The sequence below is a fragment of the Streptomyces sp. NPDC058663 genome, assembly GCF_042716745.1.
Taxonomy (GTDB): Bacteria; Actinomycetota; Actinomycetes; order Streptomycetales; family Streptomycetaceae; genus Streptomyces.
In genome coordinates, this window is the sequence record NZ_JBHXRV010000052.1 from 1 (window position 1) to 56,086 (window position 56,086).

Here is a 56,086-nt window from a genome sequence, read left to right on the forward strand (position 1 = left end):
CACCCGGCACGGGCTGCCGTCGGGGGCCCTCGTCATAGAGATCTCCGACAGCGACCCCAGGGTCTCCTTCGACGACCTGGAGCAGGCGCCTCGGCAGCCACTTCCCGCTGCCCGTCCAGGCGCGGCGGTGGTCGAGGAGCAGGTCGGCCGCGGCGTCGGGGGGAAGGGCCTGTCGAGCCCGGGGATGTACCTCTCGAACCCGGGGGTCTGCCTGTTGCGCCCGGGGGGTGTGCCTGTCAGGCGTGGCGGGAAGCGCGGGCCATCCTGATGCCGACGAGGGCCACCGTGAGTGCTCCGGCGAGCGTGACCACGTGGGGCAGCCGGGGGGTACCGAGCAGCCGCCGCGCCACCTGTGCGCTCCGGGCCTCCTCGGCCTGGGCCTCCAGCCGCTCCACGAGGCAGACGAATCCAAGATCGTGCATACGTCCTCCCAAAACCGCTGACGCCAACCGCTGACGTCGTCACTGGTGCGGGCTGTCACACACGGACACAGCTGGGGGCCTTGTGCCCCTGTGAGACACGTCTGCCCAGACGCGGCGAATTGAATCATGGAAGGGCGGGCCGTCGGCGGACCCCGGGGCGCGTCCCCGCTGCGGATCGCCCGCCGGGCCGACACCGCGCGCGGGCTGTCAGCTCCTCGGCACGTCGACGATCCTGCCGTTCTTGTCGACGGTGCGGGTCTGCCAGTACTTGTACCACTCGTCGTCCACGTGCCGGGGCACCTTGCCCTCGGGGTAGCGGGTGTAGCCCTCGGGCGGTTCCTGGCCGTCCTTGACGCAGGTGCTGCCCGTCGACCCCACGTTGAGCACCGGGTACTCGCCGCCGCCGCAGACCGCGTCCTGCATGGAGCACCCGGTGGCGGCGAACGCGACGGCCGCCGCCCCCGTCGCCCAGAGCGGCATCCGGCGGCGGAGAGAGCGGCGGGACGGGCCGGCAGTGCGGGGTCGGCTGACGCGGAAGGGCTGGCGCACGGTGGCTCCCCGTGGGTAGTGGGTAGTGGCTGGTACCGGGTCTGCTCTCCCAGCCTGCCCAGAACGCCGCGCCGCGATCACGCGCACGGGTACGAGTACGGGTACCTGGAGCCGCGCAGCCACCTCCGTCGGGAGCCCTCCCCGGGGTGTCGTCGCACCGCGTGAGATTCGTCGCAGAAAGGGCTTCGCATGGCAGAACCACCGTTTTGGTCGCTTAGCGTCAGTTCATGCCCTGTGTTCTGACGGCGGTCTGCGCCGACTTCGACCGGCGGTTCGCCGAGTTCGCCTTCGAGCCCGGCTTCGCCGCCGCGGTCGACCAGCACGTGGCGGAGATCCGCTGGCGTCTCGGCGTGCGCGATGCGGGCCTGGAACCGCCCGCGCCGCCGCGCGACGCCCTCGCCGACTACGCGCTCGGCTTCCTGGACGCGCTCGCCGAAACCGGGTGGCGCGAGCCCGTGGGGTACGACTACGCGGTGTGCCGCCTCACTGCGCTGAGCTGGCTCACCAAGAGGCACCAGTTCCTGGCACCGCGTCGCTGACCCGGGCGCCGCGCTCCTGGCCCCCCGGCCCGCACCCCGCCGCCGGGGCGGCCCCGACGGCACCGACCCGGCCCGCACGCAGGGTGCGGACCGGGTCGGTGTGCTCCGGCTCGACGAGGACTCGGCGACCGTGCGGCGAGGACTCGAGGAGAAGCGGAACGTCAGGTCACATGGGGTCGACCCGCTCCGGATCCACCACCGGCTGGTGGCGCAGGGCATCCTCCCTGCCCGCCTGGTACGCACCCTCGCGCTTGCCCCTGGCCGGCGCCTGCTGCCCGCGCATCCGGCCCGCCTCGCTCTCGGCCGAGTCCATCATGCGCTCGATGCGGCCGCGCATCGGCTGGATCATCGCACCGCCGACACCGACGATGAGAATGCCCGCGACGGCGGCCAGTGCGGCGATCAGCACGGGCTGGGTCACGGTGGTGGCGATGCCGACCTGGCCGAGCGCGGCGATCACGCCCAGGGCCACGATGACCGCCCAGACGATACGGGCGACCATCGGCCCGTACGAGGCCGCCGACAGCACGCCGGAGACGATGCCGCGTACGGCATTGGCGATGGCCATGGCCACGACGACCAGCACCATGGCGACGAGCGCCCGCGGCAGCCAGGCGACGATGCCGTCGATCATGCCGCTGACCGGGTTGGGGCCGAACACCCCGAAGGCCAGCTGGAGCGTGACCAGCAGCAGTGCGTAGTAGACGACCTTGCAGACCAGGGACGTCGCGTCGTACTTGGAGTTGTCGAAGATCCGGGCGGATCCTGCCCGCTCGCTGAGCCGCTCGAAGCCCACCTTGCGCAGGACCTTGTCGAGCACCTTGGCGATCATCTTCGACACGAACCAGCCGACCAGCAGAATGACCAGGAAGCCCGCGAGCTTCGGGACGAACTGGGCGACCTTGGACCAGGCATCGGAGATGCCCTGCTGGAATTCCACCGCGAGTGCGGTGTCCTCATGGGGTGAGAGCACGATCGGACCTTTCGTCGACGCGATCTTCTGCCTCGTGCCTATCAGCGTCCCGAGGCCACCACCTGCGGGGAGCTCCCCACCGGGGCCGTTCGGGTGAATGCCGGGCCCGGAGGCGGGCCGAACGGCCCCGCGCACCTCTCCGCCCCGCCGCCCCTCCTCGGCGGTGACCCGCTCCCGGCGAGTGTTACCGCAGTGTTCACCCCGGCGTGGTTCTCCCCTCCCCCGTCCCGGAGGCGGGGCCTGTCGGATGGGAACGGCTCAGAGGTCTGGACCAATTGAGTTCCGCCAATTCCGTGTCCGATTCGCTGTGTTGGCCTTGTCGCAACAATTGGTCTATACCTTTGGCGGTAGGGTGACCATCCGATACGGGCACATACACAGCCGTGGGGGGCTTTATGACCGTGCATCACCTACCGCAACCTCCTTCCGACGAAGAGCTCTACTGGTACTTCGGGCCGCAGCACCGCTGGGTCCTCGTCAGCTCCTCGCTCGCCTTCGTGTTCACGGCGGCGACCATGTTCACCTTCGCCCTGCGCACCCCGGCCCTGTGGGCCTTCCTGGCCGTGCTCGGCCTCAACGTGGTGGCGCTCGGCCTTTCCTGCGTCAACAGCCTGCGCCCGCGCCGGCTCACCCGGCGCTCGCACGAACTCCTCGTCCACGCCTGGCAGCCCGCCCAACCACCCTCCGTGGACCTCTACTTGCCCACCTGCGGCGAGCCGCTCGACGTACTGGCCAACGCCTACCGGGCGGTCTCCGCCCTGGACTGGTCGGGCGAGCTGACCGTCTGGGTCCTGGACGACGCCGACCGTCCCGAGGTGGCCGCGCTGGCCGCCTCGTACCGCTTCGAGTACGTCGTACGGCCCGACCGCGGGCACCTGAAGAAGGCCGGCAACCTCAACCACGCGCTGACGCTGAGCAGCGCCGAGGCCGTCGCGATCCTGGATGCGGACTTCGCTCCCCGGCCGGACTTCCTGCGTCACCTCGTCCCCTATCTCGCCGACCCCTCCGTCGGCATCGTGCAGAGCCCGCAGTGGTTCGACACGGACGAGTCCATGAGCTGGATCGAGCGGGCGGCCGGCTCGGCCCAGGAGTGGTTCTTCCGCTGGATCCAGCCGTCCAGGGACGTGAGCGACGCCGCCATCTGCTGCGGCAGCAACGCCGTCTACCGACGCAGCGCCCTCGACCTGGCCGGCGGCTTCGCCCGGCTCGACCACAGCGAGGACCTGTACACCGGACTCGCCCTGCACGCCCAGGGGTTCCGGACGCTGTACGTCCCGGTGCTCGTCGCCAAGGGCACCTCGCCCGAGACCGTCACCTCCTTCGTCAACCAGCAGTACCGGTGGGCGATGGGCAACCTCCACCTGCTGAGCACCCCCGTGCTGAAGCGGATGGGCGCGCCCTGGCGGATGCGGCTGTGCTTCGCCGAGGGCATCGTCGGGTACCTGGCCACGGCGGTGAACACCTTCGTGGCACCGCTGCCGCCGCTGGTGATGATGTTCTGGTACCCGGACGACGTACGGCCCTGGCACGTGCTGCCGCTGCTCGCCCCGCTGTGGCTGTGGCACGTGCTGCTCCCCCGGGTCAGCCGCACCCGCTGGCGGGTGGAGGTGATCCGGGCGAACGTCCTGACCAGCGTGGCCGCCGCGGTGGCGTTCGTGCACACGCTGCGCGGCCGCAGCGCCGCCTGGGTGCCCACCGGCGCCCGGAGCGCGGGGACCTCGGGCGGGATGGCCCGCCGGGTGGTGGCCGTCTCGCTGGGCTGGCTGCTGCTGTCCCACGCGGCAGCCGTCGCCGGCCTGCTGCTGGTCGTGACCCGCAACGGCTGGGAGCCCAGCTGGGGGCTGCTGCTGTACGTGGCTGTGCAGTGCCAGATCAACGTGCCGCTGATGCGGCACCTCGTCCTGGAACTCCGCCCGGCCGCCGCGCGGCGCACCGGGGACGGCCCTGCCGATGCCGGCGTCGGGACACCCGCTGTCACCGGGGTGCGGGGGCTCGTTCCGCGTGTCCGGCCGCTGCTGCTCTCGCGTGCCGCCATGCTGCCGCGCCGCTGGCCCGAGACCCTGGCCGCCACCGCCCTGCTGCTGCTCACCGGCCTGCTGGCGTCCGGCTGGGTCAACCCGATGCTCCCCTGGCTGAGTTGATGGACCTGAAAGGCTTTCCTCCCATGTCGTCCCCCGTGGCCCCCGGCCAACGGCAGTCCCACCGGCACGACTCCGCTCCCCCCGGGGCCCCCGGGAAACCGGGGAACACCGAGTCGGGGCCCAGTCCGCACCGCTCCGCCTTCCGCCCCGACATCGAAGGGCTGCGCGCCGTCGCCGTCCTCGCGGTCCTCGCCTTCCACGCCGAAATTCCCTTCACACAGGGCGGTTTCGTCGGCGTGGACGTCTTCTTCGTCATCTCCGGCTACCTGATCACCGGTCTCCTGGTGCGCGAGGCGATCACCACGGGACGCATCCGGCTCGGCGACTTCTTCTCGCGGCGGGCCCGGCGGCTGCTGCCGTCCGCCGCCGTGGTGCTGGTCGCGGTGGCGGCCGTCGGCGCCTGGCTGACCGTACCGCTGCGGCGTACGGAGCTGGAGTACGACGTCGTCGCGGCGGCGCTGTCCCTCGCCAACTGGCGGTTCGTCTCCCAGCAGACCGACTACCTGGCCGCCGGGCACGACCAGAGTCCGCTGCTGCACTTCTGGTCGCTCGCGGTCGAGGAGCAGTTCTACCTCTGCTGGGCGCCGCTGCTGGCGGTCGCCGTGCTGTGCGTGGCACGGGCGGTGCGCAGGGGGCGTGCGGTGCGTGCCACTGTGGCCCTGGTCGTGGTGCCGCTGGTCATCGGGTCGTTCGTACTGTCCCTGCACTGGACGCAGGGCTCGGCGTCGCTCGCGTACCTCGGAACTCCCTCACGGGTCTGGCAGTTCGGGATCGGGGCGCTGCTCGCGCTGCTGCCCTGGCACCTGATGCGCGGGCCCCGGCCGCTGCGGCTGCTGTGCGGGTGGGCCGGGGCCGCGGCCATCGTCTGGTGCGTCGTGACGTACGACGGCTCGACGCCGTATCCCGGCTTCGCCGCGCTCCTACCGACGCTGGGCACCGCCGCCGTCATCCTGGCCGCGATACCGGGGCGGGGCGAGCGGAGCGTCCAAGGTGCCTACGGCGTAGGGCGGTTGCTGGCGCTGCGGGCTCCCCGTGCGGTGGGCAGGCTGTCCTACACCCTGTATCTGTGGCACTGGCCGGTGCTGGTGCTCGCCGAGGCGAGGCTCGGGTCGCTGGGCTGGCCCGCGAAGTCCGCGCTGACGCTGGCCGCCGTACTGCCCGCGCTCGCCACGATGCGGTGGGTGGAGCAGCCGCTGCGCCGCAGCCGTACGGTCTCGGCGCACGCCAGGCGCGGACTCTCGGTGGGCGTCACGGCGATCGTGCTGCCGGTCGCGCTGGCCCTGGTGGTCGGCACCGCGACGCTGCACCTGCTCGGGCCCGACCGGCCGGTGGACCCGAAGGGCCTGCCCGCGGGCGCGGCCTCGGGGCCGGACCTTCTCGTACGTCAGCCCGGCGTGCCCCTCGCGGACGGCCCGGTGATGCCGTCCCCTGCCCAGGCCCGCAAGGACTTCCCGCCGGACGGGGAGTGCCAGGTGGCCCCGGCCGCGACCCGCAGTCCCGCCTGTCTGTTCGGCGCCGTGACGAGTCCGGACCGGATCGTACTGCTCGGCGACTCGCACGCCGGGCAGTGGTTCTCGCCGCTCCTGGGCCTGGCCGCCGAGCGGGGCTGGGCGCTCCAGGAGCTGGTGAAGCAGGGCTGCCCGCTGCCGCAGCTCACGGTGCGCAGCCCGCAGCTCGGCCGCGCCTACCGGGAGTGCGACACCTGGCGCGCCGGCACCCTGGAGCGGCTGCGGCAGCAGCCGAAGCCGCGCCTGATCGTGATCTCCTCGCTCAACCGGTACACCGACGACCAGAAGCTGCTGGCCGAGGGCTGGGAGAAGACCCTGCGTCCGCTGCGGGCGCTGGGGGCCCCGATCGTCTACATCGAGGACACTCCCGTGCCCGGTACGGACGTCCCCGCCTGCCTCTCCGGACACCTGGAGGCGCCCGGGGCCTGCGCGTTCGGCCGCGAGGAGGCCCTGCGGCCCGACCCGCTGGCCCGGCGGATCGCCTCCGGTGCGCTGGCCGGCGTGCGGAGCATCGGGGTGAACCGGGTGCTGTGCCCGGGTGACGGGCCGACCTGCCCCGTGGTGCGGGACCGGGTACTGCTCTACCGGGACGACGCGCACCTGACGAACGCGGCGGCCGTCGTCCTGACGGAGCGGCTGGAGCGTTTGCTGACGGAGACGGGCGCGCTGCCCGCCGCCGACGCGACCGGGAGTCCCTCGGGGAAGGGGCCGGGGCAAGGAGCCGGCAGGCCGGGGCCCGGCGGCTGGACGCGGCTGATGCGTGACGACTTCGAAGGCCCCGCGGGCGGCCCGCCGTCCCCCGCGACCTGGCTCCACGACGTCGGCACCTGCTATCCCGGCTGCCCGGCCCCGCAGTGGGGCACCGGTGAGATCGAGACCATGACCGACTCCACCGACAACGTCAGGCTCGACGGCAAGGGGGCGTTGGAGATCGTCCCGACCAGGAAGAACGGCCGCTGGAGCTCGGGCCGCATCGAGACGAGGCGCTCCGACTTCGCCGCGCCGCCCGGCGGCACCCTGCGGATCGAGGCGTCGATCGCCCTGCCCAACGTGACGGGTGCGAAGGCGGCGGGCTACTGGCCGGCGTTCTGGACCCTGGGAGCGCCGCTGCGCGACGGGTACACCGGCTGGCCCGGCATCGGCGAGCTGGACGTCATGGAGTCCGTCAACGGGCGCGACACCGTCTTCGGCACCATGCACTGCGGTGTCCTGGCGGGCGGCCCCTGCCGGGAGCCGGTGGGGCTGAGCTCGGCCCCGCAGTCGTGCCCCGGCTGCCGCGCGGCGTTCCACTCGTACGCCGTGGAGATCGACCGTTCCCCGGGCGCCGAGGAGGTGCGCTGGTACCTGGACGGCCGGGTGTACCACCGGGTGGCCGCGAAGCGGATGGATCCCGGGACGTGGAAGCGGGCCGTGGACCACGGTCTCTTCCTGATCCTCAACGTGGCCATCGGCGGCGAACTCCCGCGCCAGGCCGGCGGTTCACCCGGACCGGCCACCGAACCGGGCCATCCGATGCGGATCGACCACGTCACCGTGTCGGCCCGGGAGGGTGCGGCGGGGCGCAACCGAGTGCCGTGAGCGCACTGACGTGACGGAGCCCCCGGAGGGGACCGCGGCTGCGGCCTCCTCCGGGGGCGCAGAGGGCTCATGGGGGTCATGCAACAGGGGTCGAGCCACGTGCATGACGGGGGCGGAGCGGGGGTGGGCGGGGGTGGGCTGGGCGCGGCGGGGGTGCGGTGTTCGGCTCCGCCGGGGGCCGCCCCCTTGCCCGCCCGTTCCGCCCCCGGGGGGCGGCCCCGCCGCCCAAGTGGGCTGGGGGGGGGAGGGGGTGGGGGGGCGGCCCCGCCGCCCAAGGGGGCGGGGGGGGTAGGAGGTGGGGCGGTACCCGGCGCCCGAGAGGGCTGGCGGTGCCGTACCAGTGGTTGCCTACGGCTTGGTGGGGGCCTTGGGCCATGGGCTGTCGGGGAGCTTGGTCTTCGTGGTGCGTCCGAAGTCGATGTGGAACGGGGTGGTGCCCCCGGCGGGCTGGATGACCACCCGGCGCAGGTCGCTGCGCTGCCCGACCCAGTACGTCAGGGGTGAGCGGCCGGTGGGGGCACTGGCGGACGGCGCGGCCGGGGCGCCCCGCTTCGCAGCGGGTCCCGCGGCCGGACGGGGCCCCGAGTAGAGGCTGTACGCGGCCCCCCGCCACTGCTCCTCGCCGAGGCTCATCGCGCCCTGCTCGGCGAGGAGTTGGGGGTTGTCGGGTCGGTCGGCGCCCAGGGCCATGGTGATGCGCAGCACGGTGTCCAGCGGATCGGTCTTGTAGGCGCGGGGGGACCAGGCACGCGAGTTCAGCTTCCCGGCAGCCGTGACGGCCTCCGAGGCCGAGGCGGCGTTCCCCTTGGCGACGGCCAGCCCGGAGGCGTCCCAGGCCAGCAGACCCTTGGCGCCGGCCGCGGTGTAGGTGCCGACCGCGCGGTGGGTGCGGTAGTCGACCAGGGCGCGCACCGTTACGGTGCCGTTGCCCATGGGCGCCTGGGCCTCGACCTCCAGCGGGCTCTGCTCGTGGAGGCCGAACCGGGCGGCGGCGAGCTGTTCGGCCTCCTCGGTGGTGACGGGGCGGGGGCCCTCCGAGGGCCCGGTGACTGCGAGGACGCCTACGGCGGCCAGCGAAGCGGCGCCCACGCCGAGCGCGGCGAAGAGCAGCCTGCGGTGCAGGGGCCGAGCGGGCAGGGGCGGTCGGGGCACGTGCACGGGGGTTTCCTCACTGTTCCTGGCCACCGCAGCACTGGGGTGCCCACCGGCTGGTGGTGTGGTGCGCGTGGTACGTGAGGTCCAACGCGAACGGGCCCGACAAGGTCACACCACCGGACGCCCACTGGTGGCCCGACCGGCTCGGAGCGGACGGACTCACTCATGGCCCGACCGGCTCGGAGCGGACGGCCTCACTCATGGCCCGACCGGCTCGGACCGGAAGACCCCACTGGTGGCCCGACCGGCCCGGAGGGGACGGACTCACTCGTGGCGTGCTGCCGCTTCGCGGGTGATGTCGGCGTAGAGGCGGAACAGCGCCGGGCGGTCCTCTCCGTGATCGCGTGCGTACAGGGCCGCCCAGCAGCGGGCGACGAGGTGCCTGGCTTCGCTGCCGGGCCAGGGCCGGGGCAGCAGCTCGGGCGGCAGCAGCGGGTCGGGTTCCATGGCCCGGGACAGTTCCGCCGCCAGCTCGACCGCGAGGGTGAGCAGCGCGGCCGGGGAGAGTTCCCCCGGCCCGGTGAGCCGGTCCAGGCGGGGGCCGGCGAGGCGGGCGAGCCGGTGGTAGCGCTCGGCGATCTCCTCCAGGGGCCAGAGCCGGCGGGCGAGTCCGGCCGGGTCCGTGGTGTCGCCCCGGCGCAGGTCCGTGGTGGTGAGGAGGGTGAGGGTGGCGTGGGCGTCCAGGCGCCGGGCCGCGTCCTCGACGTACGGTTCCCACGCGTTGGCGCAGACGTACAGCCCGCCCTGGAGCGGGGCGCCGCCGAGGTGCAGGAGTTTCTCGCGCAGGGCGTCGCGCGAGGTGCGGGACGCCTCGGGGACCGCGAAGGCGGCCAGGTGCCACACGCCGTCCCAGGGGGCGAGCCCGGCGTCCTGCTGGAACGCGTACCGCAGGAAGTCGGCCTGGGGGGCCAGCGCGTGCGTGGTGTCCTCGGTGGCGTGCAGCAGGGCCTTGCGGCCGCGGCCCTCATGGGTGAACCGGTGCTCGGCCACGAGGCGTTTGACGCACAGCCGTACCTGCTGGTCGCTCATGCCCAGGGTCGCGGCGACGGAGTAGAGCTCGTCCGCGCTGACCGTGCCGTCCTCGCGGATCAGTGAGTGGACGAGCAGCCGGGTGGGGATCTCGATGTGGTCGCTCATGAGGTACGGGGTTCTCCCTGGGTCCTGGGCCGGGCACCGGCCCGCGTGCCGGCTTCGACGGGGCGGCGCATGGTGGTCACCGCGCCGAACCCCAGCAGGCCGCGCAGATAGGGCGTGCGTTCGGTGCGTACGGCCGTGAAGCCGCGGCGCTCGTAGAGGGCCTTGGCGCGCGGGTTGGTGTCGATCACGTCCAGCCGGATCTCCCGGCAGCCCTGCTCCGCCGCGACGGCGGCCACTTCAGCGAGGAGCAGGCTGCCGACGCCCCTGCCGCGCAGGTCCGGATCCACGGCGATGCCGTCCATGACGAGCTGCCCGGCGGCGGGGCGGCGTTCGAACAGGGCGAGGAGCAGGAGGCGGGGCAGTCCGCGCAGGTGACCGTACTCGCGCAGGACGGCGGCGGCCGAACCCCCGGTGAGGGACCGGCCGTCGACCTGGTAACCGGCCAGGCCGACGAGCTGTCCGTCGAGGAGCGCGCAGATCCCGCGGTCCGCGTTCAGGTGGGCGGCGATGAAGGGCACCGCCTTGTCCGGGGGGTTCAGGGCGGGGCCGAGTTTGCGGCCGAAGGCGCCCCAGTACAGCTCGGCCGCCCGCCGTTCGGCACCGGCCGGAATCCCCCGCCGTACCGTCACCGCCCCGTCGTCGGTACGGGCGTGCCTCGTGTCCTGCTCCATGCCGTGCCCCTTCCACGCGTCGACGCCTTCCACCAAACTATCACTTCGAGCACGATCGTAGCGAGAGTGATAGTTTCCGTGTCCTTCGGCCCGAGCCCCGACGAAAGGTGGTCCGATCCCATGACACCCCCGACCCCGGCCCCGACCCCGCACGCGGCCCCGGACGCGACCCCGGTCCCGCACGCGAAAAAGACCGCGGCCGGGACCGGGCCGCGCTCCCGGCCCCGGCCCCGTCGGCGGGCCTTACGTGTCGCCGCGTGGTCGCTCGTCGCGGTGGTGCTGGTGGCCGCCGCTCTCGTCGGCGTGGTGCTTCACCAGCACGCGTACGACATGCACGAGCAGCGGGTCGCGATACGTCACGGCGGGCGCACCCTCCACGGCGTTCTGACCACCCCCCGGGACGACCGCCGCCGGCACGGCCTGGTCGTGTACGTGCACGGCGACGGTCCCGTGAACGCCACGCACGACGACGGCTACAAACCCCTGTGGGAAGCACACGCCAGGGCCGGTTACGCGTCCCTGTCCTGGGACAAGCCCGGTGTCGACGGCGCTCCCGGCGACTGGCTCGGGCAGTCCATGGACGACCGGGCCGCGGAGGTGTCCGCCGCCGTCGCCTGGGCACGCGCCCGCCCGGACATCGACGGCGACCGGATCGGGCTCTGGGGTGCCAGCCAGGCCGGCTGGGTCCTGCCGAAGGTCGCCGCCAGGACTCCGGTGGCGTTCGTCGTCGCGGTCTCGCCCGCGGTCAACTGGCTCCGGCAGGGACGTCACCACCTGCTCGCCCAACTGCGCGCCGAGGGTGCGTCGCGGGCCAGGACGGACGCGGAGACCGCCAGGAGCGACGCCACCCGGCGGCTGCTGCGGCGCGGCGCGTCCTTCGAGGAGTACGTGAGGACCGTGCCGGGCGCCCCGGACGGCATGACGGCCGCCCGCTGGGGCTTCATCACCAGGAACTACACCGCCGACGCCACCCGGGACCTCCCCGCCCTGCGGGGCATTCCGGTACTGCTGGTCCTCGCGGGGCACGACCTCCACGTGGACACCGCCGACACCGAGCGGGGCTACCGCGCGGCGCTGGCGGCGGGCGGAGCCCTGCGGGTCACGCACCACCCGGACGGCACCCACGCGCTGCTGAAGCGCTCCGTGGAGGAGTCGCCGGCCCGCACCGCGCTCACCGCGCTCTTCGCCCCGCGCGCGCTGTTCGCCGACGGTTTCCTGGCCGGCCAGGAGGGCTTCCTGCGCGACCTCGGCGAAGACGGTGGGGACAGGCGCCAGGGCGACTGAAGGGGTCAGCGGCGACGGTGGGGCCAGGGCGACCGAGGGGGACAGTGAGGCCAGAGAGGCTGAACGGGGCAGCGGGGGCCGTGGGGCCAGGGCCGGCCGAGCGGGTCAGCCGGGGGCGGTTGAGCCAGGGCGGCCGAGCAGGTCAGCGGGCCCGGCGCCCCGAGAGAGCCATCCTGTTCCAGGTGTGCCGGCGGCCGCGGATCGCCACCGAGTAGGCGTACATGACCTCCGGATCGCACATGCCGGGGATGTACGAGTCACCGAAGTGGTGCGCGTCGAAGCCCGCCTCCTTCGCGTTCAGGGCGAGTTGCGGCACCACGTTGACGTGCGCACCCTCCTGGCTGGTGCCGATCGCACCCATGACGACGGCCCCGGCGTCCTGCACCGCCGCGACCGCCTCGGCCGCCAGTTCCCTGGTCACGCCGGGCAGCGTGCCCGGCAGCGGCATCACGACGCCGTCCGCGCCCGCGTCGACCAGCGCGGTCAGCCGGGCGGTGGTGACCCGCTCCGGGTGCCCCGCGTGGTGCATCTTCCCCGACCACACGGCCGCGTCCGCGCCCACTCCCGCCCGCACCTGCTCGGTGACGCGCGCCATCGCGTCGTACGAACCGCCGGTCCCCGGGTTGGCAGTGATGCACAGCAGTGCGGCGCCCATGTCGACGAGCCGCTTCGCGTGCTCGGGGGCGGCCCGCCGGATCTCCGGCACGTCGCCCGGCTCCAGGTTCACCCCGACCGGGCGGCCGATCGTGGCGGCCAGGTCGGCGAACGAACGGAACGTGCCGAGGCCGGGGAGCGTGAGCCGCTCGCCGTCCCAGGCCCGCTCGATCAGGTTGAGGATGACGATGTCCGCGCCGAACGCGGCCATCAGCTCGGCGTTGTGCACGCCGCGCCCGTCGGGGTGCGGCGAGAGCGCGGCCCGCTCGGCGAAGACCTCGGCGATCATCGTCCGGCCTTCGGCGGCGGCCACCGCCCTGGTCAGAGCGGCGCCGCGGAGCGCGGAGAGCTGCTCACGGTCGAGGTCCAGAATGCGCTGTTGATCCATGTTTCCCACGTTAGTGACGGGCCGCACGGGACGTACGGACCGTTGGACCCGAGTGCCCGGGACTTGCGGCAGGAGATCCCGCCTTGCGTTATGCGCAAGGCTTCATGCTGAGGGCGCAATATGGAGTTACGTTCGTACGCAGAGGGCCGCGCCACCGGGCGGGCCCGGGAACCGAGAGAAAGGTGTGAGGACATGTCTGTGACGACTGCCGCGCCCCCGGCCGGCACCCTGCCCGAGCCGGCCCTCGACGCCGTGGTGATCGGCGGCGGCGCCGCGGGCCTGAACGGTGCGCTGATGCTCGCCCGCTCCCGCCGCTCCGTCGTCGTGATCGACAGCGGCACCCCCCGCAACGCCCCCGCCGAGGGCGTGCACGGCCTGCTCGGGCTGGACGGCACCCCGCCCGCCGAGCTGTACGAGCGGGGCCGGGAGGAGGTCCGCCGCTACGGTGGCGTGCTCGTCGGCGGAGAGGTGGTGTCGGCCGAACCGGCGGCCCCCACGGCCGAGGGCGACCCGCGCTTCACCGTCACCCTGGCCGACGGCCGCACCCTGACGGCGCGCCGCCTGCTCGTGGCCACCGGCCTGCGTGACGAACTGCCCAGGGTTCCCGGGCTGGCGGAGCACTGGGGGCACAGCGTGGTGCACTGCCCGTACTGCCACGGCTGGGAGGTGCGCGACGAGCCCATCGGCATCCTCGCGGTCAACCAGGCCTCGGTCCACCACGCGCTGCTGTTCCGTCAGTTGACCGAGGACCTGGTCTACTTCGTCCGCGGCACGGAGCTGGACGAGGAGACCCGCGCGCGTTTCGCCGCCCGCGGCATCCGCGTCGTCGACACCCCGGTCGAAGCGGTCGTCGAGGACGCGGACGGCGCGCTCGCCGGAGTCCGCCTGAGCGACGGCAGCACCGTGGCCCGCCGCGTCCTGGCGGTCGCCACCGTCCTGCGGGCCCGCACCGAGGGTCTTGAAGGGCTGCGGCTGCCGAGGGAGGGACTGCCCGGCGGCATGGGCAACGGTTTCGCCTCCGGCCTGGCCGGCGTCACCGACGTACCCGGGGTGTGGGTGGCGGGCAATGCCACCGACCTGGCCGCCCAGGTCGGGGCGTCGGCCGCGGCGGGCGCCCTGGCCGGTGCGCGCATCAACGCCGACCTGGCCACCGCCGACACGGAGGCGGCCCTCGTCGCCGCCCGGCTCACCGACGCCGCTGCCCGCACACCTGCACAGGCACCTGACCGCAGGGCGTTCGGGAGTGATGTCACGGAGCGTGACTGATCGAAATGCGCGGGCAACGGGACCGTGTGAGCCTGATCTGGGCTTCGGGACATCCGTTCCCGGCCCTCCCCCACACCTCTCTAGGAGTGAATCCTGATGGGCATTTCCGACCAGTTCAAGGACAAGGCGCAGGAGCTCAAGGGCCAGGCCGAGAAGGCGATGGACAGCGCGAAGGGCAACGCGCGGGAGCGCGGCCAGCAGGGCGAGGAGCGCGGCCGCCAGGCCCAGGAGCAGGGCAAGGAGCGCGGTCGGCAGGCCCAGGAGCGCGGGCGTCAGGCCCAGGAGCAGGGTCAGGAGCGCGCCCGTCAGGCACGCGACGACGCCGACAAGCGGTTCAACGGCTGACGTCGGCACAGCGCGCGAGTGGGGTCCCCGACTGGTTCGGTGGACCCCACTCGTACGCCCCGGGGCAGGTGGAGTCGTACGTCCCGGGACAGGTGGAGAACTCCGGACAGCGGGTACCCGGTTCCCCGCAGGAAACCGAAGTGCCCCGCCCGCGCCCACTCGGTCACTCGAACACTCGATTTCATAGGGAGTACGTCATGCCGCGAGGCTCGAACGCGAAGCGCGAACGTCAGTACGAGCACATCAAGGAGAGCCAGGAGGAGCGCGGCCGCTCCGAGAAGCGGGCCAAGGAGATCGCGGCCCGTACCGTGAACAAGGAGCGGGCCCGCGCCGGCGAATCCAGGACCGCGAGCAAAACCTCCACCCAGGACAAGAAGTCCGCCCCGCAGCGCGGCGGCGAACGCTCGCACAGCGGCGCCCAGGGTCCGACCAAGGACCAGCTGTACGCGGAGGCCAAGAAGCGCGGGGTCGAAGGCCGTTCCTCGATGAACAAGGCGGAGCTGGCCAAGGCACTCGGGCGGTGACCCCCGGCAGCCGGGGACGGGGAGCAGGGGCCTGGGAAGCAGGGGCCCGGTATTCAGGGACCCGGAAGCCGGAGCCTGCGCGGCCGTGAGGGGCGGCGCGCGCCGAGCGCCGGTGATATCGCCGATGTGTGGCACAGGGGCAACCCCGGAGAGTGGCCCTCGCCAACGAACAGCGGCGGTATCCACGCGGCATCCCGGGGCCCCTGGCGACGACGGGCCCCGGATCCCCGCCCGCGTGGTGCGGCCACGACGAGAGGACCCCCCTCGTGCTGCACCTTCTCTCCGGCGCCGGCTCCCCGCGCCCCCGACGCACGCCCCCGAGCCGCTCCCGTACCGTCTCGTCCCGCACCTTCCGGGGCGTGTGCACCGCCGCGTTCGCCACCGTCGGCCTCATGGCGGCGTCGCTTCCCGGCGCACAGGCAGCCGACAACCCCTACGAGCGGGGCCCGGCACCCACCACGTCGAGCATCGAGGCGAGTCGCGGCTCGTACGCCACCTCGCAGACCTCCGTGTCCTCGCTGAGCGTCAGCGGGTTCGGGGGCGGCACCATCTATTACCCGACGTCCACCGCCGACGGCACCTTCGGCGCGATCGCCGTCTCGCCGGGCTTCACCGCCACCCAGTCCAGCATCTCCTGGCTCGGACCGCGCCTCGCCTCGCAGGGCTTCGTCGTCTTCACCATCGACACCAACTCGACAGTCGACCAGCCCGACAGCCGGGGCCGTCAACTCCTCGCAGCCCTGGACTACTTGACCACCCGCAGCACGGTCCGCAGCCGGGTGGACGCGTCCCGGCTCGGGGTGATGGGCCACTCCATGGGCGGCGGCGGATCCCTCGAGGCGGCCAAGAGCCGTCCCTCGCTGAAGGCGGCGATCCCGCTGACCGGCTGGAACACCGACAAGACCTGGCCGGAACTGCGCACCCCCACCCTGCTCGTCGGCGCGGACGGTGACTCGGTCGCCCCCGTGGCGACACACTCGGAGCCCTTCTACCAGTCACTGCCGGGCTCCCTGGACAAGGCGTACCTGGAGTTGCGCGGCGCCTCGCACTTCACTCCGAACACCTCCAACACCACGATCGCCAAGTACAGCCTGTCCTGGCTGAAGCGGTTCATCGACAACGACGTCCGCTACGAGCAGTTCCTCTGCCCGTTGCCGCGGCCGAGCACGACGATCGCCGAGTACCGGGGGAACTGCCCGCACAGTTCCTGACTCCCCATCCCCCGCTGTGCCACGCTGGTGAGTCGCCAGCGGGGGAGGGCCGCTCCATCCCCTCCCCCGCCCCGCCCGGTCCCGGAACTGTGCCCCCGCACAGCCGGGACCGTCCGGCGTTGGGACGCAGCCCCGTCCCTCGCCGGGCAGGCGGACGCAAGTCTTCCGCGGTTGTTTACGCGGAAGTAACGTGGCGGTGTGACGCCCTCCACCCTCGTGCACGACCCTCCCGTCCTGTACGGCCGCAACGGAGAAATCGCCGCCCTGGACGCACTGTCGGCGAGACTTCGGCACGGGCACGGCGGTGCGCTCGTGGTGTGCGCACCGCCCGGTCTCGGCCGTACGTCACTCCTCGGGCGGGCCGCCGCCGCGCATGCCGCCCACCCGCACGCACAGCTGCTGTACGCCACCGCGGAGCCCGCCGAGCGGGACGTCCCGCACAGCGGGCTGCACGCCCTGCTCTGTTCCGCGCCGGGGCCGCCGCTGCCGGCCGACCGGGTGCCGCGGTCCGGCTCCGCCCCCGGCGCACTGCTCGGCTTGCTGCGCGAACTGGGCCGTGGGCGGCCCGTGTTGCTCTGCGTGGACGACGCCCACCTCTGGGACACGGCGTCCCGCACCGCGCTCGGCTTCGCGGCCCGGCGGCTCGGTGCGGACAGCCGGGCCGCCGTGGTGATCAGCACCGCCGACGAGTCGGGCTTCGCCGGACTGCCGTCCCTGCGGCCGGGCCCGCTCGACGAGGCGGCGGCCGCGGCACTCCTGGACCGCCTCACCGAGGGAACGGGCGTGGCCCCGTGGGTACGGGCCGAACTGCTGCGCGCGGCGGCGGGCAATCCACGGCTGCTCACCGGTCTCACCGCACGCCTGACCCCCGGTCAGCTGGCCGGGCGCACCGCCCTGCCCGATCCGCTGCCGGGCGGTGAATCCGTCCTGGCCGCGCACACCGCGCTGCTGGGCGAGCTGCCCTCGCAGACCTGGACGCTGCTCCTGCTGGCGGCCGCGGCGGCGGAGCACGAGCCCGAGGGCGCGGGGTCGGATGTGGCGCTGCTGCTGCGCGCGGGCGAGCGCGCCGGGCTGGATCCCGCCCTGGTGGAACGGGTGCTGCTGGAGCCCGGTGCGAGCGCGGGCGCACTGCAGCGGGCCGGGGAGCGGGTGCACTTCCGTCATCCGCTGCTGCGCCGGGCGGTGCTGCACCGCGCCTCCCCGGCCCACCGCCGTGCGGCGCACCAGCTGCTCGCCGGGCTGCTCGCGGGGCCGGGGGCACCTCCGCTGCCCCACCTCGTCCAGCGGGCCTGTGCGGCTCCCGGCCCCGATGCCGCGCTCGCCGGGCAGCTGGCGGCGCACGCGGCCGCCCCGCGCCCGCACCCCGAACGGTCGGCCGCGCTCGCCCGTGCCGCCGCGCTCTCCACGGACGGCGCACTGGGCGCCGTACGGTATGCGCAGGCCGCCGAACAGGCGCGCCTCGCCGGTGACACCGGCCGGGCCCGCTCCCTGCTGGCACGGCTGGGCCCGCAACCGGGCCCCGGTGCGGCGCAGCGCGTGCGCGGTCTGCTGGACCTGCGCGACGGTCCCGCCGCCGACGCGGGCGAGGCCCTGCTCGGCGCGGCCGCGCTGCTCGCCCCCAAGGATCCGCGCGGCGCCTGGGAGGCGGTGCTCGGCGCGGCCGAGGCGGCCTGGATGACGGGGGACGCCCCGGCCTACCTGGACGCCATGCACCGCGTCCCCCTCCCGCCGCCCGGCCCTGCGGCCGGGTGGTACCCGGCGGTCGCCGGGTACCGGGCCGGGATGTGCGCGGTCCTGAGCGGGCGCACCGCCGAGGGGCACACACAGCTGCGCCGCTGTCTCGACCGGGCGGACGGCGCGCGGGACCCCGCGGAGCTGCTGCGCGCGGTGGTGGCCGCGCTGGTGCTCGGCGAGGTCGAGACGGCCTGCCGGGCCGGTGCCAGGGCGTTGGCCGCCGTACGGACCCGGGGACCCGAGGTGCTCCTGCCGAGGACGCTGGAGCAGTTGGCGTACGCCGAGCTGCGGGCCGGGCGACACGCCAGGGCCCGGGCGCACGCGCGGGAGGGGCTCCAGGCGGCCCGTCGTACCGGACAGCCCAATACCGGCGCGCATCTGCACGCCGTCCTGGCCCTCGTCGCGTCGGCGGAGGGCGACCCGGCCGTCTGCGCCGCCCATGCCGACGCCGCGCTGGCCGCCTCGGGACCGCACGGTCTCGTCCAGGCCGCCACCCTCGCCACCTGGGCGGTCGCCCGGGGTGAACTGGCCCGCGGCCGGTGCGCCGAGGCCGCCGCCCGCCTCGCCCCGCTGGTGCTTCCGGGGCCGCGCCGCGGCCACTTCGCCGCCCGGATGCTCGCCGTGCCCTGCTACGTCGAGGCGGCCGTGCTCTCCGGCCGCGCGGACGCGGCAGCGGACGGCACGTCGGCGAACGGTGTGTCGGCGGCCGGTGTGCCGGCGGCCGGTGTGTGGGCGGCCGTCGCGGAGTTCGCCCGCTGGACCGAGCGCACAGCCGATCCGCAGGCCCCGGCCCAACTTGCTCGCTGCCAGGCCCTGTTGGCGCCGTTGACGGAGGCGGCCGAGCGGTACGGGGAGGCCCTGGCCCATCACGACAGGGCGGGCGGCGACTTCGAACGCGCCCGCACCCAGCTGCTGTACGGCCAGTGGCTGCGGCGGCGCCGCCGCACCCGGGAGGCACGCGGTCCGCTGCGGGACGCCCTGGTCGCCTTCGAGCGGTGCTCCGCCCGGAGCTGGGCGGAGCGGGCAGTCGGCGAACTGCGCGCGGCGGGCGAAGCCTGCGGCGACGGCCCGGCGGACGGGCGGACGCCGCACTCCGTACTGACTCCGCAGCAGCACCGGATCGCCCGGTACGTGGCGGAGGGGGCCACCAACCGCGAGGTGGCGCTGCGGCTCTCGGTGAGCCCGCGGACGGTGGACCACCATCTGCGCAATGTCTTCGCGGTACTTGGCGTGCGGTCCCGGACCGAACTCGCCAGGGTGCTGGAGCGCTGACGCCCGACGCACGCCTTCCGGCCGGACCGCCGACTGACAGCTGACGCACCGCGCCCGGCCGGACCGCCCGGCCTCACCCCTGCCTCACTCCCCTCCCCCGGCCTCCGCGACCACGAGCATGGTGCTCTCCGTGTCGCCCTCCGCCAGGAGGGCGCCGCCCGGTGCCCACACCGCGGAGCGGCCGCATCCTGTCCACGGGCCCGCCGGGCCGACGTGGTTGGCCACTGCGACGTACATGCCGGAGCGCTCGGCGATACCGGGGTAGACGGTGGCGAGTTCACCGGCCCCGCCGCCCGTCCCGTACAGCGAGCTGGCCAGGTGCACCTGGCAGCCGTCGGCGGCGCCGCGGCCGGTCAAGTCGGGGAAGTGGTTGTCGTAGCAGGTGGCGAGCGCGAAACGCACACCGCCGAGTACGAACCGCCCGTCGCGCCGCCCCGCCGTGAAGCCGTCCTGCTCGTGCTCGAACAGGTGCTGTTTCCGGTACGTCGTGACCAGCTCGCCGCCGGGGCCGAAGACCAGGGTCTCGATGGCGGGCCGCGGGCCGTCGGTGGCGGCCACACAGTTGACGACGGTGGCCAGGCCCGCACTGCGGAGCGGGTCCAGGCGGGGATCGTCTGCATGCGTCCACAGCCCCGGGTCGGCGCGTACGGTGTCCAGCTCGTACCCGGTCACGGCGAGCTCGGGGAACACCACCAACTCCGCACCGCGCGAGCGGGCTTCGTCGGCAAGTGCGGTCATCTGCCGCACGTTGGCGGCTACATCGGCCGGTACGCAGGTGAACTGGCCTGCTGCGATCTTCATGGCTGCGATCCTGCCACCGGGGCCGAAGGCATCGTCAGCTGCCCCCGGAGCCCCCGGAGCCCGCCGGGGCTCCCCTGGCTCCTCTGTCCCCCCGGGCATCGCGTCCGAGCTGACAGGATCGGGGCATGTCCAGCGACCGCCTCATGCGCATCCACAGCCCCGAGTTCCAGGCCATGGCCGAACGGGTCCTGCGGGTCACCGAGCTCACCTCCCGCCTGAACGTGCTGCCCTTCGAGGACGAGGAGGGCAAGGGGGAGCTCTTCCGGCAGATCCTCGGCAGACCGCTGCCGCCGCGGGTCACCATCTACCCGCCCTTCTACACCGACCACGGCCTGCGCCTCGAACTCTCCGAGCGCGTGTTCATCAACCAGAACTGCACGTTCCTGGACTACGCCGGCATCCGGCTCGGCCCGCGCGTGATGGTCGGCCCGAAGGTCACCTTCATCACGGGCGGTCACCCCGTGGATCCCGAGGAGCGGCGGCTGTACCTCACCGGCGCGCCCATCGACGTGGCGGAGAACGTGTGGATCGGGGCCGGTGCCACGATCCTGCCCGGCGTCACCATCGGCCGGGACGCCGTGATCGCCGCAGGCACGGTCGTCGCCGACGACGTACCGGCGGCCAGCCTGGTGACCGGCGCCAAGGGCACGGTGCACCGGCAGTGGTGACGACCCTCCCGGCGGCCTTCTGAGGAGGTGCCGTGGCGGTTACGATCACCTTCCCTCCGGGGCCCCGGAGGGGTGGCCGAAAGCGAGGAGTGCCGGAAGTGATTCGAAAGCTGCAGGCTGTCGCCCTGGACTGCGCCGACGCGGTGGAGCTCGCGGAGTTCTACGCGGCTCTGCTCGGCGGCCGGGTGGTCAGGGACGAAGGGGACCCCGACTGGATCGAGGTGCACGGCTTCGAGGGGACTCCGCTGGCCTGCCAGCGGGTGGACGGCTACCGGCCGCCGGAGTGGCCCGGCCAGCAGCACCCGCAGCAGATCCACCTGGACTTCGACGTCGACGACCTCGACGGGGAGGAGGAGCGGGCGCTCGCTCTCGGCGCGACCGTGCTGGAGCGGACCGACCAGCTCCGCCCGGAGGCCAACTGGCGGGTCTACGCGGACCCGGCGGGCCATCCCTTCTGCCTCTGCGTCCACTGAGCCCGTCGCCGCGGCACCGGGCCGGCTGAGTCCGGCGCGTTCACTCTGCCTCGCGCAGGCGGAGGAGGTACGTGGCAGTCAGTGCGACGGCACGGTCCTCGTCGTGCGCCAGTTCCGCGAGTGCGCGCGACGCCCGAGTGCCCGGGACGCCCGCCAGTGCCTGGGTGAGCCGGCCGCGTGCCGCCGCGTGCGCGGTGCCGGGAACGAGGCGGCCGACGAGCCCGGCCGCGATCCGCTCGGCCGTCGCGGCGTCGCCCGCCAGCACGCTCAGCGCGTCGGCCGCATCGGTGTCGTTCAGGCCGGTCACGACCATGTCGACGAGCACAGGGGCGGCCTGGGTCGCACCGCGCGACCCGAGTGCCAGGGCCGCCTGCCCGCGGACCACGTCGTCGGGGTGGTGGAGGGCCTCCCGCAGGTGCCCGGCGGCCTCCCCGCCGGGCATTTCCGCGAGGGACCGCACCGCGCGTTCCCGCACCTCGGCGTCCGGTGAGCCCAGGCCCATCGCGAGCAGCGCGGGGCCGTTGCCGCCGGTCCGGGCCAGTGCCCAGCGCAGAGCCCCGGCGACGTTCGGCTCGCTCTCGCGCAGAACCGCCTCGACGAGAGCCTCCACCGGCGCCTCGGCACCCGGGGAACCGGACGAGCCCGACGATTCGGACGATTCGGACGAGGCGGAGGAGGCGGAGGAGGCGGAGGAGGCGGAGGAGGCGGACGAGTCGGACAAGTCGGAAGAGGCGGACGAGTCGGCGGAGCCCGGGGAGCCGGAGGAGTCCGTGGCGGGCGGGGCGAGGGCCGTGGAGCCGGGCGAACCCGAGGTGAGCGCCGCGCGCTGGCGGGCGTCCGCGCTCGCCGACCCCAGCGCCTGGAGGAGCGCGACGACCTTGAGCACGTCCGGCCAGCCCGCCGGGTCCGTCGCGTCGATCCGGCGCAACCGCGTGAGCAGTTCGGTCTCCGCCGCGATGCGTGCGCGCGTCCGCCGGACGAGGTCGTCGACGAGCTCCGAGGGCGCGAAGCCCGGATCGTCGAGCGCGCGGCCGATCTCACGCAGCGAGAGCCCCAGCGACCGCAGGCTCTCGATGTGGAAGATCCGCCGGATGTCCTCCCCGGCGTACTCCCGGTAGCCCGATCCTGTACGCCCCGAGGGGCGCACCAGGCCGAGCGATTCGTAGTGCCTGAGCATGCGGGCGCTGACCCCGGACCTCCGCGCCACCTCACCGATCAGCACGCCTCTACCGTCCGTCCGCGTCCTGTGTGCCGAGGGCCACGACACGCTTGGCCTCCTCGATGGCGTACGCGAATCCGGTGTCGGGGTCGCGCAGCAGCTGCCGGACGGCGAGCGCGTGCGCGCGGATGCCGGGAGCGGCCGTGGGCGGCACGGCGAGCAGGACCGGCACGCTCGCTTCGCCGAGGGCGGCCATCGCCCGGCCGAGGCTCAGCTGGGTCTCGCGCCCGCCGCGTCCCAGCTGGGTCGCCAGCACCCCGGCCAGCGCGGCCTCCTGACCCTCCGGCACCAGCACGACGGCCGCCCGCCAGGCGCTGCGGGCCACGTCGTCGTCCGGGTCGGTCAGCAGCGCCCGGGTGATCGCGGGCCACGCCGTACGGTCGCCGATCTTGGACAGGGTGTGCAGCGCCTGGCTCCGGGCCCGGGCGCTTCCCGAGCGGACCTCGTCGAGCAGCCTGGGCACCGTCATGGAGACGGGGTGGCGGGTGAGTGCCCACGTCAGCATGTCGCGGACGAAGAACTCGGGCTCGACCGCGGATCGTTCGACAAGTGTGTCGACGTAGCGCGGGTCGGGAGCCGTGCCGGCCGCCAGCGCGGCGCGCAGCCGCACCGAGGAACGGCTGTCCGCCAGCCCCCGAAGCCCTCGTGCCGTGTCGGGGTCCTGCCGCACCGTGGTCTGCCGTACGTCGTCCTGCCCCGCCATGGTCTGCGCTACGTCGCCCTGCTGTGCCGTGGTCTGCCGTAGGGCGTCCTGCCGTACGCCGTCCTGCCGGGCCCTGTCCGCGTCCTGCGGTGTGATCGTCATCGTGACCACCTCCTGCCCCGCAGTGAAGACCTTGTCACCGTGTCAAGGTCAAACGGGCGTGCCGTCGACCGCCGTGGCCGTGAGCGCTTCGGTGCCCAGGGCCCGGATCTCGGCCAGCAGATGGGCGTTGGTGATGCCCTTGACCAGGTAGCGCGAGACGCCTGCCGCGGCCATCTCGGCGCGCGGGCCGGGGTCGCCGTACGCGGAGAACGCCAGGACGCGCACGCCGGGGACGGTGCGGATGATCTGCCCGGCGGTGTACCGGCCGCCGCCGGGGAAACGTACGTCGAGGACCACGACGTGCGGCCGTTCGGCGGTGGCGAGCCGGATCGCCTCGTCGGCGTCGGCCGCGCTGCCGGCCAGGACGAGGTCGGGCTGGGCGCCGATGACTTCCGCCAGTGCGGTGCGCAGCATGTCGTTGTCGTCGCAGATGAGTACCTTCAGGCCGTCCTCGGCCTCAGGGGTCGTGCTCACGGGTGCTCCTGGGAGGCGTTCCTGGCGTCCGGCGGGCTGTGGTGCGGGGGCCGCCCGTGGTGCGGGCCGGGCAGCGGTTCGTCCAGCTCACCGGTCGGCAGGTCGGGCACCCAGAACTCCACGGTGGTACCGGTGCCGGGTTCGCTGCGCAGTGTCCACCAGCCGCCTGCGGTCTCGGCCCGTTCCCGCATCTCGATCAGCCCGAAGTGCTCGCCCGCCTTGCGGGGTGCCGCCGGGCGTCCGGTGCCGTCGTCCGTGACCCGGATCAGCAGGCCCGTGCCCTCGGTGGTGACGCCGACCTTCACCGCGCGGGCGTGGGCGTGCTTGCGCACGTTGAGCAGCGCCTCCTGCACGACGCGGAAGATGGTGATCGCGGTCTCGGGGGCCGGTTCCTTCTCCAGATTGTGCTCCAGCACCGCTTCGAGACCCCAGTTGCCGCGCACCACGTCGTCGAGGTGCTGGGCCAGGGAATCGATGAGGCCGTGCCGGTCGATGCCGGGCGGCTGGAGCCGGAAGGTGAGACTGCGCAGCCGGTCCACCGCCTCGCGCACCGACACGTCGAGCCGGGTGAGTTCGCGCGCGTACGGTTCCTCGGCCCGGTCCGCGAGGAGTTGCAGCCGCATGCCGACCGCGACCATCGCCTGGATGGAGTCGTCGTGCACGTCCCAGGCGATGCGCCGGCGTTCCAGCTCCTGTGCCTGCACCAGGTGGGTGAACAGCCGGCGGCGCTCGCTGAGCGCCTGTTCGGCGGCGCGGCGCTCGCTCATGTCGCGGGTGACCTTGCCGAAGCCGCGCAGTTCGCCGTCCTCGCCGAAGAGGGGGGTGATCACCACATTGGCCCAGAACCGGGTGCCGTCCTTGCGCAGGCGCCAGCCCTCGTCCTCCAGTCTGCCCTCGGCGACGGCCGCGTCCAGTTCCAGGTGGGGCTTGCGGGCCGCGATGTCCTCGGGCGGGTAGAAGACCGAGAAGTGCTTGCCGATGATGTCGGTGGCGCTGTAGCCCTTGATCCGCTCGGCGCCGGCGTTCCAGGTGGACACGTGGCCGCCGGGGTCGAGCATGAAGATGCCGTAGTCGACGACGCTCGTGACCAGCAGGGTGAACGCCGTCTCGGTGGGGGCCAGGGCGCCGTGCTCTGCCCCGTCCCCGGTCGCCGGGGCTGCCCCTCGTTCTCCGGTTCCCAGGGCCGTCCCCCGGTCCCCGGTCCCCGGTCCCGGCCCTCCGGGCGGAACGGAAGTACTGGTGCCGGTCATCGGAGCAGCCCCTCGCGGCGGGCCACGGCGACCGCTTCCAGCTGGGAGCGGGCACCCAGCTTCTCCAGGACCCGCTGAATGTGGTTCCTGGTGGTGTTGACCGCGACGCCGAGCCGCTCGCTGATGCCGGCGGTGCCCAGGCCGTCGCCGAGCAGGGCGAGGGTCTCGCGCTCGCGCGGGGTGAGGGTGGCGCCGAGGCCGGTGCTGCGGCCGGTCAGCCGGTCCAGCGCCCCGTCGAGCAGCCCCTTGCTGAAGGCCACTTCGCCGGCCGCCACCAGGCGTACGCCGTCCTGGAGCTCCGCCAGGTTGCCGACTTTGAGGATGAGCCCCGAGCCGCCGGCCTCGGCCACGTCGGCGGCCACCGCCGGGGTCCCCTCGCCGGTCAGTACCAGTACCCGGCTGCCCGGGGCGGCGGCCCGCAGGCGGGCGATGGCGGCGATGCCGTCACCGTCCGGCAGCCGCCGGTCCAGCACCACCACCGCGGGCCGCAGCCGGGCCGCGTCGGCCAGGGCCTCCTGCACGGACCGACTGCGGCCGACCACCTGCAGGTCCTCGGTACGGTCCATGGCCAGCCGGAGCGCTTCGGCGACCATGTCGTGGTCCTCGACGAGCAGGATGGTGATGCGTCCACCGGCGGTGCAGGGCACGGAGTCCGGTGTGATCTGGGGGGTCGAAGGCATCAAACGGTCCTCGGCGGTAGACGCGGGACGCTGTTGGCGAATACTTCGTCGGCGCCCGTGAGGGCGAACAGACGGGCGACCTGCGCGCGGGCCCCCTCCACACGCAGCTCGGCGCCCAGCATATCGGCTGTGGCCTTGGCTTCCAGCAGCGCGTTGAGCCCCGCGCAGTCGCAGAACCGCAGGTCCCAGAGCTCGACCACCACCCGGTCGGGCCTGCGGGCGAAGCAGTCGGCGACCGCCGCACGCACAGGGGCGGCGCCGCTCAAGTCCAGTGCGCCGACGAGCCGGAGGCGGTCCGCGTCCTTGCGGTGGACCTGGAACAGGGGGCCGGTCACGTGACGTCCTCCCTCATGGAACAACCTGCTGCACGGACCGACCTCCTGCACGGAACAACCTCACGCCTGGGCAACAGACACCAGGACATAGTAGTGAATCTGCACTAGTTGAGAACCCGCTCGCCCGAACGGGGCACCGGCACGCACAGGTGTACGCGTGGACGGGCACGCCTCGGCGGGAGCGCGCCAGCAGGGAAAAGGGCGGCGCGCTCGCGGCGGACTCGCAGGGGGGGAGGAGGGGCGGCACGAACCACTGAAGATTTCCGACCGGCTGGGTACTCTGCTGTTACGGGAACACCAGAGGACTGGACCCCCCGACAGCGCGACGCGGTGCCGGACTTCGGCGGGGCACCCGAGCGGTGAGCATCCAGTGGAAAGAGAGTGGGCATGGATCTCCCGCCTGCTGGTCCGCTCCCCGCGCCCGCCGCGGAGGTGCGCAGGGACTTCGACGGCACGCCGGGCTGCATCGCCGAAGCGCGCGCAGCGGCCGACGCCTTCCTCGCGCGCCACGCCCCGCAGGCCGGCCCCACCTTCCACGACGACGTGCTGCTGGTCGTCTCCGAGCTGGTGACCAATGCCGTCCGCCATGCTCCTGGCCCGCTCGTCCTGGAGCTGGGCCTGGCGCCCGGCGGGGTCCTCGTCGGCGTACGGGACCGCGAGCCCCGCCCGCCGCACTCCCGCGTCCCCGACCTGACCGGCGGACACGGCTGGCCCATCGTCCAGCGCCTGTCCCGCCGGGTGGACGTCACCCCGGACGGGGAGGGCAAGACGGTCCGCGCCGAGCTGGCCTGGTAGCGCAGGCGGCGTACGGCCCCCGTGCGGAGCCCGCGGTGCGCGGGATGGACCTGGCCCTGCCGCGAGCGGGGTGCCATCGGGGACGACCGTGGGTGCGGGCCCCACCGCTGTCGCGGCGGGGTCCGCACCCACGCGCCGCGAACGGCGCGCCTCTCCGTCCCCGGCTACGCCTTGACCTCGCCCGTGAGGTGGGCGAAGACGACGACGTTCGAGTCCCAGTGGCGGTTCGGGGTGAGCGAACCGCCACAGGTGATCAGGTGCAGCTCCGCCTTGTCGGTCCTGTTGTAGACCTTGTCCGTCGGGAAGCTGTCCTTCTTGAAGGTCTCGACCGAGTCGACCGCGAACACCGCGGTGGCCCCGTCCCGACGGTGCACCTTGATCTCGTCGCGCTTCCTGAGGTCCTTGAGATCGTGGAAGACGGCCTTCTCCGTCTCCGGCGTGTCCATGTGTCCCACGATCACGGCGGCCCCCCGCTCACCGGGGGTCGGACCCTGCCGGTACCAGCTGGCCTCCATCGGCCTGTCCATCGGCGGGGTCTCCATCTCCCCCTTGCCGTCGAGGCCCACCGAGGCGACCGCGGCGTCGACCTCGATGCCGGGGACCGCGATGCGGTCCGGGACCGAGGGGGCGATGGCGGCAACGGGCACGGTCCGGGTCACCGCGCCGTGTCTGCCGTCGTGTGCCGCGGGCCCTGCCGCGGACGACGCCGAGCAGCCCACCGTGACGGCCGCGGCGAGTGCCGCGACCGTTGCCAGGGTGGTCGTGCGCCGCAGGCGCGCGCCGTCCCCGCGGACCGCGGTCGCCTCGGTGCGGACCACGGTCGCCTCAGCCATCGCTGCGGCGGCGCAGGGCGAGCGTGCCGATCAGGGCCGACGCTCCGAGGGCGGTGACGGCGATGAGACCGGTGTCGGCCCCGCTGTCGGCGGCCGCCGGGGCCATGCCGGTCTGCACGGAGCCCTTGGGGATCCTGTACTGGTGGGGCTGGAGGGGCTTGACGTTGTGGGTGTGCGTGGCGGTGTGGTGCTTGTTGTTCGTGGGGGCGGCGCTGCCCGCGTCGACTCCGAACTTCACGGTGTCGATCCTGGTGCTGCCGACGTAGCCTTCGACGCCGTAGTAACCGCTCTTGGTGTGAGCGGAGACGGTGGCCCGGCCGTGCCAGGTGCCCTCGTGCTGGGGGTCGCGCTCCAGGTTGACCGTGCCGGTGAAGGCTCCGGACTTCACCGTGGCGTTGCCCTTGAGGTTGCCGCTCGTGATCGTGACCGCGACCTTGTCGCCCGGCTTGCCGCCGTCGGTGGACAGGGTCATCGAGGCCTTGGCCGGGGCCGGCGGGGTGGGGGTCGGCCGGGTGGTGGTGTTCACGGAGAAGGCGGCGGAGCCCTGGGCGCCGGTGTCGCCGTAGTCGGCGGTGGCCTTCAGGTGGGCGGTGCCGATGCCGAAGCCGGACTTCACCGTGCCGGTGCCCTGGTAGAGGGTGTGTCCGCCGGCGGGGGCGGACGAGGTGAGGCGGATGCCGCCGAGAGCGTCGGAGGTGGCGGTCACCTTCGCAGCGCTGGGCGCCGTGACCGTGAACGTGACGCGCTCGCCGGCGGCGTAGCCCGTCCGGTCCTTCGGCGACGAGGTGACCGTCACCGCCGGGGCCTCTGCCTTGTCGGAGGCGGTCGGGTCCGCCGTCGGGGTGTCCGTGGCCAGGGCCGACGGCGTGTCCGTGGCCGGAACCGACGGCGTGTCCGTGGCGGGGGCGGGCGACGGAGCCGACGGTGTGGCCGAAACGGCGGTCGGGGGCGTCCCGGAGTCCGAGGCGAAAGCGGTGGCGGGCGCGGCCATCGCCACGGTGGCGGCGACGGCTATGGCGGAGAGGGTGAATGCCTTGCGCATGAGTGAAACCTCCTCGGGGGGTTCGGACACTTTGCCCGTTACGCCCTCTATGAGGAGCCGGGTCGGCGAATGGTTTCGATGGCGCGGGACGAATTTTTCCGAGGAATCAGAGGCCCTGCCGAAGGTCCCACCCCTCTCCACCGCCTCCCACCAGCCATTTTTGGCGCCCGCAAGAGATGCCCATTGCGCGTCTTTTAGGTGCTTTGGTCCCGGGGGTGGGCCCGTCGGACGGGGGCGGACCTGCGTCGGTGATCATCCGTGAGAGTGTGGTTCGGCGCATGCCTGAGCTACGGAGGCGGCGCGTGGATCCGTACCGGGGCCCGGCCGGTGGCACTCGTCTCCGGCGGAGTCGCCCGGGTACGCGATCCTCGACGGCATCGACTCGTACCCGAAAGGACGTCACGACATGGCTAGGGCTTCCGCTCGCCACATCCTGGTCAACTCCGAGGCCGCGGCCTTGGACCTCAAGCAGCAGATCGAGGACGGCGCCGACTTCGCCGACCTCGCCAGGAAGCACTCCACGTGCCCCTCCTCCAGCGACGGCGGCAACCTGGGCACGTTCGGCCCGGGACAGATGGTCCCCGAGTTCGACCAGGTCGTCTTCTCGGCCCCCGTCGGCGTGGTCCAGGGCCCGGTGAAGACCCAGTTCGGCTCGCACCTCGTGGAAGTCACGAACCGCGAGGACTGAACCCGGACGCAGAACGGGGCCGTGTCGTCATGACGCGGCCCCGTTCTGCATGAGGGCGCCGAAGCCTTTCGCCCCATGCCGCCCCTCCTGGAACCGCACCCCGAAACAGCCGGCCGGCCCCTGTGCGGATTCGTTCGATCGTGGGGCGGATTCGTCACTAGCGGGGGCCGTCGCGGGGAAGACTCCTTTCGGGGGCGTAGGACGAAAGGGGGCACTCAGCGCATGCCGAAGCCTGAGAGCGCGGGGTACGACTACGACGTCGTCATCAGCGGGGCCAGCCTCGCCGGCAGTGCGGCGGCGATCCTGCTCGCCCGGCGCGGTGCCCGCGTCGCCCTGCTGGAGCGCCACTCGGACCCCGAGGCGTACAAGGTGCTCTGCACCCACTCCCTCCAGGCCGGCGGCTACCCGGTGCTGCGCGAGCTGGGCCTCGTACCCGCCCTCGAAGAGGCCGGCGCGGTGCACAACAAGGCCCGCTGGTACACCCGTTGGGGCTGGATCGAGCCACGGGCCGCTCCCGCGGGACCCGCACTCCCGTACGGGTACAACATCCGGCGCAGCACCCTCGACCCGCTGATCAGATCCCGGGCGGCCGGCACCCCCGGGGTGGACCTGCTCCTCGGCCACCAGGTGACCGGGCTGCTGCGGGCAGCCGGGCGGACCGTGGGGGTGCGCACCTCGACACCGCGGGGCGAGCGGGAGATCCGGGCCCGGCTGGTGGTCGGTGCCGACGGCAAGGACTCGGCGGTGGCGAAGTTCGCCGGGGTGCCCGTGCGGAGTTACGAGAACGCCCGGTTCGGCTATCTCGCGCACTTCCGCGGCCTGCCTCTCCCGGAGGGGAACAGCCACACCTGGTTCCTCGAACCCGACATGGCGTACGCCTTCCCCAACGACGACGGGGTGACGGTCGTCGCGGTACTCCCCGACAAGAAGTGGCTGCCGGCCTTCCGGGCGGATCTGGAGGGCAGCTTCACCGCGTTCGTCCGGGCTCTGCCCGAAGCGCCGCCGATCGACTCCGCCGAGCGCATCACGAAGATCGTCGGAACCGTCAACTACCCGCTGCTCAGCCGCGAGCCGACTGCGCCGGGGCTCGCGCTGATCGGTGACGCCGCCCTGACCGGTGACCCGCTGTGGGGGGTGGGCTGCGCGTGGGCCCTGCAGTCCGCGCAGTGGCTGGCCGAGACGGTCGCTCCGGCCGCGGCCGGAAGGGGCGACCTCGACGGCGCGCTCGCGCTGTACGCGCGCCGGCACCGCCGCCGGCTGCGCGGCCACCAGTACCTGGCCGCGGACTTCGCCAAGTCCCGTCCGTTCAACCCGGTGGAACGGCTGATGTTCTCGGCGGCGACGCGTGACGCGTCGCTGGCCCGTCACATGCATCTGTTCGCTTCGCGGCTGATCGGCCCTCCGCGCTTCCTGAACCCCGTGGCACTGGCCAAGGCCTCGGCGGTCAACCTCAGGCACCGCGGGAGTACCCGGCCGACGGCCCGTGTCGCACGTGGCTCTCGCTGGGCGAGGTCGCCGGGGCGCTTCACGCACCTGGGGTGAGGGGCACCGGGAGACGCTTCAGGCACGTGGGGTGAGGGCCCCGGGAGACGCTTCAGGCATCTGGCGCAAGGGGCCCGGGGGGACGCTTCACGCACCCAGGGTGATCAGGGCCGCGACGGCCGGGCCGAAGGCGCCGCCCAGCTGGTAACAGAGGTTGAACAGCCCCATTGCCGTGGGCCGTTGGGCGTCCGGGGCGGCCTGGGTGCCGTACACCGAGAGGGTCGCCATTCCCGCGCTGGTCGCGAAGACTGCCAGCAGGGCGACCAGCAGGAGCACGGGCGGCCACGGGATGGTCACCGCGGTGAGCGGGGCCAGGGTGCCGGCCGTGAGCAGGATCGTCAGGACGCCGCGCCGGCCCAGCCGGGCCGAGGCCGCCGCCAGCACCATGGACAGCGCCGAGCCCGCGAGGAGGGCGACGAGCTGGCCGGTGCCGATGGCGGAAGTGGACCAGTCGGTACGGTCGCGCAGCAGCTGCGGGACCGTGAACAGCAGGGTGAAGTACGAGGTGGCCAACGCGCAGGCCAGCAGGGTGTACAGGACGAACGACCGGGTGCGCAGCAGGGCCGCCGGGACGAAGCCCGTGGGCCGGGTGCGCACGTGCAGGGCCAGCAGTAGCGTTGCCACCAGCGCGGCCGCCACCGCCTGGAGCGGGTGGCGCGGAACGAGCACCAGGGCTGTGGCCAGCAGGACCAGCAGCGTGGCTCCCCGGCCGTCGAAGGGAGTGGCCCGGGGCGGCGCGGACAGATCGGCGCAGCGGCCGATCGCGGGGAGGGCGAACAGGGCGAGGACACCGACGGCGAGGGACGCCCGCCAGGAGAGAGCGCCCGCGAGCGTCGAGCCGAGCAGCGGGCCGACCGCACCCAGGGTGCCGAACCCGGCCGTGATGACGCCCATCCTGCGCACCGTCCCGGCCAGGCTCATCGCCACGGTGACCAGACCCGCGCCGCCCGCCGCCTGGGCCACCCGGCCCGCCATCGCCAGCGGCAGCCAGGGCGCCAGCGCGACGGCCGCGGTGCCGGCCACGATCAGGGCGGTGCTGAGCCGGAGCACACTGCCCAGACCCCGGCGGCGCAGCAGTGCGGCCATCAGCGGGGTGCCGACGGCCATCGCCCACGCGAAGGCCGTGACGAGCCAGGTCGCCGTGGCGGTACGGACGCCGAGCGCGCCGGCCATGTCGGGGAGTATCAGTACCGGGCTGTTGGCGCTCGCGGCCACCGGAGTGGCCAGCAACGCCAGCCACCCGACCGGGACTTGGTGGGCACGGGTGGAGGCGGCCGGGGCCGGAGCCGCAGTGGGATCCGCGGCCGAGGCCGGAGCCGGAGCCGCCGAGGTCCGGCCTGCGTCGGTGCCGGTGATGGTGCCGGGGCCGTTGCGGGCGCGGGTACGCGAGGGGGTGCGGGTACGGGTTCGAGTACGGGTGCGGGTTCCGGTGGGCAGGGGCATGACATGCTCCGAGAGGTGGGGCCGAAGTGGCGGGGGCAGTCCGCAGGGGCAGAAGGGGTGCGGGGCGGCGTCAGAGAGTGGTGACGGCCTTTTCGTACGCGAGGCGCGGCGAGCGCGGGTACCAGGCGTCGGGGCCGGGGCGGCCGATGTTCACGACCATCAGCGGGGTGTGGTCGTCGTCCAGGAACTCCTTCTGCACGCCCGCGAAGTCGAATCCGGTCATCGGCCCTGCGGCCAGTCCCGCCGCCCGCACCCCGAGGATGAAGTACGCGGCCTGGAGCGTGGCGTTGACGAGCGCCGACTCCTCGCGGACCGGGCGCTCCGCGAAGATCAGTTCACCCGCCTGCGGGAAGTGCGGAAGGAGCGCCGGGAGTTCCTCGTGGAACTCGTTGTCGGCGGCGAGTACCGCGACCAGGGGCGCGGTCGCGGTCTTCGGGCGGTTGCCCTCGGCCATGTGTGTCACGAGCCGCGCGCGGGCGTCCGCGGAGCGGACCAGGAGGATCCGCAGCGGGGACTGGTTGTAGGCGGTGGGGGCGTACTTGATCAAGTCGTAGACGGCCTGGACCTGCTCCTCGGTCACCGGCTCGTCGGTGAACGTGTTCGCGGTGCGGGCCTCGCGGAAGAGGAGGTCCTGGGCCTCGGGGTGGAGGGCGAGGGGGGCCGGGAGGGTGTTCTCGGACACGGCGGGTGCTCCTGTCGTTCAGCCTTGATAATCTCAACGTTGAGATAAAAGCAGCCGACCCTCTCAACGTCAAGTGTCTTAACGTTGAGAAGGTAGCCATTGAGAGGAGTGCGGCGATGAGCGATGCCGTGGACGCGATCATCGGGCAGTGGGTCGCCGAGCGCCCCGACCTGGCGGAGGAGCTCTGGCCCGTCCAGCTCTTCGCCCGGGTGCAGCGGCTGGGCCAGGTGGTGGAGAAGTCCGCCAAGGCGGTGGCCGCCACCTACGGCGTGGAGCGCGGTGAGTTCGACGTCCTCACCACGCTCCAGCGTTCGGGACCGCCCTACGCCCTCACCGCGGGCGCCTTCATCAAGGCGTCCATGGTGACCTCGGGCGCCATCACCAACCGCATCGACAAGATGGAGGCCAAGGGCCTGGTCGAGCGGGTACGGGACGGCGAGGACCGGCGCACGGTCAAGATCCGCCTCACCGAGCACGGGCACGAGGTGACCCGCGCGGCCTTCGCCGGCCACCTGTCGAACTACGCGCAACTGCTCGACGGCGTGGACCGCGAACTGGTCCGCAAGGCGGCGGACCAGCTACGGGAGGTACTGGAGACGCTGGGCGACACCACCATCAAGTAACCTCTCGACCGCGCCCGGCCACCGAGGTCCTCCGGCCCCCCTCCACCCCGGTTCCAGCGGGGCTGGAGCGGGAGTTGAACATGATCTGCCGGGAGGCTCTCCCCACGACCGCCGTCGGCGGCTCGGCGGCACGCGAGAAGACGAATACGGAAGCGGGAACCATGGTGTGGCTGACGCGTGCACAGGCGCGGCTCCTGGCACGGTGTGCGGCGGTCTTCGAGCCGGGAGACCCGGCGCGCACCGGACGGGTCGTGTTCTGGGACGCGGCGGGCGCTCCGCCGCCCGTGGTGTGCGACGGGCGGGTGGGCGAGCGGGGCGAGGCGCTGCTGCACACCCCGCAGGGACCACGCACGCTGCCGGTGCTGCGCCTGACCGTGGACGAGGCCCTGCCGGTGCTGCTGACCGCGCGCAGGGAGTACGGGGAGGACGAGGGCGGAACGACGGGGGAAAGCGGGCCGGGCCGAGGCGGACGGCCTTCCGGCGAGGGCGGCACGCCGGACGCCGGGGACGCCGAGGGTGGAACGCCGGTCGGAGGCGGGCCCGGCGCGGGGGGACAGCCTTCCGCGGACGCGCCCCCCGGCTCGGACCAGCTCACCGGCCCGGGCGGGCGGCCCTCCCCGGACGGGCTCACCGGCCCGGACAGGCTCACCGGCCCGGGCGGACCCGCCGACGCGGACGGGCGGCCCGGCACCGGCGCACCGCTCGGTGTGCGAGGCCCGCACCCCGCCGCCGCATTCTGGGGCGCAGCCGCCGCACTGGCCCTCCAGCTCGTCGCCAGGGAGCGCATTCTGCCGGGGGTCTCGGCCGGTGGATACGACGCCTGGCGGGTCGGCCCCTTCGACCCCGATGACGTACTGCGGTTGCGCGAACTGGCCGCCGCCGCACCGCCGGAGGCGCTCGCCGCTCCTCTGCCGGGGACGGAGCTGCTGCCCGAGCCCGACGGGCCGCTGCGCGCGTTCCTGGATGCCGTGGCCGACACCCTGCCGCGCACCGCGGCAGCCGAAACGGCCACGGGGCGGGCCGCGTTCGCCGCCGTCGCACCCCAGCACGTACCGCAGTTGCGGGCCTGGGCGGACGAGATCTCCGTCGGCCTGGACTCGGGCATCCGGGTGGCCCTGCACGTCGTGCTCGACCACGCGGAGGAAGCGGAGGAAACCGGGGCTGCCGGGGGCGGCCCCGAGCCCGAGGCGGGGAGTGGCGGCACCGGCCGCCGGGGGCCCGGTGTGCGGATCGTGCCCCGGGTGACCGGCCTGGCCGACCCGACCCTCACCCTCGACGCGGCGGAGCTGTTCGACGGCGCCCCGCACACCCTGGGACCGCGTGCCCAGACGGACACCGTCCTGGCGGTGCGCCGCGCCGCCGACGTGTGGGAGCCCTTGCGCGGTCTGCTGCCCGTACCGCGTGAACTCGCCCTCGGGGACCGGGAGATCAGCCAGCTGCTCGGCGAGGCGGCACCCCGGCTGCGGGCTCGCGGCATCGACGTGCGGTGGCCCACCGAGGTGGCCGGCTCGCTGGAGGCGCGCGCCGTCGTCGGGGCGGACTGCGCGCCGCCTGCCGACCTGCGTTCCTTCATGGGGGCCGACGGGCGGGTGGACCTGCGCTGGCGGCTGTACCTGGACGGCGAGCCGCTCACCGAGCGCGAGAGCGCCGCGGTGGCCGAGGAGATGCGCCCGCTCGTCGCGCTGCGCGGGCGCTGGGTGTTCGTCGACGCGGAGCTCGCCCGTAGGGCCCGTACCCGCGAACTCAAACCGCTCACCGCCATCGAGGCGCTCGCCGTCGCCCTGGGCGGGTACGCCGAGATCGGCGGCGAACAGGTCCCGGTGGAGCCCAGCCCCTGGCTGACCGCCCTGCGCGCCCGGCTCGCCGACCCCGACGGCGGCACCGAACCCGTCGCCCCGCCCGCCGCCCTCGCCGCGACCCTGCGCGACTACCAGCTGCGCGGACTGCGCTGGCTGGACCGGATGACCTCGCTGGGCCTGGGCGGCTGCCTGGCCGACGACATGGGCCTGGGCAAGACGGTCCAGCTCATCGCGCTGCACCTGCTGCGCCAGGAGCACGGGGCGAGCCGCGGCCCCACCCTCGTAGTGTGCCCCGCATCCCTGCTCGGCAACTGGGAGCGGGAGGTGAACCGGTTCGCGCCGGGCACCTCGGTACGCCGCTTCCACGGGCCGGGCCGCGACCTCGAAGGGGCAGGGACGGGCTTCGTCCTGACCACGTACGGCACGATGCGTCTGGACGCGGAGGTCCTGCGCGCCCACTCCTGGTCCATGGTGGTCGCCGACGAGGCGCAGCACGTCAAGAACCCCGCTTCGGCCACCGCCCGGGCACTGCGCCGCATCCCCGCCGACGCCCGCGTCGCCCTCACCGGCACCCCCGTCGAGAACAGCCTCTTCGAACTGTGGGCCGTGCTCGACTGGACCACCCCCGGGCTGCTGGGCAGCCACGCCCGGTTCCGGCGCCGCTGGGCCGCCCCCGTGGAGGCCGAGCGGACGGGGCCGCCGGAGGAGCGGCACACCGCCGAGCGGCTGGCCCAGCTGGTGCGCCCCTTTCTGCTGCGGCGCCGCAAGTCCGACCCCGGTGTGGCGCCCGAACTGCCGCCCAAGACCGAGACGGACCGCCCCGTCGTCCTCACCGACGAACAGCGCGCGCTGTACGAGAGGCGGGTGCGCGAGGTGATGGCCGAGATCCGCGCCACCGAGGGCATCGCCCGCAGTGGCCTCGTGCTCAAGCTGCTCACCGGGCTCAAACAGATCTGCAACCACCCGGCCCAGTTCCTCAAGGAGGACCCGGCGGCCGACGGGCTCCGGCTGACCGGCCGTTCCGCCAAGCTGGACCTGCTCGACGAGCTCGTCGACACCATCGTCGCGGAGGACGGCGCGGTCCTGGTCTTCACCCAGTACGTCGCCATGGCTCGCCTGCTGGAACGTCATCTGGCCGACCGGGGGATGCCCGCTCAGCTGCTGCACGGCGGCACCCCGATTCCCCGGCGCGAGGAAATGGTCGAGAGGTTCCAGAACGGCGAGGTCCCGGTGTTCCTGCTGTCGTTGAAGGCGGCGGGCACCGGCCTCAACCTGACCCGCGCCGACCACGTCGTGCACTACGACCGCTGGTGGAACCCGGCCGTGGAGGCGCAGGCCACGGACCGGGCGTACCGGATCGGCCAGACCAAGCCGGTGCAGGTGCACCGGATGATCGCCGAAGGCACCGTGGAGGACCGGATCGCCGCCCTGCTCGGCGCCAAGCAGGAACTCGCCGACGCCGTACTCGGCTCGGGCGAGCAGGCCCTGAGCAAGCTGGGCAACGACGAACTCGCGAACCTGGTCGAGCTGAGGAGCGCGCGATGAACGACGTGCACGAGGAGTACGAAGAAGACGAGGGGAACGAGGAGTACGAAGAAGACGGGGGGAACGAGGAGTACGAAGAAGACGGGGGTTACGAAGAGGGCGGGGGTGGCTCCGGCGAGGCCGCCGCCCGGGGGTTCGCCGCCTTCGCGGCGCGCCGGGGCAGCCGGGTGCGCGGCACGTCCTGGTGGGGCAACGAGTGGGCCGGCGCGCTGGAGGACACCTGGTCGCAGGAGGACGCTCTCAAACACGGTCGTACGGTGGCCCGTTCGGGCACGGTCGGCCCGCTCACCGTGGGCCCGGGCCGCATCGCCGCCCGGGTGCACGCGGGCGAGGAGACGTACACGAGCACGATCGCCGTGCCCGTGCTCGCCGAGGAACAGTGGGAGGAGCTGTGGCACAAGTCGGCCGGGCGGCCCGGGGTGTGCGAGGCGCTGCTCGCGGGTGAGCTGCCCGCCGACCTCTTGGAGGCCGCCGAGGACGCCAGGCTCGGGCTGCTGCCCGGGTACGGCGAACTGGAACCGGACTGCGACTGCGGCGAGTTCGACCTGCCGTGCTCGCACGCGGTGGCGCTCGGCTACCAGTTCTCCTGGCTGCTCGACGAGGACCCGCTGCTGCTCCTGCTGGTACGCGGGCGCGAGGGCGCGCGGGCGCTGGACGACCTCAAGTCCGTACTTCTGTTGCGGGCGTTGACCGGTGCCGACGAGACCGACGGGGAAGAAGAGGACGACGAGGAGGCCGCCACCGGGGCGGGCGGCGGGGCGGGCGCGCCCGGAGCGGTGGCGGGCGCGCGCGGAACGCCGGCCGCCGAGGTGTACGCACGGCCACGGCTGCCGCTGCCCGCTCTCCCGCCGCAGCACCGCCCGCCGGAGCCGCCCCATGACGCGCCCGGCCCGCACACGGCGGGCATCGAGGCGGACCCACTGGGCCGGCTCGCGGCCGACGCGGCGCGGCGTGCCCACGGCCTGCTCGGGTACGCGCTCGGCTTCACCGACGAGCCGCAGCCGCCGCTCGACGTCTGGCAGGACACCGTACGGATCGCCGCCGAGCACCCGCATCCGAAGCTGCTGGCCCGGCTTCGCGAAGGCGTGGGCGAAGGCGAGGGCACGGGCCAGGGCAAGAGCGAGGGCGAGGGCGCGGGGCCCGCCGGCCGGAGTGCGGAGCTGGACCGGGCCGTCGCGGCCTGGCGCACCGGCGGTCCTGCGGGTCTGGAGGTGCTCCGGGAGCACTGGAGCCCGTCGCGTGCCGAGACGGCCAGGAGCCGTACGGCGCTCACGGCGGGCTGGGAGGAGGACGAGCTGCCCGCGTTCTCGGTCGACGGCAACCACTGGACCCTGACCGGCCGGGGGTTGCAGCTGCGGGTGGGCAGGGACGGCCGTTGGTACCCCTACCGGGCCGAGGCGGACATCTGGTGGCCCGCGGGCCCGCCGTCCCCGGACCCGGCCGTCGCACTGGCGGAACTCATCGGGGACTGAGGAATTCCTCGGGTCTGAGGGGAATTCCTCGGGGACTGGGGGCGAGCGAGGGGGCGGTTACGCGTCCGGGCCGACGCCCGTGGAAGGCCGGAGCGGTGTCTTGGCGCCCGTGGATTCGTGTCCGGCCGCCCGGCCCTGCGCGCTTGCGGCGTGCGCCAGTGCGCTCGGCGTGCGGCAGCCGACGATCGCCGGGGCCTCCTGGACGAGGCTGTCGTCGGTGAGTGCCTCGACCATGAAGAGGGCGAAGTCGACGCGCCGCGTCAGGTTGCCGGCCAGGACCGGGTCGCCCACGTGCCGGCTCCACACGGGCAGCCCCTCGCTCTCGCCCTCCTCGAGATTGCTGCCGCGCACCACCGTCCACCGGGTGTCGCTCGCGAACACCCTGCGGCACGCCTCCACCTGGTCGTCGAGCTCCCCGACCCGGACGAGTCTGGCGAGTACGGCGACGGCGCGCACGCCCCAGGTGAAGAGCCGCGAGTAGGTGTCCTTGCCGTCGCGCGTGATGTGCCAGCCGCAGGAGAAGACCAGGCGCGCACCCGGTTCGGCGTGGTCGAGCACCGCCTGGGCCGTTCCCGACGAGTACTGCTGGACGCCCCAGGGAGCGAGCACCGTCAGCACGCCGTCGCACCCGGCGACCGCCCGCCTGATCACATCCGGGTCGTTCGTGGCGCCGGGGACGACGGTCATCCGGCCTGCGTACGCCGCCAGTTTGGGCACGCTGCGCTCCCGGCACACGCCGACCACTTCGTCACCGCGCTCCAGGGCCTGACCGACCATGTACTGCCCCAGCTTCCCCGAGGCTCCGACGATGCAGACCTTCTTGATGCGCTCCGTGCCCATGGCGCTGCCCCTTTTCCCCGATGCGTCTGCCTTATGTTGTAAGGCAAGGTAGCCTTATGCCGTAAGGCCGTCAATGGGGCGGGCAGAGCGAGGCACGGGCCTGAGCATCGGAGGGCGCATGGGTACGGGAAGCGGTGCGGAGAGTGGTACGGCGGCGGCCAAGGGCCGGAGCAAGGCGGCGGGGCGCACCCCGCTCAGTCGCGAGCGGGTGATCCGTACCGCGGTGGCGGTCGCCGACGCGAAGGGGTCCGCCGCGCTCACCATGCGGGCCATCGCCGAGCCGCTGGGCGTGGAGGCGATGTCGCTCTATCACCATGTGGCGGGCCGGGAGGACATCCTCGACGGCATGGTGGACGTGGTGTTCGGCGAGATCGAGCTGCCGCCGCGCGCCACGGACTGGAAAAGTGCCATGCGGCAGCGTGCGCTCAGTGCCCGCGACGTCCTCGGGCGGCACCCGTGGGCGGTCGGCCTGATGGACTCCCGCTCCCGGCCGGGGCAGGCGACGCTGCGCCATCACGACGCCGTCCTCGGAGTCCTGCGCGACGGGGGCTTCTCCGTACCGATGGCCGCGCACGCCATCTCGTTGATCGACAGTTATCTGTACGGCTTCGTGCTCCAGGAACAGAGCCTGCCGTTCCGCGGCGCGGCCGAGTTGGAGGAGCTGGCGGGCACCCTGCTGGCAGCGATGCCCGCCGACACCTACCCCCACCTGGCCGAACTGGCCACCGAGCACGTCCTGCGACCCGGTTACGACTACGCGGAGGAGTTCACCTTCGGCCTCACCCTGCTGCTCGACGCCCTCCACCCGGACGAGCTCAGGGACCCTCGTGACATCTGAGTACCTCGCGCCGTACGGCATGAGTATCCGCCCCGATTACCGGCCGGTACATCGTTGCTGGAATGGGGGCATGACCTCAACGACTCCGCCCTCCGCGCCGACCGCGAACCACCCGCACCTGCGCCGCGTGACCGTCGCGGGTTCGGCTCTCGTGGTGGCCCTGGGCCCGCTGGTGGTCGGGGTACTGGTGGCCAAGGGGATCGCCGCCGATCCGCACGCGCCCGTCAACGCCCTGATCACCGGCGGCGGCCAGCGGGTCGGGCTCCCCCGGGGCGAGTGGCAGCGGCGTCGGCACGCGACGGCGCACCGGCTGCGGACGGCCCGGCGGACGTGCGCACGGCTGATCCCGCCGGCCGCGCGCCGGTGATCCCGCCTCCCGTGCGCACGCGTGATCCCGTGGTGCGCGCCGGTGGTCCCGTGGTCCGCGTGCGCGTGATCCCGTGGTCCGCCGACCGATGATTTCCGGGCGGTCCCGCGGTCTACACATCAGCAAGGGGCCATCTGCCGAACGGCACGGGGCAGAGGCGAACGAGCGCCTCCCCCGCACACTCCCCCAGGAGCCGTCCATGACCGCCACAGAGACCCGCACCCTGTCCGTCCCCGGTGCCACGCTGACCTATGACATCCGCGAGAGCGACGGCGGGGGCGGTGGCGACGTCCTGTTCCTGGTCGGCTCGCCCATGGACGCCTCCGGGTTCGCCTCGCTGGCCTCGCACTTCACCGACCGTACGATCGTCACCTACGACCCGCGGGGCGTGAGCCGCAGCACCCGCGACGACGACACGGCCGAGCTGACGCCCGAGGAGCACGCGGCCGACCTGCGGAGCGTCGTCGAGGCGATCGGCGCGGGCCCGGTGGACATGTTCGCCAGCAGCGGCGGCGCGGTCAACGCGCTCGCCCTGGTCGCCGCCCACCCCGGTCTGCTGCGCACCCTCGTCGCCCACGAGCCGCCGGTCGCCCAGGTGCTCCCCGACCGGGAGGCCGCGCTGGAGGTCTGCGCGGACCTCCGGGAGACGTACCTGCGCGAGGGGTTCGGCCCGGCCATGGCGAAGTTCATCGGGGTGACCTCCAGGAAGGGTCCGTTCCCTGCCACCTGGGCGGACGAACCCGCCCCCTCCGCCGCCGACTTCGGCCTGCCCACCGAGGACGACGGCTCGCGCAACGACCCGCTGCTCGGTCAGAACATCCGTGGCTGTACGAGCTACCGGCCCGACTTCCCCGCGCTGCGGGCCGCCGCCACCCGCGTCGTGATCGCGGCGGGCCGGGAGTCCGAGGGCGAGCTCGCGGCCCGTGCCGCGGCCGGTGTGGCGGCGGGCCTGGGCGGCGAGCCGACGGTCTTCCCGAGCCACCACGGCGGCTTCCTGGGCGGCGAGTTCGGCCAGCACGGAGCTCCGGAGGAGTTCGCCAAGGCGCTGCGGCACGTGCTGGACGACGGGAGCTGAGCGCGAGGCCGGAGCCGGGGCGAGCCGAACGCGGGGCTCCGGACGGCGGGAGCCGAACGCGGGGCCGGGGCCGTCGGCGGTTCAGGGGGTCGTCCGCCCCGCCCGCAGCGCGTCCACCGCCAGCCTGGCCGTCGTGCCGATGACCGCGTCCGCCGGGGGCAGCGTCGCCGCCGTACTGGCGGCGCGGGTGAAGACCGCGACGGCGTACCGCCCGCCGTCCGGGTACTCGACGACGCCGACCTCGTTGCGCAGCGTCGGCAGGCTGCCGGTCTTGCCCGCCACGTGGACGTCGTCGAAGGGGAAGCCGGACGCCATCCGATGCGGCCACACCTGGAGCCCGAGCAGCCGCCTCATCGCCGCCCCGTGTGCCGGGGTGGACGCCTCGTCGCGCCAGAGCGCGGCCAGCAGGCCGGTCATGTCGCGGGGGGTGCTGCGGTTGGTGCGGGCCGGGTCGAGGGCGCGCAGGCGCTGGGTGACGTACGGGTCGGCCAGGGCCTGCGCCCCGTCGGGACCCGCGTCCTCGCGGATGGACGCGAAGAGCTCGCCGAAGGTGTGGACGGCGTGGGTGTGGGTGAGGCCGAGGCGGGACGTCGTGCGGTTGACGGCGTCCAGGCCGACCCGGCGCAGCAGGATGTCGGCCGCCGCGTTGTCGCTGACGGACATCATCAGGAAGGCGGTGTCGCGCAGGGACATCCGCACGGGATCGAGCATCGCGCCCATGCCGGTGGGGCCCGCGACCCGGTCGCCGGCGACGCAGTCCGTCTGCTCGGTGAGGTCCAGCTCGCCCGCGGCGGCCCTCTCGTGGAGGGCCACCAGCAGGCAGAGCTTGTGGACGCTCGCGGTGACCACGGGGTGATCGGCGTCCAGGCCGAGTTCCGCGCCGGAGTCGATGTCGCGGGCGTGCAGCCGGCCCACGACGCCGGCCTCGGCGAAGGCCGCGGCGATGCGGCGGCGGTGGAGGGTGGTCGTCACAGTGCCTGCTCCACGGTCTCGGCGGCCCCGCACGGGGGCGAATCGGGCTCGGCGCTCCCGCGCCACGGTGGCGCGTCGGCCCTGGGGGCGCCAGGTACGGGCGCAAGGGCCCTGACGGTCCAGGATGCGGGCGCAAGGGCTATGACGGTCCCCTGCGTGGGGGCCCCAGGTACGGGCGCGCCGGCCCCGGCTGTGTCGGCGGGCGGTGCCGGGGTGGGCGTCGGCCGGGGCGAGGTCCCGGGGCGCGCCCTCACAGCCAGTACTCCGCGGCCGGGCGCAGGTGCAGCGGGCCCGCCGGGAGGTCCGCGCCGACGCCCGCGCCTCTGCGCAACGCCCGCGTCGTCACCTCCGCGAACGAGGCGACCGCCCGGTCCTCGCGCCCGCGCGGCCACGCGACCGAGTGCCGCCAGGCGAGGGGCGCTCCGGCCAGCGGCCGCCAGGTCAGCTCGCCTCCCCAGCCCGGGTTCCGCGCGAGCGCCACGTCCTTGGGCCGGAAGGCAACCGCCTTCGCCGCCGTGATCAGACCGTGGACGAAGGCGGTGCCCTGCCCGTGCCGTACGGCCGGGGGCGTGTAGCCGTTGCGCGCACAGGTCGTCAGCAGGTCGTCAAAGAGAGCGGGGGCGTCGGCCCGGTGGAACATGACCAGGTCGTGCCCGCTGAGCGCGGCCAGCGGCACCTCGTCCAGCGTCGCCGCCGGCGCCTCGCGCGACAGCAGTACGCCCAGCTCCCTGCGGAGCACCGGGCCGAGTTCCAGTCCGCCGACGTCGCAGGGGTGGTGGAGGAGTCCGACGTCCAGGTCGTGCGAGGCGAACTGGGCGAGCTGCTCGGTGGTGGACACCTCGTGCAGTTCCAGTTCGACGTCCGCGTGCAGGGCGCGGAAGCCGGCCAGGATCGCCGCCAGGGTCTCGCCCGCGAGACCCGTCGGAAGGGCGGCCCGCAGCCGTCCGCTCTCACCGTCACGGGCGCGGCGGGCGGTGGCCCGCAACGCCTCGGTGCGGGCCAGCAGTTCGCGGGCGTCATCGAGCAGCAGGGCGCCCGCACGGGTGATCGCCACCTGGCGGCTGGTGCGGTCGAAGAGCCGCACCCCGAGCTCGCGCTCCAGGCGCTGTATGCGCTGCGAAAGAGGCGGCTGGGCCATCCCGAGGCGGGCTGCGGCACGGCCGAAGTGTGACTCTTCTGCAACGGCCACAAAGCACTCCAGGTGCCGGATCAGGTCCACGAGCAGCAACGATATCGCGTCTGTATGGATGTCAGATCAATACTGATCTTGGACATCAGGACCGGAGCGCTGTTCTTCTTCCGCCATGACCTTCTTCCGTGGTTCACGCGGCACGCTCTCCCGCCCTTCCGCGTCCGCACTCGTGTCCGTTCCGCTGTCCGCTCTGCTCGCACTGTCCGCGGCGGGCTGTGCCGGGGCTCCGGCGAAGTCCCAGGAGCCGGCCGCCTCTTCCTCCGCCGCGTCCCGCGCCGCGTCCGCGCCTGCCTCCGACTCCCGCGAGCGGCTGAAGGTGGGTGCCACCGACCGCTCGTACCTGCTGCACCGGCCCGGCGGCGAGCGCCGGGCCCGTCCGCTCGTCCTCGCCTTCCACGGCCGGGGCGAGAACGCCGAGGAGATGCGCGAGCGTGGCAGGCTCGACAAGGCCGCCGGGGCAAAGGGGATGCTGGTCGCGCACCTGGAGGCGCTGGACAAGATGTGGAGCGCGGACACCACGCCCACGCCGCGGCGCCCCGACCCCGGCGTGGACGTCCGGTTCGCCGATGCCCTGGTGGGCGACCTGGTGCGGCGCGGCGAGGCCGACCCGGAACGGGTGTACGCGGTGGGCTTCTCCAACGGGGGCTCCATGGCCCTGCGGATGGCGGCCCAGCGCCCGCGGAAGGTGGCGGGGGCGGTCGCCGTGTCCGGCCAGCTGCCGGTCGGCGTGGCCAAGGAACTCGCCTCGGCCGCGCCCGCGCGGGTTCCCGTGCTGCTCGTGTACGGGGAGAAGGACCCGGTCCGCCCGCTCGCCGGCGTGCCGAACCCGCCGCCGCCGAAGCCGGGCGAGGAGCCGATGACGGCGACGCTCGCCACCCGCACGAGTGCGGAGGCGTTCGCCCGCGCCGCCGGTACGAAGCCGCCGAGGACGGAGGTGCGCAAGGGCTACGACCGGACGTTCTGGGCTCCCGGCACGCCGGGCGGAGCACCCGTCGAGCTCCTGGTGATGCACGGCGCGGGCCACACCTGGCCGGGAGCGAAGGTACCGCCGCCCGCGAACTTCGGGAGCGTCAGCACGGCCCTGGACGCGACGGACACCCTGCTCGACTTCCTCACCCGGCCTCCGTCCCCTGCCGGTGCTCCCGCCCCGTAGGCCCTTCTTCCTGCTCCGGCTCCGGGCGCGCGGACGGCTCCCGCTCCGTCCCCGCGCCCGGAGCCGGCTGCTCGGCGGCCCCCGGCTGCTCCGTCGATTCCTGCGTGCGCAGCCGGTCGAGCCGGGTGACCACCGGGCCCGCCGACACGCCGTGCAGCACCACCGAGACCAGCACGGTGAACGTCACCACCGCCCACAGCTCCTCGGCCGGCACCGGGAAGTCCTGCTCCCCCAGCGCGTACGCCAGGTAGTACAGCGAGCCGATGCCCCGGATGCCGTAGGCGGCGACCACCCAGCGCTCCCTGCCCGGCAGGCTGCCGCCGGTGAGTCCGGCCCAGCCGCTCAGCGGCCGGACCACCAGCAGCACCGCCAGCACGGCCAGCGCGCCCTGCCAGGTCAGCGCGGCGAGCCCGCCGGTCGCGATGAAGGCGCCCAGCAGGAACAGCACGGCCGCGGTGAACAGCCGCTCGATCTGCTCCACGAAGTCGTGCAGGACGTTGTGGTAGCCGTGCGCGCGTTCGGCGGCCCTGATGGTGCAGGCGGTGGTGAACACCGCGAGGAAGCCGTAGCCGCCCGCCAGTTCGGTCACGCCGTACGACAGGAAGGTGGCGGCGAGCGCGACGAAACCCTCCTTGTGGGCGGACAGCCGCAGCACCGGGGAGTTGGGGCGGAAGAGCAGCCACCCCAGCAGGCGGCCGATCAGCAGGCCGCCCAGGACGCCGACGGTGCACTTGAACGCGACGTCCTGGACGGCCCACTTCCCCACCCAGTCCGCGGACCAGCCACTGCCCGCCGCGGCGGCCAGGGCGACGGCGGCGTACGTGAGCGGGAAGGCAAGACCGTCGTTGAGGCCGGCCTCGCTGGTGAGGGCGAAGCGCACCTCGTCCTCGTCGTGCTCGTCGTCCGTGGGCTCGCCCACCCGCACCTCCGAGGCGAGCACCGGGTCGGTGGGGGCGAGGACGGCACCGAGCAGCAGCGCGGCGGCCGGCGGCCAGTCCAGCAGCCACCACGCCAGCAGGGCGGTGCCCACGACGGTCAGCGGCATGGTGAGGCCGAGCAGCCGCCAGGTGGTGCCCCAGCGGCGCCGGCCGACCGGCCTGTTGAGCGCGAGGCCGGCGCCCATCAGCGCGATGATCACCACGACCTCGGTGAGGTGCTCGGTCACCAGCCGGTTCTGCACCGGATCGACGTCCGGCAGCGGGAGCGGCAGCAGGTACACGCAGAAGCCGCCCGCCAGGAACACCAGCGGCAGCGACAGCGGGCGCCCGGACAGCGCCCGCGGCAGCACGGCCGCGAGCAGTGCGCCCGCGCCGAGCGCCGCGAACACCGCGTCGGAGAGCGTCATCGCGCGCCCCGGCGGGCAGTGGGCTGTCCCCGCCGATGGTCGCGTGCCGGGTGGCCCCGGCCGGTCACAGGCTGTCCCCGCCGGCGGTCTCGTGCTGCCGGGTGGCCCGGGCCGGTCACAGGTTGTCCCGGGGAACGGTCTCGTTCCAGGTGGCGGAGAACACCCTGCGGTCTCCTTCGTAGCCGTCCAGTGTCGCGTCGACGAGGAACTCGTGCTCCGTGCAGTGCAGTTCGGTGCGGGTCTCCACCCGTACGTCCCAGTCGTCGCGGGTGAAGCGCATCGTCCAGGCGGTTTCGCCGCCGACGGAGGTGAAGTCGTCGGCATGCGCGGTGTAGCGCTCCTCCGCGCGCAGCCCGGTGTCGAGTCCGATGTCGTCGATGCGCACGGTGCCCCGGTCCTTGACGATCTCCAGGGTGGAGCCGTATCCGATCAGGTCGCGACGGACCTCCCAGCGTTCCTCCGGCGGGCTGAGCCGGGTGCTGGGCAGCGGGGTGCAGCCCTCGGGTTCGCCGAAGGGCCGGCGCGGAAGCTCGTCCGGTTCCGAGGCGGGGCGTACCGGCAGGGTGAGCGTGCTGGTGCCCTCGTACACGCTCAGCAGAGCCGGGCGGGGCGGCGGCCAGGCCAGCGGCCAGTACGACGTCGACAGCGAGAGCCGGATGCGGTGGCCCGGCGGGAACGCCTGGGCGACGCCGTTGAGCTGGACCTTCGCCCGGTAGCGGCGGCCCGGCTCGACCGGTTCGGGTTCTCCGGTGCCCGCGCGGTGGGCCAGGTTGAGCAGGCCGTAGGTGACGCGGGTGGCGCTGCCGTCCGGGGCGACGTCGGAGATGCGCGCGGCGATGGTGGCGACGGGTTCGCTGACGGTGAGGTCGAGTTCGACGGTCGGGGCGCCGAGGATCTCGACGCTCTCCGTCAGCGGTTCGGTGTCGAAGACGAGCGAGCCGCCGTCTTCCTCGCGCTGGTCGTAGGGCAGGTCGGGGGGCGCGTTGTAGGACGCCCACTTGCCCGCGAACTGGCCCACCGAGAGCGGCGACTGCACCGTCATGGGCTCTCCTTCGCCCTCCGGAGCGGTCCCTTCGGCGGCGATGCGGTGCCGCAGCAGGGGGTGGCTGACGGGGGTGATGTGCGGGGAGGGCCAGGACGGTTCGCCGACCCAGCGGCCGGGGCGCTCCTCGTAGGCGGTGGAGGGCGGCACGCTCTCCTGCATCCAGGCCTGCAGCATCGGGCCGTCCGTGGCGCCGTTGTCGACGCCCTTGAGCCAGTGGTCCCACCAGCGGACGACTTCCTGGAGGTAGCCGATGGCGGGTCCCGGTTCACCCAGGTGGGGGTACTTGTGGGACCAGGGCCCGATCAGTCCCTTGCGGGGGACGTCGAGGTGTTCCAGGACGCGGGTGACGGCGTTGGAGTAGCCGTCGGCCCAGCCGCTGGAGGCGAGCACCGGCACCTGAACGGCGGAGTAGTCCTCGCAGACGGAGGCCTGCCGCCAGTAGTCGTCGCGGCGCTGGTGGCGCAGCCAGTTGAGGATCCACGGACGGGTGTGCTCCATCCGCTCCCGCCACATCTCTCGCCAGCGGTCGCCGACGACGGCCGGGTCGGGCGGGCAGGTGGCGTAGGCGAACATGGTGCCCGCCTCGGCGAGGTTGTCGGAGAGCATGGCGCCGCCCATGTAGTGCATGTCGTCGGCGTAGCGGTCGTCGGTGAAGGAGGCGAGGACGACGGCACGCAGCGACGGAGGGCGGCGGGCGGCGGCCTGGAGTGCGGCGAAGGCGCCCCAGGAGATGCCCATCATGCCGGTGTTCCCGTCGCACCAGGGCTGCTCGGCGAGCCAGGCCAGGACGTCCTCGGCGTCGGTCTGCTCGACCTCCAGGTACTCGTCGGCAAGCACGCCCTCGGAGTCCCCCGTGCCGCGCAGGTCGACGCGTACGCAGGCGTAGCCGTGGCCCGCCATGTACGGGTGGTGGATCGAGTCGCGTACGGCGGACAGGTCGCGCTTGCGGTAGGGGATGTACTCCAGGACCGCCGGGACGGGCTCCTCGTCGGAGGAGACCGGGCGCCAGATCCGGGCGGAGAGGCGGGTGCCGTCCCGGGCGGGGACGACGTGTTCCTCCTCCTTGGTGGCGTACGGCAGGTTGCTCACATAGCGCATGCGGTGCGGCCGCTCCTTTCGGTCTGCGGGCTCTCGTGCGGTGGGGCGGTGGGCCGGTTCAGTGGTTCTTCAGGCCCTGGCCGCCGGGCCGGGTGTCCGTGAAGTCCAGGCCGAGGGCGGCCACGCAGCGGTCGTACTTGGCGCGGATGTCCTCCTCACTGTCGCCGCCGGTGAAGATGTGCGCGAGTTCGTAGCTGTAGCTGTCCTGCTGTTCGGTGTCGGAGAGCCGCTGTCCCTCGGCGGGGACGATGTCGACCCGCACGCCCGGGATCTCCCGCTCGATCCGCGCCAGGTCCTCGGGGCCCGGCGCCTGGCGCACGGTGCCGTCGGCGAACCACCGGTAGTACCACTTGGCGGCGACCTTGTAGGGGCCCTGACGGTGCGGGAGCGCCGGGTCGCGGCCGAGGGCGAGGGCGAGCATGCAGTGGTGGTTGGGCACGCCGTCGACGTACTCGAAGAGCTCGGCGTGCGACTGGGAGTGCCGGGGGTTGATCTCCAGCAGGTTGAGCGCGTCCTCCTGCGGGTCGTAGAAGTACTCGATGCTGAAGGTGGCGTTGTCCATGCCGATCTGGCGCATCACCCGCCCGGACACGTCGTGCAGCCGGCGGATCACCGGCTCGGGGAGCGCGGAGGGGTACTGGTGGCGCAGGAAGCTGGAGGACCCGGGGTAGTTGATGGAGTCGAGGACGCCGTAGACGGTGACCTCACCCTGGTGCACATAGCCCTCGACGGCGACCTGGACGCCGGTGAGGGTCTCCTCGGCGAGGCAGACCCTGCCGCCCACGCCCGCCATCTCCTCGGGCAGGTCGAGCCGGTCGAGGATGTCCTCGAAGGGGCGGCCCACCCTGGCCACTCCCCCGCGTATCTCGCCGACGGCCTCCTGGAACGCGGCCAGGTCCTTCACGCCGAAGGCGAGTTCGGAGGAGTACGAGAGGGCCGGCTTGACCCACATGGGGAAGCGCATGCCCTCGGGCGGCTGCGGGTCCGCGCTCTCCATGTCCACCCGCCCGAACCGGGGGTGCTCGTCGACGGCCTTCGCCTGCTCCAGCCGGCTCCAGTACTTGTGCTCGCACTTGACGACCGACTCGAGGCTCGTGCTGCGGGTGCCGTACCGCTCGCTCAGGATCGGGACGAGGGTGCTCACAGGGAAGTCCCAGTAGCCGACGATCGCGTCGATGGGGCCGTCGAAGGCGTCCAGGATGCCTTCCGCCTTCGCGAGCAGCTCAGGGACCGAGACCTCGCCGCTCTGGAGCTCCTCGATGGTGAGCAGGGGGTGGAAGCGGTAGGTGTCGGCGTGCGGCACCGCGCGCAGGGTCGGCAGATTGGCCTCGTCGAGGCCGATCACGAAGACGTTCTTGATGGCGGTGTGCTCGCCGTTGTCGTTGTCGCCGTGCTTCAACGGGGACGCCTCCAGAGGGTCGGGGGAAGTTCTGTCCGGGTTGTCATGGTCGGCTTCCTCGTACGGCCGGATTCATACGTGGGAATTCCGATGCGCCACTCTGTGCGTTCGTCCGCTGACATGCTGGTGCCGTGCAGAAACCCGGATCCGTCACGCCCGGCGCGCCCTCCGGCGTGCGCCTGCCGTTGCTCACCCAGGAGTGGCTCGATCTCGCCTTCGTCCACTGGGCCGTCGCGCCAAAGACCGTGGCGCGGCTGCTGCCGCGCGGCACGGTGCCCGACACGCACGAGGGCCTCACCTACGTCGGGCTGGTCGCGTTCCGCATGCACCGGGTGGGCTGGCTCGGGCTGCCCGGTGTGCCGTACCTCGGGAACTTCCCGGAGACCAATGTGCGGCTGTACTCGGTGGACGCGCACGGGCGGCGCGGCGTGGTCTTCCTGTCGATGGACGCGGCGCGGCTCCTCCCGGTGGTACTGGGACGGGTGGGCTTCCGGCTGCCGTACCTGTGGTCGCGGATGTCGGTGCGCACCACCGGCGACCGGGTGACCTACACCAGTGCCCGCCGGTGGCCGGGACCGCGCGGCGCCCGCAGCCGGATCACCGTACGGCCCGGTGAACCCCTCGCGGAGCCAAGCGGGTTGGAGCACTTCCTGACCGCCCGCTGGGGGATGCACAACGCGTTCTTCGGCGGCACCGCGGCGTTTCTGCCGAACGAGCATCCGCGCTGGCCGCTGCATCGCGCCGAGCTGCTCGACTGCGAGGAGGACCTGATCACCTCGGCGGGTCTGCCCGCACCGGCCGGGCCGCCCGTCAGTGTCCTGTACTCGCCGGGGGTGCCGGTCCGTCTCGGCCGTCCGGCCCGCCGTACGGACGCCCCTGCCCCGTGACGGTTCCCCTTCGTTCCTCGGCATGCGTCGTCTTCTCCCGATGATCAGCTCAACCCTCCTGGAATGTTCGTGGTCTTGCTGAGCGGGTGCACAGACGTCACAGGCACCGCACAGCCCGCACAGAACGGGCACGGGCATCGAGCAGAGGGGCCGACATGCGCTTGACGAACACCACACGGGCCGGGGCCGCGGGGCTGCTGGCGGCAGCGGTGGCCACCACCGCCTTCACCGTCCCGGCGGCCCACGCGTCTCCCCCGTCCACGACCCGGGCCACGGCCGTCACGGACCGGGGTCACGAGTCGACCCGGCGCGCGATGGAGGCGCTCGTGGCGGGCGGGCTGCCGGGCATCACCGTGCAGACCCGGGACGACCGGGGGACCTGGAAGTCGGCCGCGGGCGTGGGCGACATGCGGACGGGTGCACCGCGTGGCAAGGACGACCGGTTCCGGGTCGCCAGCGTCACCAAGATGTTCGTGTCCACCGTCCTGCTCCAGCTGGAGGCGGAGGGCAGGCTCGACCTCGACGACACGGTGGACCGCTGGCTCCCCGGCATGGTCCGGGGCAACGGCAACGACGGCCGGAAGATCAAGGTCCGTCAGCTCCTCAACCACAGCAGCGGCCTCTTCGACTACCTCGCGGACGAGGAGTACCTCCGGACGTACATGGTCGGCGAGGGCTTCCTCGAGCACCGTTACGACACCCTGCCGCCCGCCAAGCACGTGAAGGTGGCACTCTCCCACCCGCCGCTCTTCGAGCCCGGCGACCGCCACTCGTACTCGAACACCAACTACATCCTGGCCGGACTGATCATCGAGAAGGTGAGCGGCCGGTCCTACGAGTCCCAGGTGCGCCACCGCATCATCGGCCCGCTCGGCCTGAAGGGCACGTCGAACCCCGGCAACAGCAGCCGCATGCCGCGGCCCAGCAGTCGCGCGTACGCGAAGCTCTTCGCCGAGAAGCCCGACCGGATCGACGACGTCACCGAGTTCAACGGCTCACAGGGCTGGGCGGACGGCGACATCATCTCCACCACCGGCGACCTGAACCGCTTCGTCCGCGCCCTGGTACGCGGCAAGCTCCTCCCGCCGGAGCAACTGAAGGCGATGAAGACCACGCTCCCCACGCCGCAGGCCCCGTCGGAGGGGTACGGCCTTGGCCTCATGACGATGACGACCAGCTGCGGCACGGTGCTCTGGGGCCACGGAGGCCACACCATCGGGTCGTTGACGCTGGTCCTGACCACCGAGGACGGGCGCAGGCAGCTGACTCTCAACACCAATGGCGACTGGCAGGCGCAGCCCCTCATGGACGTGATGAACGCGGAGTTCTGTCCGTCGAAGCCGTCACGGCGCACCGTTCCGCGAGGCGCACCCGCTCAGTCGGCCCTCCGCAGGTAGGCGTCGACGGTCGCCGTGATCGCCTTGGTGTAGCGGGCGATTCCCGGTGAGTGCACCGGGCACGGCTGCGGTTTCGAGGTGGTCGGCGCCTGGCAGAAGTGCAGGGGGTCGTCGTCCCTGTGCATCTCCGCGAGCCCGTTCCGGCAGTCGCCGGCGCGGGCGCGCTCCTCGCCGGTGCAGGGCAGCCGCTGCTGCCAGACGTACCGCCCGGCCTCACCGCTCACCGCCCGTCCCGCGTCGGAGACCGAGTCACCGGTGGCCGATGCCTGCGCCCGGTAGAGGTCGTTGACGCGCCGGGTGCGGTCGGCCGAGAAGGCGTCCGGGCCCTGGAGCACCCAGACGATCCGGGGCCGGGGGATTCCGGCGGACCTGGCCGCCGCCGCGATCTGCGCGGTGAGGGTGTCGGCGTCCTTCGCGTACCGCTCGTAGTACGGGGCACTGCCCTGGGGGATGTTGTCCATGCACGGGGTGTATCCCCAGGCGTTGCCCCAGAACTGGAGGACGACGACGCGCGGCCGGTGCGTCGTGACCAGGGCCGCCGCCTTGTCCTGGGGCGGTACGAGGGAGTCGACAGCCCGGCCGCTCAGGTAGTCGCACAGTGTGGTGCCGGAGTAGGGCGCGCTGTGAACCGTCGCCCGGCCGGTGTCGCCCAGCCGCTTGCCGAGCACCCGCTGGCTCTCCATGGCGAGGGAGTCCCCGAGGTACAGCACGGGGTACTTCTGCCGGGGGCGGGGCCGCGCCTTCGGGGTTTTGCGGGTGGGGTCCGCCGGGCCGGTCCGGGGCTCCTTCGTGACCCCCGCCGCGTCCTTCGCGGAGTCGGAGTCGGAGGCAGACGGCTGCGGCGGCTCCGGCCGTGCGGCGGCGACGGCGCCGGGTCCCGGCGGATCGTAGGCGGACACGTCCGGGGCTTCTGTGCACCCGGTGGTCCACAGCAGGGTGAGGACGGCGACCGCCGCGGCGTACCGCAGCCGCGTCATCCGGCGAACCGTTCCGCGTACGCCTGGACCGGCGGGACGGGCGAGGGCGCGGTCATGCCCACCGACCGGAATTCGGCGGTGCCGGGCACGGCCGCCACATCGTTGAGGTACGGTGCCGTCGCCGCGCCGGCGGGGCCCCGTACGGCGGCCCAGGTGGCGCCCGCCCGGTGCAGATAGGTGCTGCGGGTCTGGTCGCGGTAGTTCCAGCCGGAGATCCACGCCGCGCGGTCCTGGGCGTCGGCGGCGATGCCGGTCAGCGCGCCGACGTGGAATCCCGGGTCGTTCAGGGTCCAGGCGGTGCCGTCGAAGTGTGCCAGGACGGGGCTGCCCGGCCGGCCGGGCGGCCCGCCGATCCCGGCTTCCGTGCCGACCGCCCAGATGTCGTCCGGTGCGGCGGCGTGCACGTCACCGATGCTCAGCCGGAGCCCCCCGAGGGTCGGCAGCACGGTCCACTTCCCGTTCCAGCGGGCGACGAAGCCGGACCAGCCCCCGCCGGTGGCCAGGTCTCCGCAGACCCACACTTCGCCGGGGGCGCCGCGTACGACCCGGTACAGGTTGGCGTTCGCGGCGGGCAGCGGGGCGAGCCACTGCCAGGAGGTGCCGTCCTTGTGCAGCAGTGCGGCCGAGCCGCCCCGGCTGCCGCTCGCCCACACCCGCCCGTCGCAGTCCATCGCCACCGAGTGCAGCCGGACGTCGGGCTCCGTGCTGCCGGGGAACGCGGCCTCGCGCCAGGTGGTGCCGTCCCAGCGCAGCAGCGGGCCGGCGCCTGCGGCGGGCAGGCCGACGCACCAGGCGGAGGTGGCGCTGATCCCCGCGACGTCGTTGAACCTGCCGGTGTAGTGGAGGTGGGAAAGGTCGGTCTGGACCCAGCCGCTGCCGTTCCAGTGCACGGCCAGCGCCTGGCCCTGCGAGGGGCCGCTGCGGCCCTGCTCGCCGACGGCCCAGGCCGCGGCGGGCCCGGCGACGGCGATCCGGCGCAGCTGCGCGGCGGGGACACCGCCGGGCACCGGCAGGGACTGCCACTCCTGCGCCGGGCCGGCCGGCGCACCGGCCCTCGCCTCTCCCGAAGCCAGCACGGCGGCGGGCAGCGCTCCGGCCATCGCAGCCAGTAATCGCCTTCTGTTCATTCGGGGCCGCCTTCCCAGCGCTCGTCCGCACACGGAGAAAGGACCACCCTGGACCGTGCGGGCGCCGGGATCTAGATACCTGGGTGACAAATTCACGGCCGGCCCCGCCGCTGTGCGGCCGTGCGGACGGGCCGCGGGACGGACCGGACTCAGGCCGGGAACAGGACGCGCCGGAGCCAGCGGGTCCGGGTGTCGCGGGCCTCCTGGCTGAGCACCGCACGCGGGGCGTGGGTGTCGAAGCCGTGGAAGGCGCCGGGCCAGACGTGCAGTTCGGCCCGGCCGCCGGACCGCCAGAGCGTCTGGGCGTAGGCCACCACCTCGTCCCTGAGGGTCTCGGCAGAACCGACGTCGAGGTAGGCGGGGGGCAGAGCGGAGAGGTCGGTGGCGCGGGCGGGTGCCGCGTGCGCGGGCAGGTCCGCGGCGCCGTACCTGTCGCCCAGGTAGGCCTGCCAGGCGGTGGCGCCGGAGGTGCGGTCCCAGGTGTCGGTGCCGTCCATCTGACTGCTGGAGAAGGTGTGGCCCCGGTCGTCGAGCATCGGGCACAGCAGCAGTTGCCCGGCCGGGGCCCTTTCGCCGCGGTCGCGGGTGCGCAGGGCGAGCGCCGCGGCGAGTCCGCCTCCGGCGCTCTTGCCGCCGACGACGACGCGGTCCTGGTCGATGCCGAGCGCGCCGGCGTGGCTGCGGACCCAGCCGAGTCCGGCGGCGCAGTCCTCCAGCGCGCCGGGGTAGCGCGTGCCCGGCGCCAGCCGGTACTCGGCGGAGACCACTGCGAGCCCCAGCGGCGCGGCCCACTCGCGCAGCAGCCGCGGCAGCACGGACCACGCGTTGCCGCTGACCAGTCCGCCGCCGTGCAGGTAGTACAGCAGGGGCAGTTCTCCGGTGCTCGCCGCGGGCCTGGCGCTGACGAGCGTGACGTCGGGAGCGCCGGAGAGTCCCGGTACCCGTATTTCCGCCACCTCGAATCGGCCGCCGTCGCAGAGGTCATCGACCGTCGGCCGGGGTCGGGTTGCGGCGTCCCGCGCCTGCCGGGCGGCGAGGTTCTCCGGGGTGAGGGGGCCGCCCGCTGCCCCGGCAAATGCCGCGAGCACCGCACCCAGCTCGGGGTCGAGCGGCGGCACCGGGGCCGGCTTCACGACGGAGTGCCCGGACGCGCCCGGCGGTGACGGCCGGTGCTCCCGGCCGCCACCTCTGTGCGGGGCTTCGTCGACGTATCCGTGCGGGGCTCCGTCACGGGGGTCGTGCGGGACTTCGCGCAGAACTCCGATCGGGGCTCCGTACGAAGCGGGAACGCGTGCGTCAGGTCCATGTGCCATGGTCTCACCGGGCGTGCGCGGGGGCCGCGGCCTCCCAGGCGAAACCGTCCGGGTCGGTGAAGTCCGCAGCGGCGCCGCCGAGTACGAGCCGGTGCGCAGCGGTGCCTTCAGGGGTGACGCCGACGTCCTTGGCCAGTGCCTTGTGCCGGTACAGCGCGAGCTTGACCTGGCCGCCGCCCGCCTCGAACTCGACGTACCTGCTGCCGAAGCTCCTCGCGACGGCGAGGCCCCGGCCCGCGTAGAACTTCTTGCTGGCGGCCACGTCGGCGACGCCCAGCAGAAGCACGATGTCGTCGATGCGGCGGGTGGCGGGGCCGGTGTTCTTCTTCGCCGAGGTCGCGATCTTCCAGATCGTCCCGTCCGGGGCCCGCAGGACGGCGCCGTAGCCCCAGAGGGACTTGGCGGCGGGCTTCAGAACGGTCGCCCCGGCGCCGAGCGCACTCTCGGTGAAGCTGTCGACGTCGGCCGGCTGCGGGACGGTGAGCGCGAGGACGAAGCCGCGGAATCCGGTCGTGGGTGCTGCCTCCGCCGCCCGCAGCCG

The 56,086-nt window shown here is 73.5% G+C and carries 51 protein-coding genes (1 of these 51 cut by a window edge); 23 read left to right on the plus strand and 28 right to left on the minus strand.

From position 1 onward, the window contains the following. Positions 1–236 precede the first annotated feature (236 nt). Positions 237–422, minus strand: coding sequence for a hypothetical protein (locus tag ACFWVV_RS30670; RefSeq protein WP_384359067.1), 186 nt, complete (start codon positions 420–422; stop codon positions 237–239). Positions 423–629: 207 nt separating this feature from the next. After that, positions 630–902, minus strand: coding sequence for an SCO0607 family lipoprotein (locus ACFWVV_RS30675; RefSeq protein ID WP_384359077.1), 273 nt, complete (start codon positions 900–902; stop codon positions 630–632). Positions 903–1,198: 296 nt separating this feature from the next. Here ACFWVV_RS30675 and ACFWVV_RS30680 point away from each other — a divergent pair, with 296 nt between their 5' ends. Continuing rightward, positions 1,199–1,510 carry a DUF6401 family natural product biosynthesis protein gene (locus tag ACFWVV_RS30680; protein WP_384359069.1) on the plus strand — a complete coding sequence of 104 codons (312 nt, stop codon included), beginning with the start codon at positions 1,199–1,201 and terminating at the stop codon, positions 1,508–1,510. Between the two features lie 166 nt (positions 1,511–1,676). On the opposite strand, the gene ACFWVV_RS30685 is transcribed toward ACFWVV_RS30680, so the two are convergent. Continuing rightward, positions 1,677–2,483: a hypothetical protein gene (locus tag ACFWVV_RS30685; protein ID WP_384359071.1), complete on the minus strand. Its 807-nt coding sequence runs from the start codon at positions 2,481–2,483 to the stop codon at positions 1,677–1,679. A 395-nt stretch (positions 2,484–2,878) separates the two neighbouring features. Here ACFWVV_RS30685 and ACFWVV_RS30690 point away from each other — a divergent pair, with 395 nt between their 5' ends. Together ACFWVV_RS30690 and ACFWVV_RS30695 are read left to right on the plus strand one after the other, a co-directional pair. Beyond that, a complete protein-coding gene (locus tag ACFWVV_RS30690; RefSeq protein WP_384359073.1) occupies positions 2,879–4,624 on the plus strand; it encodes a glycosyltransferase family 2 protein in 1,746 nt (581 codons plus the stop codon). Between the two features lie 23 nt (positions 4,625–4,647). After that, a complete protein-coding gene (locus ACFWVV_RS30695; protein ID WP_384359075.1) occupies positions 4,648–7,710 on the plus strand; it encodes an acyltransferase family protein in 3,063 nt (1,020 codons plus the stop codon). 348 nt (positions 7,711–8,058) lie between these two features. Here ACFWVV_RS30695 and ACFWVV_RS30700 read toward each other — a convergent pair whose 3' ends face one another. The 3 genes from ACFWVV_RS30700 to ACFWVV_RS30710 all read right to left on the minus strand — a co-directional run bounded on the left by ACFWVV_RS30700 (position 8,059) and on the right by ACFWVV_RS30710 (position 10,673). After that, entirely contained in the window at positions 8,059–8,868 is an 810-nt protein-coding gene (locus ACFWVV_RS30700) for a hypothetical protein (RefSeq protein ID WP_384345137.1), read from the minus strand. Between the two features lie 261 nt (positions 8,869–9,129). Then, positions 9,130–10,002 (minus strand): PaaX family transcriptional regulator C-terminal domain-containing protein, encoded by an 873-nt coding sequence (locus ACFWVV_RS30705; RefSeq protein WP_384345140.1) that lies wholly within the window; start codon positions 10,000–10,002, stop codon positions 9,130–9,132. Continuing rightward, the gene (locus ACFWVV_RS30710) at positions 9,999–10,673 is read right to left on the minus strand and encodes a GNAT family N-acetyltransferase (RefSeq protein WP_384345143.1); all 675 of its coding nucleotides are present in this window, start codon (positions 10,671–10,673) and stop codon (positions 9,999–10,001) included. The genes ACFWVV_RS30705 and ACFWVV_RS30710 overlap by 4 nt, the downstream gene beginning before the upstream one ends. Before the next feature lie 120 nt (positions 10,674–10,793). On the opposite strand from ACFWVV_RS30710, the gene ACFWVV_RS30715 reads away from it, so the two are divergent. After that, complete coding sequence (locus tag ACFWVV_RS30715) at positions 10,794–11,957, plus strand: alpha/beta hydrolase family protein (RefSeq protein WP_384345145.1); 1,164 nt, start codon at positions 10,794–10,796, stop codon at positions 11,955–11,957. Positions 11,958–12,099: 142 nt separating this feature from the next. On the opposite strand, the gene ACFWVV_RS30720 is transcribed toward ACFWVV_RS30715, so the two are convergent. Then, complete coding sequence (locus ACFWVV_RS30720) at positions 12,100–12,999, minus strand: hypothetical protein (RefSeq protein ID WP_384345148.1); 900 nt, start codon at positions 12,997–12,999, stop codon at positions 12,100–12,102. Positions 13,000–13,191: 192 nt separating this feature from the next. Here ACFWVV_RS30720 and ACFWVV_RS30725 point away from each other — a divergent pair, with 192 nt between their 5' ends. From ACFWVV_RS30725 to ACFWVV_RS30745, 5 genes are all read left to right on the plus strand, one after another. Continuing rightward, positions 13,192–14,265 (plus strand): NAD(P)/FAD-dependent oxidoreductase, encoded by a 1,074-nt coding sequence (locus ACFWVV_RS30725; protein ID WP_384345151.1) that lies wholly within the window; start codon positions 13,192–13,194, stop codon positions 14,263–14,265. A gap of 96 nt (positions 14,266–14,361) precedes the next feature. Next, entirely contained in the window at positions 14,362–14,610 is a 249-nt protein-coding gene (locus ACFWVV_RS30730; RefSeq protein ID WP_384345154.1) for a hypothetical protein, read from the plus strand. A gap of 197 nt (positions 14,611–14,807) precedes the next feature. Further along, positions 14,808–15,134: a plasmid stabilization protein gene (locus ACFWVV_RS30735; RefSeq protein ID WP_384345157.1), complete on the plus strand. Its 327-nt coding sequence runs from the start codon at positions 14,808–14,810 to the stop codon at positions 15,132–15,134. Between the two features lie 392 nt (positions 15,135–15,526). Beyond that, entirely contained in the window at positions 15,527–16,345 is an 819-nt protein-coding gene (locus ACFWVV_RS30740) for an alpha/beta hydrolase (protein WP_384345549.1), read from the plus strand. Between the two features lie 198 nt (positions 16,346–16,543). Further along, on the plus strand, positions 16,544–19,351 hold the full coding sequence (locus ACFWVV_RS30745) for a LuxR C-terminal-related transcriptional regulator (protein ID WP_384345160.1): 2,808 nt from the start codon (positions 16,544–16,546) through the stop codon (positions 19,349–19,351). An 84-nt stretch (positions 19,352–19,435) separates the two neighbouring features. Here ACFWVV_RS30745 and ACFWVV_RS30750 read toward each other — a convergent pair whose 3' ends face one another. Then, positions 19,436–20,152, minus strand: coding sequence for a carbon-nitrogen hydrolase family protein (locus tag ACFWVV_RS30750; protein WP_384345163.1), 717 nt, complete (start codon positions 20,150–20,152; stop codon positions 19,436–19,438). Positions 20,153–20,277: 125 nt separating this feature from the next. On the opposite strand from ACFWVV_RS30750, the gene ACFWVV_RS30755 reads away from it, so the two are divergent. Then, positions 20,278–20,820: a sugar O-acetyltransferase gene (locus ACFWVV_RS30755; protein WP_384345167.1), complete on the plus strand. Its 543-nt coding sequence runs from the start codon at positions 20,278–20,280 to the stop codon at positions 20,818–20,820. A gap of 98 nt (positions 20,821–20,918) precedes the next feature. Continuing rightward, positions 20,919–21,293 carry a VOC family protein gene (locus ACFWVV_RS30760; protein WP_384345170.1) on the plus strand — a complete coding sequence of 125 codons (375 nt, stop codon included), beginning with the start codon at positions 20,919–20,921 and terminating at the stop codon, positions 21,291–21,293. A gap of 40 nt (positions 21,294–21,333) precedes the next feature. Here ACFWVV_RS30760 and ACFWVV_RS30765 read toward each other — a convergent pair whose 3' ends face one another. From ACFWVV_RS30765 to ACFWVV_RS30790, 6 genes are all read right to left on the minus strand, one after another. Beyond that, positions 21,334–22,515, minus strand: coding sequence for a HEAT repeat domain-containing protein (locus ACFWVV_RS30765; protein ID WP_384345172.1), 1,182 nt, complete (start codon positions 22,513–22,515; stop codon positions 21,334–21,336). 4 nt (positions 22,516–22,519) lie between these two features. Continuing rightward, positions 22,520–23,215, minus strand: coding sequence for a HEAT repeat domain-containing protein (locus ACFWVV_RS30770; RefSeq protein ID WP_384345552.1), 696 nt, complete (start codon positions 23,213–23,215; stop codon positions 22,520–22,522). A 150-nt stretch (positions 23,216–23,365) separates the two neighbouring features. Further along, on the minus strand, positions 23,366–23,791 hold the full coding sequence (locus ACFWVV_RS30775; RefSeq protein WP_384345175.1) for a response regulator transcription factor: 426 nt from the start codon (positions 23,789–23,791) through the stop codon (positions 23,366–23,368). Further along, positions 23,788–25,041, minus strand: coding sequence for a PAS domain S-box protein (locus ACFWVV_RS30780; RefSeq protein ID WP_384345178.1), 1,254 nt, complete (start codon positions 25,039–25,041; stop codon positions 23,788–23,790). Before ACFWVV_RS30780 ends, ACFWVV_RS30775 begins: the two co-directional genes overlap by 4 nt. Then, entirely contained in the window at positions 25,038–25,721 is a 684-nt protein-coding gene (locus tag ACFWVV_RS30785; protein WP_384345180.1) for a response regulator transcription factor, read from the minus strand. Before ACFWVV_RS30785 ends, ACFWVV_RS30780 begins: the two co-directional genes overlap by 4 nt. Beyond that, positions 25,721–26,056, minus strand: a complete 336-nt coding sequence (locus tag ACFWVV_RS30790; RefSeq protein WP_384345183.1) for an STAS domain-containing protein — start codon at positions 26,054–26,056, stop codon at positions 25,721–25,723. The genes ACFWVV_RS30785 and ACFWVV_RS30790 overlap by 1 nt, the downstream gene beginning before the upstream one ends. 387 nt (positions 26,057–26,443) lie before the next feature. Here ACFWVV_RS30790 and ACFWVV_RS30795 point away from each other — a divergent pair, with 387 nt between their 5' ends. After that, positions 26,444–26,851: an ATP-binding protein gene (locus tag ACFWVV_RS30795; RefSeq protein ID WP_384345186.1), complete on the plus strand. Its 408-nt coding sequence runs from the start codon at positions 26,444–26,446 to the stop codon at positions 26,849–26,851. Between the two features lie 164 nt (positions 26,852–27,015). On the opposite strand, the gene ACFWVV_RS30800 is transcribed toward ACFWVV_RS30795, so the two are convergent. Further along, a complete protein-coding gene (locus tag ACFWVV_RS30800) occupies positions 27,016–27,684 on the minus strand; it encodes a class F sortase (protein WP_384345189.1) in 669 nt (222 codons plus the stop codon). Continuing rightward, positions 27,677–28,726, minus strand: coding sequence for a hypothetical protein (locus ACFWVV_RS30805; RefSeq protein ID WP_384345192.1), 1,050 nt, complete (start codon positions 28,724–28,726; stop codon positions 27,677–27,679). Before ACFWVV_RS30805 ends, ACFWVV_RS30800 begins: the two co-directional genes overlap by 8 nt. Positions 28,727–29,132: 406 nt before the next feature. Between ACFWVV_RS30805 and ACFWVV_RS30810 the strand changes: the two genes are divergently transcribed. Further along, complete coding sequence (locus tag ACFWVV_RS30810; RefSeq protein ID WP_384345195.1) at positions 29,133–29,414, plus strand: peptidylprolyl isomerase; 282 nt, start codon at positions 29,133–29,135, stop codon at positions 29,412–29,414. Between the two features lie 222 nt (positions 29,415–29,636). Beyond that, on the plus strand, positions 29,637–30,956 hold the full coding sequence (locus tag ACFWVV_RS30815; protein ID WP_384345197.1) for an NAD(P)/FAD-dependent oxidoreductase: 1,320 nt from the start codon (positions 29,637–29,639) through the stop codon (positions 30,954–30,956). Between the two features lie 87 nt (positions 30,957–31,043). Here ACFWVV_RS30815 and ACFWVV_RS30820 read toward each other — a convergent pair whose 3' ends face one another. Both ACFWVV_RS30820 and ACFWVV_RS30825 read right to left on the minus strand, forming a co-directional pair. Next, entirely contained in the window at positions 31,044–32,399 is a 1,356-nt protein-coding gene (locus ACFWVV_RS30820; RefSeq protein WP_384345200.1) for an MFS transporter, read from the minus strand. Between the two features lie 70 nt (positions 32,400–32,469). Continuing rightward, positions 32,470–33,081: a malonic semialdehyde reductase gene (locus tag ACFWVV_RS30825; protein ID WP_384345203.1), complete on the minus strand. Its 612-nt coding sequence runs from the start codon at positions 33,079–33,081 to the stop codon at positions 32,470–32,472. Positions 33,082–33,197: 116 nt separating this feature from the next. Here ACFWVV_RS30825 and ACFWVV_RS30830 point away from each other — a divergent pair, with 116 nt between their 5' ends. The 3 genes from ACFWVV_RS30830 (at position 33,198) to ACFWVV_RS30840 (ending at position 38,520) form a co-directional block, all read left to right on the plus strand. Continuing rightward, complete coding sequence (locus tag ACFWVV_RS30830) at positions 33,198–33,704, plus strand: MarR family winged helix-turn-helix transcriptional regulator (RefSeq protein ID WP_384345206.1); 507 nt, start codon at positions 33,198–33,200, stop codon at positions 33,702–33,704. 80 nt (positions 33,705–33,784) lie between these two features. Continuing rightward, positions 33,785–37,048: an SNF2-related protein gene (locus ACFWVV_RS30835; RefSeq protein WP_384345209.1), complete on the plus strand. Its 3,264-nt coding sequence runs from the start codon at positions 33,785–33,787 to the stop codon at positions 37,046–37,048. Beyond that, on the plus strand, positions 37,045–38,520 hold the full coding sequence (locus ACFWVV_RS30840; protein WP_384345212.1) for a hypothetical protein: 1,476 nt from the start codon (positions 37,045–37,047) through the stop codon (positions 38,518–38,520). The genes ACFWVV_RS30835 and ACFWVV_RS30840 overlap by 4 nt, the downstream gene beginning before the upstream one ends. A gap of 57 nt (positions 38,521–38,577) precedes the next feature. Here ACFWVV_RS30840 and ACFWVV_RS30845 read toward each other — a convergent pair whose 3' ends face one another. Next, a complete protein-coding gene (locus tag ACFWVV_RS30845; protein WP_384345215.1) occupies positions 38,578–39,360 on the minus strand; it encodes an NAD(P)-dependent oxidoreductase in 783 nt (260 codons plus the stop codon). A gap of 118 nt (positions 39,361–39,478) precedes the next feature. Here ACFWVV_RS30845 and ACFWVV_RS30850 point away from each other — a divergent pair, with 118 nt between their 5' ends. From ACFWVV_RS30850 to ACFWVV_RS30860, 3 genes are all read left to right on the plus strand, one after another. Then, on the plus strand, positions 39,479–40,198 hold the full coding sequence (locus ACFWVV_RS30850) for a TetR/AcrR family transcriptional regulator (protein ID WP_384345218.1): 720 nt from the start codon (positions 39,479–39,481) through the stop codon (positions 40,196–40,198). Between the two features lie 70 nt (positions 40,199–40,268). Next, a complete protein-coding gene (locus ACFWVV_RS30855) occupies positions 40,269–40,565 on the plus strand; it encodes a hypothetical protein (protein ID WP_384345220.1) in 297 nt (98 codons plus the stop codon). A gap of 199 nt (positions 40,566–40,764) precedes the next feature. Then, the gene (locus ACFWVV_RS30860; protein WP_384345223.1) at positions 40,765–41,640 is read left to right on the plus strand and encodes an alpha/beta fold hydrolase; all 876 of its coding nucleotides are present in this window, start codon (positions 40,765–40,767) and stop codon (positions 41,638–41,640) included. A gap of 81 nt (positions 41,641–41,721) precedes the next feature. Here ACFWVV_RS30860 and ACFWVV_RS30865 read toward each other — a convergent pair whose 3' ends face one another. Then, on the minus strand, positions 41,722–42,612 hold the full coding sequence (locus ACFWVV_RS30865; RefSeq protein WP_384345226.1) for a serine hydrolase: 891 nt from the start codon (positions 42,610–42,612) through the stop codon (positions 41,722–41,724). A gap of 250 nt (positions 42,613–42,862) precedes the next feature. Further along, positions 42,863–43,801, minus strand: coding sequence for a LysR family transcriptional regulator (locus ACFWVV_RS30870; RefSeq protein WP_384345229.1), 939 nt, complete (start codon positions 43,799–43,801; stop codon positions 42,863–42,865). A 115-nt stretch (positions 43,802–43,916) separates the two neighbouring features. On the opposite strand from ACFWVV_RS30870, the gene ACFWVV_RS30875 reads away from it, so the two are divergent. Continuing rightward, the gene (locus tag ACFWVV_RS30875) at positions 43,917–44,957 is read left to right on the plus strand and encodes an alpha/beta hydrolase family esterase (protein ID WP_384345232.1); all 1,041 of its coding nucleotides are present in this window, start codon (positions 43,917–43,919) and stop codon (positions 44,955–44,957) included. On the opposite strand, the gene ACFWVV_RS30880 is transcribed toward ACFWVV_RS30875, so the two are convergent. From ACFWVV_RS30880 to ACFWVV_RS30890, 3 genes are all read right to left on the minus strand, one after another. Then, complete coding sequence (locus ACFWVV_RS30880) at positions 44,917–46,302, minus strand: cation:proton antiporter (RefSeq protein WP_384345234.1); 1,386 nt, start codon at positions 46,300–46,302, stop codon at positions 44,917–44,919. The genes ACFWVV_RS30875 and ACFWVV_RS30880 overlap by 41 nt on opposite strands. 115 nt (positions 46,303–46,417) lie before the next feature. After that, complete coding sequence (locus ACFWVV_RS30885) at positions 46,418–48,445, minus strand: CocE/NonD family hydrolase (protein ID WP_384345236.1); 2,028 nt, start codon at positions 48,443–48,445, stop codon at positions 46,418–46,420. Positions 48,446–48,503: 58 nt separating this feature from the next. Further along, positions 48,504–49,844, minus strand: a complete 1,341-nt coding sequence (locus ACFWVV_RS30890; RefSeq protein ID WP_384345238.1) for an acetyl-CoA carboxylase biotin carboxylase subunit family protein — start codon at positions 49,842–49,844, stop codon at positions 48,504–48,506. A gap of 131 nt (positions 49,845–49,975) precedes the next feature. On the opposite strand from ACFWVV_RS30890, the gene ACFWVV_RS30895 reads away from it, so the two are divergent. Then, the gene (locus tag ACFWVV_RS30895) at positions 49,976–50,731 is read left to right on the plus strand and encodes a YqjF family protein (RefSeq protein ID WP_384345240.1); all 756 of its coding nucleotides are present in this window, start codon (positions 49,976–49,978) and stop codon (positions 50,729–50,731) included. A gap of 155 nt (positions 50,732–50,886) precedes the next feature. After that, the gene (locus tag ACFWVV_RS30900) at positions 50,887–52,128 is read left to right on the plus strand and encodes a serine hydrolase domain-containing protein (protein ID WP_384345242.1); all 1,242 of its coding nucleotides are present in this window, start codon (positions 50,887–50,889) and stop codon (positions 52,126–52,128) included. On the opposite strand, the gene ACFWVV_RS30905 is transcribed toward ACFWVV_RS30900, so the two are convergent. From ACFWVV_RS30905 to ACFWVV_RS30920, 4 genes are all read right to left on the minus strand, one after another. Continuing rightward, complete coding sequence (locus ACFWVV_RS30905) at positions 52,107–53,105, minus strand: SGNH/GDSL hydrolase family protein (RefSeq protein ID WP_384345245.1); 999 nt, start codon at positions 53,103–53,105, stop codon at positions 52,107–52,109. The genes ACFWVV_RS30900 and ACFWVV_RS30905 overlap by 22 nt on opposite strands. Then, on the minus strand, positions 53,102–54,232 hold the full coding sequence (locus tag ACFWVV_RS30910; RefSeq protein WP_384345248.1) for a hypothetical protein: 1,131 nt from the start codon (positions 54,230–54,232) through the stop codon (positions 53,102–53,104). The genes ACFWVV_RS30905 and ACFWVV_RS30910 overlap by 4 nt, the downstream gene beginning before the upstream one ends. A gap of 149 nt (positions 54,233–54,381) precedes the next feature. Next, positions 54,382–55,545: an alpha/beta hydrolase gene (locus ACFWVV_RS30915; protein WP_384345250.1), complete on the minus strand. Its 1,164-nt coding sequence runs from the start codon at positions 55,543–55,545 to the stop codon at positions 54,382–54,384. Positions 55,546–55,549: 4 nt separating this feature from the next. Next, positions 55,550–56,086, minus strand: partial view of a glyoxalase gene (locus ACFWVV_RS30920; RefSeq protein ID WP_384345253.1) — the 3' portion only. It continues 93 nt past the right edge of the window; 537 of the gene's 630 nt are visible here — the last part of the coding sequence; its start codon lies off the right edge, out of view; it ends in the stop codon at positions 55,550–55,552.

Coding starts and splice junctions, on each gene's coding strand:
- ACFWVV_RS30670 (WP_384359067.1), bottom strand. CDS start 422: ATGCACGATCTTGGATTCGTCTGCCTCGTGGAGCGGCTGGAGGCCCAG.
- ACFWVV_RS30675 (WP_384359077.1), bottom strand. CDS start 902: ATGCCGCTCTGGGCGACGGGGGCGGCGGCCGTCGCGTTCGCCGCCACC.
- ACFWVV_RS30680 (WP_384359069.1), top strand. CDS start 1,199: ATGCCCTGTGTTCTGACGGCGGTCTGCGCCGACTTCGACCGGCGGTTC.
- ACFWVV_RS30690 (WP_384359073.1), top strand. CDS start 2,879: ATGACCGTGCATCACCTACCGCAACCTCCTTCCGACGAAGAGCTCTAC.
- ACFWVV_RS30695 (WP_384359075.1), top strand. CDS start 4,648: ATGTCGTCCCCCGTGGCCCCCGGCCAACGGCAGTCCCACCGGCACGAC.
- ACFWVV_RS30705 (WP_384345140.1), bottom strand. CDS start 10,002: ATGAGCGACCACATCGAGATCCCCACCCGGCTGCTCGTCCACTCACTG.
- ACFWVV_RS30710 (WP_384345143.1), bottom strand. CDS start 10,673: ATGGAGCAGGACACGAGGCACGCCCGTACCGACGACGGGGCGGTGACG.
- ACFWVV_RS30715 (WP_384345145.1), top strand. CDS start 10,794: ATGACACCCCCGACCCCGGCCCCGACCCCGCACGCGGCCCCGGACGCG.
- ACFWVV_RS30720 (WP_384345148.1), bottom strand. CDS start 12,999: ATGGATCAACAGCGCATTCTGGACCTCGACCGTGAGCAGCTCTCCGCG.
- ACFWVV_RS30725 (WP_384345151.1), top strand. CDS start 13,192: ATGTCTGTGACGACTGCCGCGCCCCCGGCCGGCACCCTGCCCGAGCCG.
- ACFWVV_RS30730 (WP_384345154.1), top strand. CDS start 14,362: ATGGGCATTTCCGACCAGTTCAAGGACAAGGCGCAGGAGCTCAAGGGC.
- ACFWVV_RS30735 (WP_384345157.1), top strand. CDS start 14,808: ATGCCGCGAGGCTCGAACGCGAAGCGCGAACGTCAGTACGAGCACATC.
- ACFWVV_RS30740 (WP_384345549.1), top strand. CDS start 15,527: ATGGCGGCGTCGCTTCCCGGCGCACAGGCAGCCGACAACCCCTACGAG.
- ACFWVV_RS30750 (WP_384345163.1), bottom strand. CDS start 20,152: ATGAAGATCGCAGCAGGCCAGTTCACCTGCGTACCGGCCGATGTAGCC.
- ACFWVV_RS30755 (WP_384345167.1), top strand. CDS start 20,278: ATGTCCAGCGACCGCCTCATGCGCATCCACAGCCCCGAGTTCCAGGCC.
- ACFWVV_RS30770 (WP_384345552.1), bottom strand. CDS start 23,215: ATGGCGGGGCAGGACGACGTACGGCAGACCACGGTGCGGCAGGACCCC.
- ACFWVV_RS30780 (WP_384345178.1), bottom strand. CDS start 25,041: ATGACCGGCACCAGTACTTCCGTTCCGCCCGGAGGGCCGGGACCGGGG.
- ACFWVV_RS30785 (WP_384345180.1), bottom strand. CDS start 25,721: ATGCCTTCGACCCCCCAGATCACACCGGACTCCGTGCCCTGCACCGCC.
- ACFWVV_RS30795 (WP_384345186.1), top strand. CDS start 26,444: ATGGATCTCCCGCCTGCTGGTCCGCTCCCCGCGCCCGCCGCGGAGGTG.
- ACFWVV_RS30800 (WP_384345189.1), bottom strand. CDS start 27,684: ATGGCTGAGGCGACCGTGGTCCGCACCGAGGCGACCGCGGTCCGCGGG.
- ACFWVV_RS30805 (WP_384345192.1), bottom strand. CDS start 28,726: ATGCGCAAGGCATTCACCCTCTCCGCCATAGCCGTCGCCGCCACCGTG.
- ACFWVV_RS30810 (WP_384345195.1), top strand. CDS start 29,133: ATGGCTAGGGCTTCCGCTCGCCACATCCTGGTCAACTCCGAGGCCGCG.
- ACFWVV_RS30815 (WP_384345197.1), top strand. CDS start 29,637: ATGCCGAAGCCTGAGAGCGCGGGGTACGACTACGACGTCGTCATCAGC.
- ACFWVV_RS30820 (WP_384345200.1), bottom strand. CDS start 32,399: ATGCCCCTGCCCACCGGAACCCGCACCCGTACTCGAACCCGTACCCGC.
- ACFWVV_RS30830 (WP_384345206.1), top strand. CDS start 33,198: ATGAGCGATGCCGTGGACGCGATCATCGGGCAGTGGGTCGCCGAGCGC.
- ACFWVV_RS30835 (WP_384345209.1), top strand. CDS start 33,785: ATGATCTGCCGGGAGGCTCTCCCCACGACCGCCGTCGGCGGCTCGGCG.
- ACFWVV_RS30840 (WP_384345212.1), top strand. CDS start 37,045: ATGAACGACGTGCACGAGGAGTACGAAGAAGACGAGGGGAACGAGGAG.
- ACFWVV_RS30845 (WP_384345215.1), bottom strand. CDS start 39,360: ATGGGCACGGAGCGCATCAAGAAGGTCTGCATCGTCGGAGCCTCGGGG.
- ACFWVV_RS30850 (WP_384345218.1), top strand. CDS start 39,479: ATGGGTACGGGAAGCGGTGCGGAGAGTGGTACGGCGGCGGCCAAGGGC.
- ACFWVV_RS30855 (WP_384345220.1), top strand. CDS start 40,269: ATGACCTCAACGACTCCGCCCTCCGCGCCGACCGCGAACCACCCGCAC.
- ACFWVV_RS30860 (WP_384345223.1), top strand. CDS start 40,765: ATGACCGCCACAGAGACCCGCACCCTGTCCGTCCCCGGTGCCACGCTG.
- ACFWVV_RS30875 (WP_384345232.1), top strand. CDS start 43,917: ATGACCTTCTTCCGTGGTTCACGCGGCACGCTCTCCCGCCCTTCCGCG.
- ACFWVV_RS30880 (WP_384345234.1), bottom strand. CDS start 46,302: ATGACGCTCTCCGACGCGGTGTTCGCGGCGCTCGGCGCGGGCGCACTG.
- ACFWVV_RS30885 (WP_384345236.1), bottom strand. CDS start 48,445: ATGCGCTATGTGAGCAACCTGCCGTACGCCACCAAGGAGGAGGAACAC.
- ACFWVV_RS30900 (WP_384345242.1), top strand. CDS start 50,887: ATGCGCTTGACGAACACCACACGGGCCGGGGCCGCGGGGCTGCTGGCG.
- ACFWVV_RS30905 (WP_384345245.1), bottom strand. CDS start 53,105: ATGACGCGGCTGCGGTACGCCGCGGCGGTCGCCGTCCTCACCCTGCTG.
- ACFWVV_RS30910 (WP_384345248.1), bottom strand. CDS start 54,232: ATGAACAGAAGGCGATTACTGGCTGCGATGGCCGGAGCGCTGCCCGCC.
- ACFWVV_RS30915 (WP_384345250.1), bottom strand. CDS start 55,545: ATGGCACATGGACCTGACGCACGCGTTCCCGCTTCGTACGGAGCCCCG.